General features: G+C 73.4%; 51 protein-coding genes (1 of these 51 running past the window's edge). 22 read left to right on the top strand and 29 right to left on the bottom strand.

Annotation, left to right across the window (positions count from 1 at the left end; genetic code table 11):
• Nucleotides 1–114: 114 nt before the first annotated feature.
• The gene (locus ABGB17_RS25395) at nucleotides 115–387 is read left to right on the top strand and encodes a DUF3040 domain-containing protein (RefSeq protein ID WP_347633765.1); all 273 of its coding nucleotides are present in this window, start codon (nucleotides 115–117) and stop codon (nucleotides 385–387) included.
• 9 nt (nucleotides 388–396) lie between these two features.
• Here the strand turns inward: ABGB17_RS25395 and ABGB17_RS25390 are convergent, their stop codons facing one another.
• The 5 genes from ABGB17_RS25390 to ABGB17_RS25370 form a co-directional block, all read right to left on the bottom strand.
• Nucleotides 397–1,188, bottom strand: coding sequence for an alpha/beta fold hydrolase (locus tag ABGB17_RS25390; RefSeq protein ID WP_347633763.1), 792 nt, complete (start codon nucleotides 1,186–1,188; stop codon nucleotides 397–399).
• Nucleotides 1,189–1,722: 534 nt separating this feature from the next.
• Nucleotides 1,723–3,354, bottom strand: coding sequence for a penicillin-binding transpeptidase domain-containing protein (locus ABGB17_RS25385; RefSeq protein ID WP_347633761.1), 1,632 nt, complete (start codon nucleotides 3,352–3,354; stop codon nucleotides 1,723–1,725).
• Nucleotides 3,355–3,439: 85 nt separating this feature from the next.
• A complete protein-coding gene (locus ABGB17_RS25380; RefSeq protein WP_347633759.1) occupies nucleotides 3,440–4,102 on the bottom strand; it encodes a lysophospholipid acyltransferase family protein in 663 nt (220 codons plus the stop codon).
• A 348-nt stretch (nucleotides 4,103–4,450) separates the two neighbouring features.
• On the bottom strand, nucleotides 4,451–5,440 hold the full coding sequence (locus ABGB17_RS25375) for a tyrosine-type recombinase/integrase (protein ID WP_347633757.1): 990 nt from the start codon (nucleotides 5,438–5,440) through the stop codon (nucleotides 4,451–4,453).
• 93 nt (nucleotides 5,441–5,533) lie between these two features.
• A complete protein-coding gene (locus ABGB17_RS25370) occupies nucleotides 5,534–6,946 on the bottom strand; it encodes a BNR repeat-containing protein (RefSeq protein ID WP_347633755.1) in 1,413 nt (470 codons plus the stop codon).
• Between the two features lie 419 nt (nucleotides 6,947–7,365).
• Here ABGB17_RS25370 and ABGB17_RS25365 point away from each other — a divergent pair, with 419 nt between their 5' ends.
• Complete coding sequence (locus ABGB17_RS25365; protein WP_347633753.1) at nucleotides 7,366–8,673, top strand: glycoside hydrolase family 43 protein; 1,308 nt, start codon at nucleotides 7,366–7,368, stop codon at nucleotides 8,671–8,673.
• 16 nt (nucleotides 8,674–8,689) lie between these two features.
• On the opposite strand, the gene ABGB17_RS25360 is transcribed toward ABGB17_RS25365, so the two are convergent.
• From ABGB17_RS25360 to ABGB17_RS25315, 10 genes are all read right to left on the bottom strand, one after another.
• Nucleotides 8,690–9,166 carry a MarR family transcriptional regulator gene (locus ABGB17_RS25360; RefSeq protein ID WP_347633751.1) on the bottom strand — a complete coding sequence of 159 codons (477 nt, stop codon included), beginning with the start codon at nucleotides 9,164–9,166 and terminating at the stop codon, nucleotides 8,690–8,692.
• 173 nt (nucleotides 9,167–9,339) lie between these two features.
• Entirely contained in the window at nucleotides 9,340–9,720 is a 381-nt protein-coding gene (locus ABGB17_RS25355; protein ID WP_347633749.1) for a SchA/CurD-like domain-containing protein, read from the bottom strand.
• Between the two features lie 109 nt (nucleotides 9,721–9,829).
• Nucleotides 9,830–10,468 carry an antibiotic biosynthesis monooxygenase gene (locus ABGB17_RS25350; RefSeq protein ID WP_347633747.1) on the bottom strand — a complete coding sequence of 213 codons (639 nt, stop codon included), beginning with the start codon at nucleotides 10,466–10,468 and terminating at the stop codon, nucleotides 9,830–9,832.
• A gap of 34 nt (nucleotides 10,469–10,502) precedes the next feature.
• On the bottom strand, nucleotides 10,503–10,973 hold the full coding sequence (locus ABGB17_RS25345; protein WP_347633745.1) for an SRPBCC family protein: 471 nt from the start codon (nucleotides 10,971–10,973) through the stop codon (nucleotides 10,503–10,505).
• Nucleotides 10,974–10,990: 17 nt separating this feature from the next.
• Nucleotides 10,991–11,245: an acyl carrier protein gene (locus ABGB17_RS25340; protein WP_347633743.1), complete on the bottom strand. Its 255-nt coding sequence runs from the start codon at nucleotides 11,243–11,245 to the stop codon at nucleotides 10,991–10,993.
• A gap of 53 nt (nucleotides 11,246–11,298) precedes the next feature.
• On the bottom strand, nucleotides 11,299–12,531 hold the full coding sequence (locus tag ABGB17_RS25335) for a ketosynthase chain-length factor (protein WP_347633741.1): 1,233 nt from the start codon (nucleotides 12,529–12,531) through the stop codon (nucleotides 11,299–11,301).
• The gene (locus tag ABGB17_RS25330) at nucleotides 12,528–13,907 is read right to left on the bottom strand and encodes a beta-ketoacyl-[acyl-carrier-protein] synthase family protein (protein WP_347633739.1); all 1,380 of its coding nucleotides are present in this window, start codon (nucleotides 13,905–13,907) and stop codon (nucleotides 12,528–12,530) included. Before ABGB17_RS25330 ends, ABGB17_RS25335 begins: the two co-directional genes overlap by 4 nt.
• Nucleotides 13,904–14,329 (bottom strand): cupin domain-containing protein, encoded by a 426-nt coding sequence (locus ABGB17_RS25325; protein WP_347633737.1) that lies wholly within the window; start codon nucleotides 14,327–14,329, stop codon nucleotides 13,904–13,906. The genes ABGB17_RS25330 and ABGB17_RS25325 overlap by 4 nt, the downstream gene beginning before the upstream one ends.
• Entirely contained in the window at nucleotides 14,322–14,651 is a 330-nt protein-coding gene (locus ABGB17_RS25320; protein ID WP_347633735.1) for a TcmI family type II polyketide cyclase, read from the bottom strand. The genes ABGB17_RS25325 and ABGB17_RS25320 overlap by 8 nt, the downstream gene beginning before the upstream one ends.
• Nucleotides 14,652–14,777: 126 nt before the next feature.
• Complete coding sequence (locus ABGB17_RS25315; protein ID WP_347633733.1) at nucleotides 14,778–16,775, bottom strand: BTAD domain-containing putative transcriptional regulator; 1,998 nt, start codon at nucleotides 16,773–16,775, stop codon at nucleotides 14,778–14,780.
• 558 nt (nucleotides 16,776–17,333) lie between these two features.
• Between ABGB17_RS25315 and ABGB17_RS25310 the strand changes: the two genes are divergently transcribed.
• The 3 genes from ABGB17_RS25310 to ABGB17_RS25300 all read left to right on the top strand — a co-directional run bounded on the left by ABGB17_RS25310 (nucleotide 17,334) and on the right by ABGB17_RS25300 (nucleotide 21,057).
• A complete protein-coding gene (locus ABGB17_RS25310; protein WP_347633731.1) occupies nucleotides 17,334–19,067 on the top strand; it encodes an acetyl-CoA carboxylase carboxyltransferase subunit alpha/beta in 1,734 nt (577 codons plus the stop codon).
• Complete coding sequence (gene accB / locus ABGB17_RS25305; protein WP_347633729.1) at nucleotides 19,064–19,543, top strand: acetyl-CoA carboxylase biotin carboxyl carrier protein; 480 nt, start codon at nucleotides 19,064–19,066, stop codon at nucleotides 19,541–19,543. The genes ABGB17_RS25310 and accB overlap by 4 nt, the downstream gene beginning before the upstream one ends.
• Before the next feature lie 155 nt (nucleotides 19,544–19,698).
• Nucleotides 19,699–21,057, top strand: a complete 1,359-nt coding sequence (locus tag ABGB17_RS25300; RefSeq protein WP_347633727.1) for a biotin carboxylase N-terminal domain-containing protein — start codon at nucleotides 19,699–19,701, stop codon at nucleotides 21,055–21,057.
• A gap of 21 nt (nucleotides 21,058–21,078) precedes the next feature.
• On the opposite strand, the gene ABGB17_RS25295 is transcribed toward ABGB17_RS25300, so the two are convergent.
• Entirely contained in the window at nucleotides 21,079–21,534 is a 456-nt protein-coding gene (locus ABGB17_RS25295; RefSeq protein ID WP_347633725.1) for an ATP-binding protein, read from the bottom strand.
• Nucleotides 21,535–22,115: 581 nt separating this feature from the next.
• On the opposite strand from ABGB17_RS25295, the gene ABGB17_RS25290 reads away from it, so the two are divergent.
• A complete protein-coding gene (locus ABGB17_RS25290) occupies nucleotides 22,116–22,571 on the top strand; it encodes a BTAD domain-containing putative transcriptional regulator (protein ID WP_347633723.1) in 456 nt (151 codons plus the stop codon).
• A 464-nt stretch (nucleotides 22,572–23,035) separates the two neighbouring features.
• On the opposite strand, the gene ABGB17_RS25285 is transcribed toward ABGB17_RS25290, so the two are convergent.
• From ABGB17_RS25285 to ABGB17_RS25265, 5 genes are all read right to left on the bottom strand, one after another.
• Complete coding sequence (locus tag ABGB17_RS25285) at nucleotides 23,036–23,491, bottom strand: DUF6069 family protein (protein ID WP_347633721.1); 456 nt, start codon at nucleotides 23,489–23,491, stop codon at nucleotides 23,036–23,038.
• A complete protein-coding gene (locus tag ABGB17_RS25280) occupies nucleotides 23,488–23,763 on the bottom strand; it encodes a hypothetical protein (protein ID WP_347633719.1) in 276 nt (91 codons plus the stop codon). The genes ABGB17_RS25285 and ABGB17_RS25280 overlap by 4 nt, the downstream gene beginning before the upstream one ends.
• 5 nt (nucleotides 23,764–23,768) lie before the next feature.
• Nucleotides 23,769–24,767, bottom strand: a complete 999-nt coding sequence (locus ABGB17_RS25275) for an RNA polymerase subunit sigma-70 (protein ID WP_347633717.1) — start codon at nucleotides 24,765–24,767, stop codon at nucleotides 23,769–23,771.
• A gap of 92 nt (nucleotides 24,768–24,859) precedes the next feature.
• Entirely contained in the window at nucleotides 24,860–25,444 is a 585-nt protein-coding gene (locus ABGB17_RS25270; protein WP_347633715.1) for a TetR/AcrR family transcriptional regulator, read from the bottom strand.
• Nucleotides 25,445–25,600: 156 nt separating this feature from the next.
• Nucleotides 25,601–26,371: a TetR/AcrR family transcriptional regulator gene (locus ABGB17_RS25265; protein ID WP_347633713.1), complete on the bottom strand. Its 771-nt coding sequence runs from the start codon at nucleotides 26,369–26,371 to the stop codon at nucleotides 25,601–25,603.
• Between the two features lie 90 nt (nucleotides 26,372–26,461).
• Between ABGB17_RS25265 and ABGB17_RS25260 the strand changes: the two genes are divergently transcribed.
• The 3 genes from ABGB17_RS25260 (at nucleotide 26,462) to ABGB17_RS25250 (ending at nucleotide 28,846) form a co-directional block, all read left to right on the top strand.
• Nucleotides 26,462–26,800, top strand: a complete 339-nt coding sequence (locus ABGB17_RS25260; RefSeq protein ID WP_347633711.1) for a PadR family transcriptional regulator — start codon at nucleotides 26,462–26,464, stop codon at nucleotides 26,798–26,800.
• Nucleotides 26,797–27,876, top strand: coding sequence for a hypothetical protein (locus ABGB17_RS25255; RefSeq protein ID WP_347633710.1), 1,080 nt, complete (start codon nucleotides 26,797–26,799; stop codon nucleotides 27,874–27,876). The genes ABGB17_RS25260 and ABGB17_RS25255 overlap by 4 nt, the downstream gene beginning before the upstream one ends.
• Before the next feature lie 103 nt (nucleotides 27,877–27,979).
• Nucleotides 27,980–28,846 carry an alpha/beta hydrolase gene (locus ABGB17_RS25250; RefSeq protein ID WP_347633709.1) on the top strand — a complete coding sequence of 289 codons (867 nt, stop codon included), beginning with the start codon at nucleotides 27,980–27,982 and terminating at the stop codon, nucleotides 28,844–28,846.
• 3 nt (nucleotides 28,847–28,849) lie between these two features.
• Here ABGB17_RS25250 and ABGB17_RS25245 read toward each other — a convergent pair whose 3' ends face one another.
• Nucleotides 28,850–29,668, bottom strand: a complete 819-nt coding sequence (locus tag ABGB17_RS25245) for a putative protein N(5)-glutamine methyltransferase (RefSeq protein ID WP_347633707.1) — start codon at nucleotides 29,666–29,668, stop codon at nucleotides 28,850–28,852.
• A gap of 441 nt (nucleotides 29,669–30,109) precedes the next feature.
• On the opposite strand from ABGB17_RS25245, the gene ABGB17_RS25240 reads away from it, so the two are divergent.
• The 5 genes from ABGB17_RS25240 to ABGB17_RS25220 all read left to right on the top strand — a co-directional run bounded on the left by ABGB17_RS25240 (nucleotide 30,110) and on the right by ABGB17_RS25220 (nucleotide 36,105).
• The gene (locus ABGB17_RS25240) at nucleotides 30,110–31,345 is read left to right on the top strand and encodes a DUF418 domain-containing protein (protein ID WP_347633775.1); all 1,236 of its coding nucleotides are present in this window, start codon (nucleotides 30,110–30,112) and stop codon (nucleotides 31,343–31,345) included.
• Between the two features lie 180 nt (nucleotides 31,346–31,525).
• Complete coding sequence (locus ABGB17_RS25235) at nucleotides 31,526–32,755, top strand: DUF418 domain-containing protein (RefSeq protein ID WP_347633705.1); 1,230 nt, start codon at nucleotides 31,526–31,528, stop codon at nucleotides 32,753–32,755.
• Nucleotides 32,756–32,880: 125 nt separating this feature from the next.
• On the top strand, nucleotides 32,881–34,116 hold the full coding sequence (locus ABGB17_RS25230; RefSeq protein ID WP_347633703.1) for a heparan-alpha-glucosaminide N-acetyltransferase domain-containing protein: 1,236 nt from the start codon (nucleotides 32,881–32,883) through the stop codon (nucleotides 34,114–34,116).
• A 145-nt stretch (nucleotides 34,117–34,261) separates the two neighbouring features.
• Complete coding sequence (locus ABGB17_RS25225) at nucleotides 34,262–35,239, top strand: ATP-binding cassette domain-containing protein (RefSeq protein WP_347633701.1); 978 nt, start codon at nucleotides 34,262–34,264, stop codon at nucleotides 35,237–35,239.
• Between the two features lie 32 nt (nucleotides 35,240–35,271).
• On the top strand, nucleotides 35,272–36,105 hold the full coding sequence (locus ABGB17_RS25220) for an ABC transporter permease (RefSeq protein WP_347633773.1): 834 nt from the start codon (nucleotides 35,272–35,274) through the stop codon (nucleotides 36,103–36,105).
• Here ABGB17_RS25220 and ABGB17_RS25215 read toward each other — a convergent pair.
• Together ABGB17_RS25215 and ABGB17_RS25210 are read right to left on the bottom strand one after the other, a co-directional pair.
• Complete coding sequence (locus ABGB17_RS25215) at nucleotides 36,095–36,259, bottom strand: hypothetical protein (RefSeq protein WP_347633699.1); 165 nt, start codon at nucleotides 36,257–36,259, stop codon at nucleotides 36,095–36,097. The two genes, ABGB17_RS25220 and ABGB17_RS25215, sit on opposite strands and share 11 nt — an antisense overlap.
• Nucleotides 36,260–36,554: 295 nt before the next feature.
• The gene (locus tag ABGB17_RS25210) at nucleotides 36,555–36,746 is read right to left on the bottom strand and encodes a hypothetical protein (RefSeq protein WP_347633698.1); all 192 of its coding nucleotides are present in this window, start codon (nucleotides 36,744–36,746) and stop codon (nucleotides 36,555–36,557) included.
• A gap of 331 nt (nucleotides 36,747–37,077) precedes the next feature.
• On the opposite strand from ABGB17_RS25210, the gene ABGB17_RS25205 reads away from it, so the two are divergent.
• On the top strand, nucleotides 37,078–37,347 hold the full coding sequence (locus ABGB17_RS25205) for a hypothetical protein (protein WP_347633696.1): 270 nt from the start codon (nucleotides 37,078–37,080) through the stop codon (nucleotides 37,345–37,347).
• Nucleotides 37,348–37,373: 26 nt separating this feature from the next.
• Entirely contained in the window at nucleotides 37,374–38,057 is a 684-nt protein-coding gene (locus ABGB17_RS25200; protein WP_347633694.1) for a hypothetical protein, read from the top strand.
• 45 nt (nucleotides 38,058–38,102) lie between these two features.
• Here the strand turns inward: ABGB17_RS25200 and ABGB17_RS25195 are convergent, their stop codons facing one another.
• Together ABGB17_RS25195 and ABGB17_RS25190 are read right to left on the bottom strand one after the other, a co-directional pair.
• Nucleotides 38,103–38,765, bottom strand: coding sequence for a response regulator transcription factor (locus tag ABGB17_RS25195; protein WP_347633692.1), 663 nt, complete (start codon nucleotides 38,763–38,765; stop codon nucleotides 38,103–38,105).
• The gene (locus tag ABGB17_RS25190; protein WP_347633690.1) at nucleotides 38,762–39,877 is read right to left on the bottom strand and encodes a histidine kinase; all 1,116 of its coding nucleotides are present in this window, start codon (nucleotides 39,875–39,877) and stop codon (nucleotides 38,762–38,764) included. The genes ABGB17_RS25195 and ABGB17_RS25190 overlap by 4 nt, the downstream gene beginning before the upstream one ends.
• A gap of 193 nt (nucleotides 39,878–40,070) precedes the next feature.
• Here ABGB17_RS25190 and ABGB17_RS25185 point away from each other — a divergent pair, with 193 nt between their 5' ends.
• A complete protein-coding gene (locus ABGB17_RS25185) occupies nucleotides 40,071–40,493 on the top strand; it encodes a DUF6223 family protein (RefSeq protein WP_347633688.1) in 423 nt (140 codons plus the stop codon).
• A 49-nt stretch (nucleotides 40,494–40,542) separates the two neighbouring features.
• On the opposite strand, the gene ABGB17_RS25180 is transcribed toward ABGB17_RS25185, so the two are convergent.
• Nucleotides 40,543–41,313 carry an SRPBCC domain-containing protein gene (locus tag ABGB17_RS25180; protein WP_347633686.1) on the bottom strand — a complete coding sequence of 257 codons (771 nt, stop codon included), beginning with the start codon at nucleotides 41,311–41,313 and terminating at the stop codon, nucleotides 40,543–40,545.
• Between the two features lie 97 nt (nucleotides 41,314–41,410).
• Between ABGB17_RS25180 and ABGB17_RS25175 the strand changes: the two genes are divergently transcribed.
• Both ABGB17_RS25175 and ABGB17_RS25170 read left to right on the top strand, forming a co-directional pair.
• The gene (locus ABGB17_RS25175; RefSeq protein ID WP_347633684.1) at nucleotides 41,411–44,164 is read left to right on the top strand and encodes a LuxR C-terminal-related transcriptional regulator; all 2,754 of its coding nucleotides are present in this window, start codon (nucleotides 41,411–41,413) and stop codon (nucleotides 44,162–44,164) included.
• A 247-nt stretch (nucleotides 44,165–44,411) separates the two neighbouring features.
• A complete protein-coding gene (locus tag ABGB17_RS25170; RefSeq protein ID WP_347633771.1) occupies nucleotides 44,412–45,245 on the top strand; it encodes an alpha/beta hydrolase in 834 nt (277 codons plus the stop codon).
• A 49-nt stretch (nucleotides 45,246–45,294) separates the two neighbouring features.
• Here the strand turns inward: ABGB17_RS25170 and ABGB17_RS25165 are convergent, their stop codons facing one another.
• Nucleotides 45,295–45,954, bottom strand: a complete 660-nt coding sequence (locus ABGB17_RS25165; RefSeq protein WP_347633682.1) for a helix-turn-helix domain-containing protein — start codon at nucleotides 45,952–45,954, stop codon at nucleotides 45,295–45,297.
• 157 nt (nucleotides 45,955–46,111) lie between these two features.
• On the opposite strand from ABGB17_RS25165, the gene ABGB17_RS25160 reads away from it, so the two are divergent.
• The gene (locus ABGB17_RS25160) at nucleotides 46,112–47,347 is read left to right on the top strand and encodes an acyl-CoA dehydrogenase family protein (RefSeq protein ID WP_347633680.1); all 1,236 of its coding nucleotides are present in this window, start codon (nucleotides 46,112–46,114) and stop codon (nucleotides 47,345–47,347) included.
• Nucleotides 47,344–48,120, top strand: a complete 777-nt coding sequence (locus tag ABGB17_RS25155) for an SDR family NAD(P)-dependent oxidoreductase (RefSeq protein WP_347633678.1) — start codon at nucleotides 47,344–47,346, stop codon at nucleotides 48,118–48,120. The genes ABGB17_RS25160 and ABGB17_RS25155 overlap by 4 nt, the downstream gene beginning before the upstream one ends.
• Before the next feature lie 122 nt (nucleotides 48,121–48,242).
• Here the strand turns inward: ABGB17_RS25155 and ABGB17_RS25150 are convergent, their stop codons facing one another.
• The gene (locus ABGB17_RS25150) at nucleotides 48,243–49,379 is read right to left on the bottom strand and encodes a helix-turn-helix domain-containing protein (protein WP_347633769.1); all 1,137 of its coding nucleotides are present in this window, start codon (nucleotides 49,377–49,379) and stop codon (nucleotides 48,243–48,245) included.
• A gap of 103 nt (nucleotides 49,380–49,482) precedes the next feature.
• On the opposite strand from ABGB17_RS25150, the gene ABGB17_RS25145 reads away from it, so the two are divergent.
• Nucleotides 49,483–50,449: the 5' portion of a cytochrome P450 gene (locus tag ABGB17_RS25145; protein WP_347633676.1), read on the top strand. The gene runs 242 nt beyond the window's last position; 967 of the gene's 1,209 nt are visible here — the first part of the coding sequence; it begins with the start codon at nucleotides 49,483–49,485; its stop codon lies beyond the right edge, outside the window.

Genomic DNA, 50,449 nt, shown 5'->3' with positions numbered 1-50,449 from the left:
GGAGGGGGCGGGTGGGGGGCGATCGGGGGGTAAAAAGAATCTCCGGGAAAGGCTAAAGATCTTCATGGTGGGCACAAAGCTCGGCACATACCTTGCGTTGCCGGGAGGCGCAGCATGCCTTGGTCGCAGGACGAGGAACGGATGCTCGCACAGATCGAGCGGTACCTCAGCGATGACGATCCGCGACTGGCGGCACGGCTGGAGTCCTTCAACGAGCGAGCATGCCGTGAGAGCAGTGCCGTGCGGCGTAAGCGCAGCCCGCGGGCCCGCCGGCGGATGGGGCGCTCCACGGTGATCATTCTGGTGAGCTGGCTGCTCATCGCCACGTTGATCACCACCTTGCTCATCATGGTCTTCCGGCACGACGCCGCCGCCCTTCCTTTGTGACATCGCCGGTCACCGGTCCGCGAGGAACTCGACGAGGACGGGGGTGAGCACCTCCGGTGGCACCACGTGCTCCTCGCCTGGCAGCACTTGGTGGCGGCCGCGCGGCAGGGCCTCGGCCAGCCGGCGGTTGGTGTCGATCATCCAGGCCGGGCTTTCGCCGCCGGTCAGCACCAGGGTGGGGACGGGCACCGCGCCGGGTAGCTCCGGCGGTAGCGTGCCGCCCTGGGCGTCGCCCATGACCTCTGAGTCGTACCGCAAGGTGTGGGCTCTCGCCTCCATGGCGGGCCACCAGGGCTCGCCGCGCATCTGGCGGACCTCCTCGGGCGGCACCCCGGTAAGTTTCATGAACGACTCCACCGCGTCGCTGCGGCGGCCCGCCGCCAGCAGGGCCGTGATCGTCTCGGCCCATCGGCGGGCCTCGCGCCGCAGCACGTCGTCGTCGGGGTTGTAGGGCGGCTCGTGCAGCACCAGGCGGGTGACGGGCAGGCCGTGCGCCGCCGCCCGCAATGCCAGCCCCGCGCCTGACGAGTGGCCGTACACCGCCGCCGCGCCGCCCGCCTCGGCGATCAGTGCGGCGATGTCCTCGATCTCGCGCTCGACGGCGTACGGCGCGGTGTCCTCGCTGTTCCCTCGCCCTCGGCGGTCGTAGTTGAGGACGGTGAAGTGCCACGCGAGCGCCTCGGCCGTCGGCCGGGTGGACGTCTGGTCGCACAGGGCGCCGCCGACCACGACGACCGGCGGCCCGTCGCCCAGCCGCTCGAACGCGATGGCGGTGCCGTCCGCCGAGATCACCTTGCCCATCCGAGGTCCTTTCCCGCTCGTGTGTTCGAGAAGACCCTCTCACTCGCCACCGACAATTTCCGGCCCGGTTCCGGGACCTGGGAGAAGGGGCGTGTGGTCAGGCGGACGGGCCAAGGGGCCGGCCCGGCGGATCTGATCCCGGAGCACAGCAGGGGAGCGAGGCAAGGAGGGGGGAAGGGAGGCGAGCCCGCGCGACTGGGTTGCGCGGCTGGGGTGCGCGGCAACGTGCGTTCCCGCAGTGGGCCCCGGGCACTGTGGTGAGGGGAGCAGGGAGAGTGGTGTGGGGAGGCGAGCCCGCGCCGCCGCAGTGGGGGTCGCGTGGTGGGACGTCCGGATGGCGCGGGGATGGGGTCGCGTGGTGGGACGTCCGGATGGCGCGGGGGTGGGTCGCGTGGTGGGACGTCCGGATGGCGCGGGGGTGGGGCGCGTGGTCGGACGTCCGGGTCACGCGGGGGTGGGGGCGCGGGATGGGACGTCCGGATGGCGCGGGGTGGGGTCGCGCGGTGGGACGTCTGGATGGCGTGGGGGGTGGGGTTAGGGGAGGGCGCGGAGGAATTTGGCGGCTATGGGGGCGGCTACCTTGCCGCCTCCGCCGCCGCCTTCTACTACTACGGCGAAGGCCACGTCGCCTTGGTAGCCGATGAACCAGGCGTGGGAGTCGAGTTTGGGGCCGGTGCCGTATTCGGCGGTGCCGGTTTTGCCGGCGGTGTTCTTGGGGAGGCCGGCTGACTTGGCGGTGCCCTTGGTCACCACGGCGGTCATCATGGTGCGCAGGTCGCGGGCGACGTCGCCGGGGAGGGGCCAGGGGGACGTCTTCTGCTTCAGGGTGGGGACGAGGGTCGGGGGGCGCCAGGTGCCGTCGGCCACGGCGGCGGCGACGGTGGCCATGACCAGAGGGCTGGCGGTGATGCGGCCCTGGCCGAAGGACTCGGCGGCGAGGTCGGCGTCGTTGACGGGTTTCGGCATGCTGCCGCGCTGGGCGGGGACCCCGATGGACAGGGGGCGGTTGAAGCCCAGGTTGGCGGCGAACTCCTCCAGCTTGCCGTCGCGCAGGTGGCGGGCCGCCAGGGGGGCGAAGGTCGTGTTGCAGGAGTGGGCGTAGGAGTCGAGGAAGGACAGCGAACCGAAGGACTCGTGCTCGGAGTTGCGGATGGACAGGCCGCCGACGTTCACGGTCTTGGGGCAGGTGACCGTCTCGCCGGGGGTCAGGCCTTCGGCGAGCAGCGCCGCGGCGGTGATGGTCTTGAAGGTGGAGCCGGGCGGGTAGCGGCCGTCGAGGGCGCGGTTGAAGCCGCCGCGGTTGTTGACCACAGCGAGGATCTCGCCGCTGGACGGGCGGATCGCCACCAGTGACGTCGGCTTCGGCACGTCGTCGACCGCGGTGACGGCCGCCGCCTGCACCCCGGGGTCCAGGCTGGTGCGCACGTCGGTGCCGGGGGAGCCCTCGATGGTCTTGACGGTCTCGCCCGCCTTGCCGTCCGCCCCGGTCACCTTGATCTCGGTGGTGGGCACGCCGGCCAGCTTCTCCTGGAAGGTCTCCTGCAGCCCGCCGCGCCCGACGGCGTCCCCCCGCTTGTACGCCGAGCCGAGCCGCGCGACGTCCTTGGCGGTGGCCTTGTCCAGGTAGCCCACCAACTGCTGCACCGACCCGCCGGCGCCGCCGTCGTCGATGCGCGCCCCGGTGGCGTCCTGGACGGCGGCCCGCTCGGGCCAACTGGTCTTCAGCGTGAGGCGGACACCCTCGCCGAGCGCGGGGTGGACGGCGCGGGGTGTCCAGGCGACCTTCCAGTGGCGGTCCTTGACGACCAGGTCGAGCGAGCCGGTGTAGGTCCAGTCGCCGAGGTCCTTCAGCGCGAGCGTCGCGCTGTACGCGGCGGTGGCGCGGTCGTCGCCCTTGGGGGTGACCGTGCCGAGGCGCACGGTGGTGCCGCGAACGCCGATGTCCTTGGCCAGCCGGGTGTAGGCGGCGTCGAACCCCGGGGCCGGGGCGGCGAGGTCGGCCCGCATGGCGGCGAGGTCGCCCTTGCTCCACGCGGCGGTGAAGTGGGCTGCGGTCTCCTGCGCGCTGCCCCTGGTGTGCAGGACGTAGTAGGCGCCGCCCGCGGCGGCCCCCGCCACCAGGACGACGGCGATGGAGGTGATGACGATGGTTCTGCCGCGCGGCACGCGTTCCCCCGGGTGTCTCGGCGTCGCCCCGAGCCTAGCGCGGCCGTGCGCGGCCGGTCGCCCCGTCCCCGGGACCCGGGGCCGGTCAGGCGGCCTCGGCGCCGCGTTCCTTGACGCTGGAGGCGTACTGCGGGACGTACTCCTGGCCGGAGAGCTTCTGGATGGCGCGCATCACGTCGTCGGTGACCATGCGGCGGTCCCTGGCGCTGGAGGGGTCGCCGGTGAAGCGCATCGGCTCGCCCACCCGTACGCCGATCTTGGCAAGCCGCGGCACGCTCGCGCCGGGCGGCAGCACGCGGTCGGTGTTGACCATGGCCACCGGGATCACCGGCACGCCGGAGCTGAGCGCCAGCCACGCCACGCCGATCTTGCCGCGGTAGAGGCGGCCGTCGGGGGAGCGGGTGCCCTCGGGGTAGATGCCGAACAGGTCGCCGGCCCGCAGCACGCCGAGCGCGGTGTCCAGCATCGCCTGGGCGGCGCCGGCGCTCTGCCGGTCGATGGCGACCTGGCCGGTGCCGCGCATGTACATGGCCATCAGGCGGTTGCCGGTGAAGTACTCGGACTTGGCGACGAACGTGACCTGCCTCGGCAGCATCAGCGGCAGGAACACCGAGTCGAGGATCGACAGGTGGTTGGAGGCCAGCAGGGCCGCCCCCTTCAGGGGCACGTGTTCCGCGCCCGTGATCTCGGGCCGCCACAGCAACCGCAGGAACGGACTGCTGATGATCTTTGTGATGCGATAGAGCACGAACTCTCCTGATGCGCGCCGACGACCATGCCCACCATACGGCCCGGGAGGGAAACGTCGTGTTACGCCGGACTACAGACTGTTACATCCTCGTACAACGAACCACCCCCGTGGACGACGAAACGCCCCGCGGGAGTTACCCGCGGGGCGCCCGCGTCTAAAGGCCGATGTGGCGGTCGCCTCCTCGGCGAGAGGCACAACACGGCTCCAGCCAAACGGTATTCCGTGAAGGCGGTAAATGCGGCCCGGGGGACACAAACCACATCGGCCACCACGAGACTAACCCACCGGCGGGGGTCCGCGCCCCCCGCACCCCCTACTTCGGCCGCGGAACCGGGGGAGAACCTCTCACCCCGGCGGCCGCAGCGGGGTGGCCGAGGGCATCCGCAGGCGGTCAACGGCCTCGCGGCGGCGGCTCTCGGGGCGGCGGTCGTAGCGGGCGGTGGTGACGGGGGAGGCGTGCCCGACCAGGGCCTGGGTGGTGGCGAGGTCCACGCCGGCGTCCAGCAGCTCGCCGATGAACGTGCGCCGGAAGTCGTGCGGGGTGCGCCGCGCGGCGCCGGCCGCGTCGAGCCGGCGGCTGAGGATGTCGGCGATCGCCTGTCCGGTCATGGACGCCGGCCGCCCCCCGGGCGCGCGCAGCCGCCCCGCCTTGTTGATGGGGCAGAACAGCGCCCCCGCGCCGCGCCCGCGCACCGCGAGCCACGCCTCGATCCGCGCCACGGCCTCCGCGGTTAGGTACACCAGCCGTTCCTTGTCGCGTTTGCCGCGCACCCGCAGCGAACGGGCCGCGGTGTCGTAGTCGGCCAGCGCGAGGGCCGCGATCTCGGCCCGGCGGCAGCCGGTGGAGTACAGCACGGCGAGCAGCGCGCCGTCGCGGACCCCGGCGGGTGTGGTGTCCTGGTCGCAGGCCGCGAGGGCGGCGCCGGTGACCTCGGGCGGCACGTGCTGCCCGGTGGGCAGCCTGGTGTGCTGCAGGGTGGGCAGGTCGGCGGCGCGCTGGTAGTCCTCGGCGTCCATGCGGCCGAGCCGCCACGCCTCGCGCATCACCCGGCGCAGCGCCACCAGGTGCTTGTTGACGTACGACGGCGACCAGCTGCGTTCGGTGAGGATGGCGCGGATCCGCACGGTGTGCTCGTACCGCAGCAGGTGCCAGGGCTGCCCCGCGCCGGTGGCCGCCTCGTCGCCGGAGATGACCTTGGCGATGCGGTCCAGGCAGCCGCGCATCGCCCGCCGGGACTCGGCACTGGTCAGGGCGTCGAGGTAGACGTGGTAGGGGTCGGTGGCGGGGGAGACGACGACTGCGGCGCCGGGCTCACGCACGTCGGGTACGTCCACGGGACGATCTTAGGGCGGAACGGCGCCCTGGGGCTCCCTCTGCCGCCGGCCGGACCAGGGGGGCGGAGGCGGAGCTCGGTGCATCGGGGTCCCTCAGCCGCCCAGCCGGAAGTCGATCACCCGGACGGGGGAGGGCGTGGTGCCGCCGGAGCGGCGCTGGTACATCACCGACAGCACCCGCTCGGCCGTCACACGCGGGTAGTCGACCAGGCATTCGCCGAACGCGCCCAGGCCCGCGCCGTCGAACAGCACACGCCAGTCGGAGTACCCGCTCTGCGCCGAGGCGGCGGCGATCCGGGCGAACGGCAGCACGACGTAGGCGTTGTCGGTGGCGTCGAACACCAGGCGGGAGCGGCCGGTGGAGCCGAGCGCGAACGGGATCTCGGTCTTGCGCCAGGCGCCGGAGGCCTCCTTGCGCACGTGGAACGCCCGGGCGTACTGGGCGCGCTGCGCGGCGTAGGAGGAGACGCACTGGGTGAACCGGCCCGGCACGTAACTGATGATCACGTGCGGGCGGCCGGCCGAGTCGGCGGCCTGGGCCTCCTGGTTCATCAGCCCGTGGTCGACCGTCATGGGGTCCACCACCAGGCCCGGTGAGGTCACCGACACCGCGGCGCCCCCGGTGGTCCCCACCTGCGTCCCGGCGTCGTTGCGCCAGGTGCGGCCCTGGTCGTCGCTGTAGACGTAGCCGGTGTCGTGGTTGGCCAGCCCGCCGCCGTTGCACAGCACCCCGGTGTTGCCCTCACGCCAGGTGAACGCCGCGTGCAGCCGGCCGCGGGTGTCGTAGGTCAGGCCGTGCAGATACATGTTGCGGGTGGTGCTGGTCACCCCGCGCGCGGTGTAGGCCCCGGTCGCGGCGGTCCAGGCGCCGAGCGCCCGCCAGGTGCCGCCGTCGTACTCGGCGAGCCGGTTGACGCCGTTGCCCGAGCCGCCGGTGCGGTAGCTCATCTGCAGGCGGCCGCCCGGGGTGAGGACGAACTGCGGGTAGGTGACGGCGCCGAGGGAGAGGACGCCGAGGGTGCGCTGGAACGGCTCGAACCGCGCCGCCGACCACGCCGTGTCGCTCAGTTGCCCGGCGGCCGAGCGGGTGTACCAGATGGTGCTGTTGTGGGTGTCCATGGCGACGTGCAGGCGCCCGTCGGCGGGGGAGACGCCGAGCGAGATGACGTTGTGGGAGTCGTCGGTGCTCAGCCGGTGCGGCAGGGGGAACGACTGCCACGCACCGCCGGGCAGGGCGCGCCGCGCCAGCACCGCCGAGCGGTCGGCGGTGTACCAGGCGGCGTACTGGTGGGGGCCGTGGGTGAGGATGCCGTTGAGCTGGAACGACTGGGTGTTGACCAGGCCGTCGTAGGACACGAAGTAGAGGCCGGCCGGGTCGAGCGTCCAGTCCCCGATCCGGTTCAGCGACGGGCCGGTCAGCGCGTGCGCGGGGCGCGCGGCGAGGGAGGCGGCGGCGAGCACGCCGCCGGCGGCCAGCAGGCGCCTGCGGCTCAGCGAGTCGGTCATGGGTCCCACCAGGGTCGTCCGCGTACGCCGGTGTGAGGGCTCACAGCTCGGCGTCCCGCGCGCTCGGCCCGGGGCCGGAAGGAGGCGCCCGGATGCCCCGACGGTAGGAATGGCCCGCTCGCGGTGTCAATCATCCCCACGGGAGCCCCGAGCCGGGGGAGCGGCGCGGGTCAGGTCAGCCCCGGCGACGGCCTCACCACGATGGAGCGGGGTGGTGAAAGTTGCATCGCCGCACGTGGGGCCGCGTCCGCCCGTACGTGGCGAGACGCCGGCCGCCGCGGGCCCGGCGGGGAGCGGCCGATTGACACCGCGGGCGGCCGTTCCTAGCGTCTGGCACACCGCACGCTCCAACGGACCCGGATCGGACCACCATGCAGCGTTCACGCTCGGCGCGTACCCGTTTGTTAGCGCTCACAGCGATGCTGGGCCTCGCCCTCGCCGGGGTGGCGGTCACGCCGTCGCCGGCCGCGGCGGCGGGCCCGGCCGCGCACTACCTGATGACGGCGTTCACCAACAGCAGCGAGTCGAACATGTACATCTACGACTCGCCGAACGCGACGAACTTCACCCAGATCCGGGCCAACGCCTACCGCCCGCCGTCCGGCCTGATCCGCGACCCGAGCGTGCTGCGGCACACCGACGGCCAGTACTACATCGTGTACACCACCAACTGGACCGGCGACACCATCGGCTTCGCGCGCAGCCCCGACCTCGCCACCTGGACGTTCCTGCGCAACGTGCGTGTCGGCCTGAACGGCGCGACGGGCAGCACCTGGGCGCCGGAGTGGTTCAAAGACACCGACGGCAGCGTGCACGTGGTCTTCTCGGCGTCCACGACGGGCACCGCCGGGCAGTTCCGCCCGTACCGGATCACCGCCACCGACGGCGCGCTGTCGGCGTGGACGGCTCCGGTGGCGCTCGGCATCCCCGCCAACTACATCGACAGCCACATCGTCAAGATCGGCGGCACCTACCACAACTTCCTGAAGAACGAGACGACCAAGTACATCGAGCACGCCACCGCCACCTCCCTGAGCGGGCCGTGGAGCTTCACCGGCACCGGCAACTGGGCGGGGTGGGGCAGCGGGCTGGAGGGCCCGGCGCTGACGCGGCTGCCCGACGGCCGGTGGCGCCTCTACTTCGACAACTACACCGCGGGCCGCTACTACTACGCCGACAGCTCCGACCTGAACTCCTTCGGCGCCAAGGTCGAGCTGCCCGGCCTGTCGGGCACCGCGCGGCACTTCACCGTGCTGCGCGAGGACTCCGGGGACGGCACGGCGCTGCCGTCGGGCGCCCGTTCGCTGCGCTCGGCCAACTTCCCCGACCGGTACGTGCGGGCCCGGGACAACGCGGTCTTCATCGACCCGCTGAGCGCCTCCAGCCCGCTCGCCGACCGCCGCGCCGCGACGTTCACGGTGGTGCCGGGTCTCGCCAACGCCAACTGCTATTCGCTGGAGTCGGTGACCGCCCCCGGCTCGTACCTGCGCCACTACAGCCTGCGGCTGAGGACGCAGGCCAACGACGGGTCGGCGGTGTTCCGCGGGGACGCGACGTTCTGCGGCCGTGCCGGGCCGGCGGGCGGGGGGACGGTATCGCTGGAGTCGTACAACTACCCGGGGCGCTACCTGCGGCACTACAACTACGAGCTGCGGCTGGACCTGCGTGAGTCCGGCGCGACGTTCGCGGGCGACGCCTCGTTCACGGTGACCGCGCCGCTGGCGTGACGGCCAATGAATAAATCTACAATGTAAAGGCGTCGGGCTGGCTCGCGACCACCACCGCAAGATCCGACAACCTTCGCCCATCAGCGAGCAGTCCGGTGACCAGGCTGAGGTCGTCGTCATGGCTGCGGAGCAAGGGGTACCAGGTCTCACGCAGCTCGCGGAACGCCGGGCCGAGGCGGGCCCGGGGGTCGGCGTGCAGGAGGACGCGGCCGTCGGCGGCGGGGGCGCGGCGGGCGAGGCCGTGGTGCTCCAGCCGGTCGGCGATCGCGGTGACGGTGCCGTCGGTGAGGGTGGCCTGGGTGGCGAGTTCGCCGGCGGTCATGGGGCCGCGGCGGCACAGCAGGACCAGGCAGCGGAACTCCGGCACGGTGAGGCCGGTGCGCAGGGCGAGCGCGGCGACCAGGCGGTGGGCCTGGGTGAGCAGGGCGGCGGTCTCGCGGGGGACGGCCTCCAGGACGTCGATGTCCGCTGGGTGGTCGGCGTTGGCGGGCATGGCGGCTCCTCGGCGGCACGGGCGGCGCGCGGGGGTGAGTGGCGGCGCGGGTGTGGGTGGTCGGGGACAGGGGCTGGGCACGGCCGTAGCCGGATCGCGGGGTGCCGCGATCCGGCGGGCGGCGTGGTGGCCGGGTGCGGGCGTCCTCGGCGGGTGCCGGGGGCGCCGGTGGGTCACAGCGGGCTGGACTGGGGTTCGCTGGAGGACTGGGTGAGGCAGCGCATGCGGGCGTTGCGGAAGAAGGCGGCGAAGCCTTCGGGTGTGCCGGTGTCCCGTGTCTCGGCGAGGAAGGGGACGATGCGGCTTTCGATGACGTGGACGTGCTGCTGGGCGGCGAGGTGGCGGGCGATGCCGGCGAAGTCGCCCTCGTAGTGGACGAGGCGGACGAGGACGTCGTCCTTGACGAAGACGCCGGTGCCGATGAGGCGGGCGGTCTCCTCGCCGCGGTCGTCGGTGACGACGGGGGATTCGAGGGGCGGTGCGGCGGCGAAGACTTCGGCGAGTTCTTCCTCGTGGCCGGGTTTGATGCGGAAGGTGAGCATGGCGTACGGCATGGGTGTCCTCCGTGGTCTGTCAGGGTGTGGCAGGTCGGGGGTGTGGCCGGTGGGTGCCCGGGGTCCTTCCCGGGCGGGCGGGCCGTCCGGGAAGGGTGGGCGGGGGTGGTCAGTAGGCGGCGAGGACTTCGTAGGAGCCGAAGATGCCGAGGTTTTTGTCGTGGTAGCGGGCGAGGGGTGAGGTGGTGGGGAGGTGGTCGGGGCTGCGTTCCCATTCGCGGTAGGTGGGGACGTCGTCCCATTCGCTGAGGACGGCGTATCTGCGGGGGTCGCGCAGGGAGCGGAGCAGTTCGTTGCCGCGCAGGCCGGCGCGGCCGCGGAGGGTGGAGCTGATCTGGTGGTAGGCGTTCTCGATGGAGCCTCTGTCGTTCTCGGGTTCGTTGAGGTAGAGGGCGACGCGGACGCGGCCGGGCTGGGGCCGGGAGGCGTAGCTGGAGGAGACGTACATGGGGGTCATGGAGGTGCCGGCGGGGTCGCGGTAGGGGTCGAGGCGCATGCGGTTGGCGGCGTGTTCGGGGCTGTGCTCGAATTCGTGGAAACGTTCTTTGTTCTGCCAGTCGCTGGTGATGTAGTAGACGCCGTCCTCGTCGGGGCTTTTGGCGATGGATTGGGCGATGTTGGCGGGGTGGCGGGCGATGGTGGTGGCGATGTCGCGCCAGGTTTTCTCGAAGTCGCGTTCCATGCCGGGGTGGATGCGCATCTTGACCATGACGCGGTAGACGGTGTCGTCGTGGTGGCTGTTGTTCATGCCTGCTCTCTTCTTCGCGTTTTGGGGTGGGTGGTCACATGGGGGCGGGGGCGGTGCGGTCGGCGGCTTCTTCGACGAGTTGCCTGATGCGGTTCATCTGGATGACGGTGTTGTCGTTGAGGCGTTTGGTCATCTGTTTGTCGCTGAGGGGGGCGTCGGGTTTCATCTCGAAGTCCTGGACCCAGCGCATGCGGACGGCGTCGGGGACCTGGGTGTACTCCCAGAAGAGGTTCATGTATTTGAACCAGCCGGGTTCGACGCGGTGGGCGCGGACGGTGCGGGTGGCGGGGTCGGGGGTGCGTTCTGAGACCCAGCTCCATTCGTTTCCGTCGGCGTCGGGGTGCATGGTGAGGCGGAAGCGGACGGTGGGGCCGCGGCGTTCGAGGATCTGGGTGGCTTTGTATTCGCTGAACAGGGTGGGCCATGAGGCGACGTCGTTGGTCATGGTCCAGACCAGGTCCATGGGGGCGGCGATGATGATTTCGTTGTCGACGTGTCCTGCCATGTGGGTGTCCTTTGGTGTCAGGCGGCGGCGAGGCGGCGGTTGACGTAGTCGACGGCGGCTTGGGGGGTTTTCATCTCGTCGACGGCGTCGTCGGGGATGCGGATGCCGAGTTCTTGCTGGATGCGGGCGGACATCTCGAGGACGGCGAGGGAGTCGTAGCCGAGGTCGACGAAGGTGATGTCGCCGATGTCGTCGGTGAGGTCGATGGTTTCGGGTACGCCGGCGCAGCCGCTCATGATGCGTCTCATGTCGTCGAGGCGGAATGTGGTCATGGTTTCTCCGTGTGGGTGTGGGTGTGGGTGTGGGTGTGGGTGGGTCGGTGTGGTCAGGTGGCGGTGAGGACGCAGGCGGCGTTGAAGCCGCCGTGGCCGCGGGCGAGGACGAGGGCGTTGCGGACGGGGCCGTCGCGGGGGGTGCCGCGGACGAGGTCGATGTCGCAGCCGGGGGCGAGGGCGCGGACGCCGGTGGTGGGGGGGATGACGTTGTCGCGGATGGCGAGGAGCGCGGTGGCGAGGTCGAGGGCGGCGCCGCCGGCGTAGAGGCGTCCTGTCATGGTTTTGGGGGCGGTGACGGGGACGGCGCAGGGGCCGAAGACGGTGGTGATGGCGTGGGCTTCTTGGCGGTCGCGTTCGGGGACGCCGATGGCGTCGGCGAAGACGACGTCGATGTCGTGGGGGGTGAGGTGGGCTTGGTCGAGGGCGGTGGTGATGGCGCGGCGGAGGTTGGAGAGGGGGGGTTCGCCGGGGCGGGGGCGTGGGTCGAAGGTGGCGGCGTAGCCGGCGAGGGCGCCGTAGGGGTGGGCGCCGCGGGTGTGGGCGGTGGTGGGGTGTTCGGCGATGAGCATGGCGCCGCCTTCGCCGGGGATGTAGCCGCAGGCGTCGGTGTCGAAGGGGAGGTAGGCGTGTTCGGGGTCGTCGCGGGTGGAGAGGTGGCCGGTGGTGAGCTGGGCGACGAGGCCGTAGGGGCAGAGGGAGGCGTCGGTGCCGCCGGTGACGACGGTGCGGGCGCCTTGGTTGAGGAGGCGGCGGGCGTGGGCGGCGACGTCGAGGCCGCCGGCTTGTTCGGTGCAGATGACGCCGCAGGGGCCGCGCATGCCGTGGCGGATGGAGATCTGGCCGGTGGTGGCGGCGTAGAACCAGGCGATGGATTGGTAGACGCCGACGTATTGGGGGCCTTGGGCCCAGAGTTTCTCGATTTCGCGTTGGCCGAATTCGGTGCCGCCGGAGGAGGCGGCGGTGACGACGGCCATTTCGTATTCGGGGAGGGTGGCGGGGTCGATGCCGGCGTCGCGCAGGGCCATGTCGGCGGCGGTGAGGCCGAGGTGGCTCCAGTGGTCGGTCTGGACGGCGATGCGGCTGGGGACGTGTTCGGTGTCGTCGAAGCCGGTGACTTCGCCGGCGAGGCGGACGGGGTAGCGTTCGGCGTCGAAGCGGGTGATGGGGCCGATGCCGCTTTTGCCGTCGAGGGTGGCTTGCCAGTAGGCGTGGGTGCCGAGGCCGTTGGGTGCGGTGATGCCGATGCCGGTGATGACGGGGCGGTCGGTGGTGTGGTCGGTCATTGGTTGCCGCCTTTCCGTGCCGTGCGGGCGGGGCGGCGTCCGGTGGGGCGGGCGAGCAGCATGGCGGTCTGGAAGCCGCCGAAGCCGCTGCCCACGCTGAGGACGACGTCCAGGGGCTGTTGCCTGGCGGTGAGCGGGACGTAGTCGAGGTCGCATTCGGGGTCGGCGGTGTGGAGGTTGGCGGTGGGGGGGACGACGCCGTGGGTGAGGGCGAGGGCGCAGGCGGCGACTTCGATGGAGCCGATGGCGCCGAGTGAGTGGCCGATCATGGATTTGATGGAGCTGACGGGGATGTGGCGGGCGTGGTCGCCGAGGGCTGCTTTGAATGCGGCGGTTTCGTGGCGGTCGTTCTGGCGGGTGCCTGAGCCGTGGGCGTTGATGTAGTCGATGTCGGTGGGGTTGAGGCGGGCGTGGTGCATGGCGGTGCGGATGGCTTCGGCCATTTCGCGGCCGTCGGGTTTGAGGCCGGTCATGTGGTAGGCGTTGCTGCGGCCGGCCGTGCCGACGATTTCGGCGTAGATGGTGGCGCCGCGGCGGGTGGCGTTGGTGTGTTCTTCGAGGATGAGGATGGCGGCGCCTTCGCCGAGGACGAAGCCGTTGCGGTCGAGGTCGAAGGGGCGTGAGGCGTGCCCGGGGTCGTCGTTGCTGGGTGAGGTGGCTTTGATGGCGTCGAAGCAGGCGACGGTGATGGGGGAGACGGGGGCGTCGGTGGCGCCGGCGACGACGGCGTCGGCGGAGCCTTCTTTGACGAGGGTGTAGCCGTGGGCGAGGGAGTCGAGGCCGGCGGTGCAGCCGGTGGAGATGAGGGCGACGGGGCCTTCGGCGCCGGCTTCCCAGGCGACTTCGGTGGCCATGGTGCTGGGGATCATGTAGCCGTAGAGCTGGGGGACGCCGTAGGCGGGGTCGACGAGCCAGTTGCGTCCGGCGTCGCTGAGGACGACGTATTCCTGTTCGAGGCCCATGGTGCAGCCGACGGCGCTGCCGATGGAGACGCCGAGGCGTTCTGGGGGGATGTGGGCGTGGGTGAGGCCGCTGTCGGTGAGGGCTTCGCGGGCGCTGACGACGCCGAGTTGGGCGGCGCGGTCCATGCGGCGGATCTGCTGGGGGGTGAGGCCGCGGGCGGCGGGGTCGAAGTCGCATTCGGCGGCGATGCGGGAGCGGAAGCCGGTGGGGTCGAACAGGGTGATGCCGCGGGTGGCGGTGCGGCCGGAGGTGAGCAGGTCCCAGAAGGCGGGGACGCCGATGCCGCCGGGTGCGGCGACGCCGATGCCGGTGATGACGACGCGGCGTTCGCGGCTGGGGGCGGGCGGGCGGGCGGCGCCGGGCCGTCGGGTGGTCCGGCGCCGTGCGGCGGGACGGGTGTCCACGTGGGTCACCGGGGGGTCCCGGCGGCGGTGTCGTGGGCGGTGTCGTGGTGTTCGGTGTCGACGTGGCCGAGTTCGGGCCGCGGGGCGAGGGGGGAGGCGTGGAAGACCATGCAGGCTTCCTCGTCGCCGTGGTTGTCGACGCGGTGGCGGACGTTCTTGGGGATCATCATGCCTTCGCCGGGGGTGAGGACGATCTCCTGGGCGCCGTCGATGCGGGCGGTGACGGTGCCGCGCACCATGTACATGAATTCTTCGGAGTAGGGGTGGTAGTGCTCGACGAAGTGCTCGCCGGGTTTGAGGTAGGCGACGCCCATGAAGCCGGAGGTGGAGCCGACGGTCTTGGGGCTGAGCAGGACGCGGATGTCGCCGCCGCGGCGGTGGTTGGGGGTGACGTCCCCGGCGGCGATCTTGGTGAGGTGGGTGTCAGTCATGGCCGTCGGCCTCCCAGGTGTAGAAGGGGTCGGCCATGGCGTCCTTGGGTTCGCGCCAGCCCGGGTCGTAGGGGCGGATGTGTTCGTTGAGGCGCTGGTTGATCTCGCCGTAGAGGGGGTGGGTGCGGGCTTTGTAGAGGTTGGGGGTGATGTCGTGGTCGGCTTCGACCAGGTGGAAGTAGAGGTCGTGGAAGCGGAACAGGGTGCGCCGCGAGACCCCGATGAGGTGGGGCAGTTCGCTGGCGTCCGACTCGGCGAAGATCTTGGCGACCGCTTCGGTCTCGGAGGGTTCCATCCGCGCCACGATTAGCGTCCGATGCACCGCGTGTCTCCTTTCGTGGATACGGTGCAATGCTGGGATGGACGCCTGGTTTGTCACTGATGCCGGGCTGGTGTGGTGCTTTGTCCCGATACGGCGGGGGGTGTGGGGGGCGCCACCAGCGGGCCTCTAGGGGCCGAGCACGTGCGCGGCCATGCCGTTGACCCGTTCGGCCTCGATCTGCTCGGCGGGCCCGGCCGTCTCCTCCGGGGCGAACATGTCCGGGGCCGGGGTGTCCGGGGCCGTCCTGTCCGGGACGATCAGGGGGCCGGGGCGCGCGGGTATGCGGAGGGCCGGGTCCGGCGCGTCGGCGGGGTCGCGGTGGGCGTCGAGTTCCTCCTCCAGGCACTGGCGGGCGAACAGGCGGATCAGGTCGTGCGCGGTGTAGCGGACCTCGCCGTCGGGGCGGGACTCGGCCTCCAGCAGGAAGCGGGCGGTGAGACGGCCCAGCAGGTGCTCGGCGTGGTCGGGGGCGCAGCCGAGCAGGGCGGCGGTGCGCCTGACGGTGGTGTGGGGGGTGCGCAGCAGGCCGAGCAGGCGGAACAGGCTGCGCTCGGGGTCGGACAGGTGATCGTAGGCGGCGCGGAAGGCGGTGCGGACGTCCAGGTCGTTGACGCCGAGGGTGCTCAGGCGGGTGCGGGGGTCGGCCAGCCGGGTGGCCAGGGACGCCAGGGTGGCGGCGGGCGCGGCGGACAGGCGGGCGGCGGCGGCGCGCAGCGCCAGGGGCAGGCGCCCGCACAGGTGCACGATTTCCTCGGCGGCCCGCGGCTCGGCGTCCACGCGGGACTGGCCGGCGATGCCGGCGAGCAGGCGCAGGCCCTCGGCGGCGCTGAGCGGCCCGAGGCGCACCGTGTGGGCGCCGGCGAAGCCGTGCAGGGCCGAGCGGCTGGTCACGATGACGGCGCAGCCGGGCGAGCCGGGCAGCAGCGGCTGGATCTGCGAGGCGCTGCCGGCGTCGTCCAGCAGGATGAGGACGCGGCGGTCGCTGCACCAGGTGCGGAAGAGCTTGGCGCGTTCGTCGGTGTCGTCGGGGATGTCCTCGGGGGGGACGCCGGCCGCGCGCAGGAACCCGCCGAGCACCTCGCCGGGGCCGGTGGCGCCGAGGGCGGCGAACAACTGGCCGGAGGGGAACGCGGCGCGGGCCCGGTGCGCGGCGTGCACGGCCAGGGCGGTGGCGCCGGCGCCGGGCATGCCGCCGACGCACACCACGCGCACGGCGGTGCCCGAGCCGGTCGCGCCGGTGAGCACGGCGGCGATGCGGTCCTTGGCGTCCTCGCGGCCGGCGAAGTCGGCGATGTCGGCGGGAAGCTGCGCCGGCGCGGGGGCGGGCCGCGGGGCCGGGGCGGCGGGGCGGGGCGCGGGGTCGGGCTGGTCCAGGCCGGGGTTGGCCGACAGCAGGCGCTGCTGCAGGCGGGCCAGGGCGGGGGAGGGCTCCAGGCCGAGCTGCCCGACCAGGATGTGGCGCAGGTTCTGGTACACCTCCAGCGCCTCGCCGCGGCGCCCGGCCTGGTAGAGGGCGGTCATGAGCTTGGCGTAGAAGTCCTCGTTGAGGGGGTGGGTGGCGATGAGCTCCTTCAGCTCGCTGATCAGCTCGCGGTGCCGGCCCAGGCGCAGGTCGGCGTCCAGGCGCAGCTGCAGGGCCCGCAGCCTGCCCTCCTCCAGGCGGGTGATCTGCGCCGACAGCAGCTCACCGGCGGCCAGGTTGGCCAGCGCCGGGCCGCGCCACAGGGCCAGGGCGCCGGACAGGGCCTCGGTGGCGCGGCCGGGGTCGTCGCGCTCCAGGGCGCTCCAGCCGTCGGCGACCAGGCGTTCGAACCGGTAGACGTCGATGGTCTCCGGGGCGGTGGCCAGCAGGTAGCCGTACGGCTTGGTGACGACCGACGCCGGGCCGCCGGTGCCGAGCATCTTGCGTAGCTTGTAGACGTAGGTGTGCAGGGTGGCCAGGGCCGTGGCGGGCGGCCGCTCGCCCCACAGCTCGTCGATCAGCTCACGGGTGGAGACGATCTGGTTGTGCCGCAGCACCAGCATGGCCAGCACGGCGCGGACCTTGGCGGCGCTCGGGGTGAGGTCGCCGTGCTCGCCGGGGCCGTCGAGGACCTGGAGCGAACCCAGCACCCGGAATTCCATGTGATCTCCCATCGGCGGACGTCCGGCCCGGCCACCGTCGTGGGCGCGAGGCACCCGCTGGTGGACTTCTCGAATTTAGATGAACTCCGTTAGCGAGACGTCCGTATAAGTGGCTCATCGGCCTAAAATATCGGGAAAAGCGCTGGTCTGGCCCTGCATCCGGTGAGCTTATGGGAAACTTAGCCCTGAATCCGGGTTCGCCATTACGGAACGACCGTTGCCCCTGCCTGGACGGCTCTGATATGAAATAGCCGCCTATTTCTGAATATGTCCGGCGGTTATTCTGTTCCGCCCCCCGGACCAGCGCGCCTCCAGCGCCGGTCGAGCGGACGACCAGCGCCCCGGCGCACGGTGGCCCGGTACGCCCTTCGCCGCACCCGGCGTCCCGCGTACCTCCGCCACCTGACGGGAGGACCGCCACATGCACCCGCACACCGCCCCGCACCCGGCCCCCCGCACCCACCGGCCCCCGCACCCGGCCGCCCGCCCCGGCCGTCATGCGTGCCCCGTGCCGTACGGCGGGCTTCGCGGCGGGGCGGCCCCGGAACGGAGAGCCGGGTGAGTGCCGGGGCCGCCGCGGGGGCGGAGTGCCGGTGGACGGCGTGTCCGGAGTGCCGGGTGCCGCAGTTCGAGGAACATTTCCGGGAGGCGTCGCGAATCTGCCCGGTGTGCGGGCACAGCGCCCGGCTGGGGGCGCGGGAGCGGCTCGCGGCGCTGGCGGATCCGGGGTCGGTGCACGCGCTGGAGGCGGCGGAGGTGGCGCACGACCCGCTGGGGTTCGCCGACACCCGGCCGTACCCGGAGCGGCTGCGGGCGGCGCGGCAGGACACCGGGCTGGAGGAGGCGGTGCTGTGCGCGGAGGTGACCGTGCACGGGCGGCCGGCGGTGCTGGCGGTCATGGACTTCGCCTTCCTCGGCGGCAGCCTCGGGTGCGCGGTCGGCGAGCGGATCACCGCGGCGGCCGAGCACGCCCTGGCCACCGCCACACCGCTGATCGTCGTGAGCGCCTCCGGCGGGGCCCGCATGCAGGAGGGCGCGCTGGCGCTCATGCAGATGGCCAAGACCAGCCAGGCCATGGCGCAACTGGACGAGGCCGGGCTGCTCACCGTGTCGGTGGTCACCGACCCCACCTACGGCGGGGTCGCCGCGTCGTACGCCACCCTGGCCGACGTCATCGTGGCCGAGGCGGGCGCGCACATGGGCTTCGCCGGGCCCCGCGTCATCGCCGGCACCCTCGGGCAGACGCTGCCCGACGGCTTCCAGACCGCCGAGACCCTGCTGGCCGGCGGCCTGGTGGACGACGTGGTGCGGCGCGGCCAGTTGCGTCCCGTCCTGGCGCGGCTGCTCGGCGCCGCGTCGTGGGCCCGCGACGGCCGCCCGGTGCCCGCCGCGTGGCGCGAGACCCGGCCCGAACTGGTCCGCGACCCCGACCAGGTGCCCGGCGCCGGCGGCGACCCCTGGCAGGCGGTCGCCCTGGCCCGCGACCCCGGCAGGCCCACCACCCTGGACTACGCCGCCTGCCTGCTGGACGACTTCCGGCGGCTGCGCGGCGACCGGGTGGCCGGCGACTGCCCGGCCGTCGTGGCCGGGCTCGGCAGCGCCGACGGGGTGCCGATCATGCTGATCGGGCACCAGAAGGGCCACGACACCCGCGAACTGGTCGCCAGCAACTTCGGCATGGCCACCCCGGCCGGGTTCCGCACGGCCGCGCGGCTGATGACCCTGGCGGGCAAGCTCGGCGTGCCGGTGGTGACGCTGATCGACACCCCCGGCGCGTACGCCGGGGTGGAGGCCGAGGCCGGCGGGCAGGCGCACGCCATCGCCGCCAACCTGCGGCTGATGGCGCGGCTGCCGGTGCCCGTGGTGGCCGTGGTCACCGGCGAGGGCGGCAGCGGCGGCGCCCTGGCCCTCGGGGTCGCCGACCGGGTGCTGGCGCTGAGCAACGCCGTCTACTCGGTGATCAGCCCGGAGGGCTGCGCCGCCATCTTGTGGCGTGACGCCGCCGCCGCCCCGGCCGCCGCCGCCGCGCTGCGCCTCGGCGCCGCAGACCTGCTGCGGCACGGCGTCGTGGACGCGGTGATCCCCGAGCCCGCCGGCGGGGCGCACCACGACCCCGCGCTCACCGGGCGCCTGGTGCGCGCCGCCGTCACCGCCACCCTGCGCGAACTGATCGCCCTGGACCCGGGCGCCCTGCTCGCCGCCCGGCACCGCCGCTACCGCCGGTTCGGCGCGGGCGTCCCCGCGCCGCCGCCCGGCGAGCCGACCGTGAGCAGTGAGAGGAGCCGTGCATGACAGCCGACACCACCCGCGCCGGCGGGCGGACCGGGCCGGACGACGACGACGCCGAGCGGGTGCTCGACTGGGTCGTGCGGCACGCCGCCCGGCTCGGCGAGGCCGGCGCGGTGCCGCTGCGCAGGATCAGGGTGTCCACCGCCGCGCTGGCCGTCGACGTCGAATGGGCCGAGGCCGCCGGCGCGCCACCCGCCCCCGCGCCCGCCGCGCCGTCCGCGGAGGCGGAGCCGCCGGGCACATGGATCCGCTCACCGATGGTCGGCACGTTCTACCGCTCCCGCGAGCCGGGCGCCCCGCCGTTCGTCGAGGTGGGCGACGTGGTGGAGCCCGGCCAGCAGATCGGCATCGTGGAGGCGATGAAGCTGATGAACGCCGTCCAGGCCGAGCAGCGCGGCCGCGTGAGCGAGATCGCCGCACGCGACGGCAGCCCCGTGCAGTACGACGAGCCGCTGCTCGCCCTGGTCCCGGCCGACTGACGGCCGCGGGAGCCGGCGCTGTGTCCCCACCGGGGGATCCGGCCCCGCGGGCGTCGCCGCACGGGACGGCGGCAGGACACGCGCCGGCCGTCCCGAGTAAGCCGCCGGGAGCCCCGCAGCGGGGTTCCCGCCTGGAGTTTGGAGCATGAAGCGCGATGTTCACCACAGTTCTGATCGCCAACCGGGGCGAGATCGCCTTGCGTGTGCTCCGGACCTGCCGCGAGATGGGCGTGCGGGCGGTGGTCGCCCACTCCACGGCCGACCGCGACACCGCGGCGGTGCGCCTGGCCGACGAGAGCGTGCAGATCGGGCCGCCCGCGCCGAGGCGCAGCTACCTCAGCCCCGCCGCGGTGGTCGCCGCGGCGCTGCAGGCCGGGGCGGACGCCGTCCACCCGGGGTACGGGTTCATGTCGGAGAGCGCGCAGTTCGCCGAGATCTGCCAGGCGCACGGCCTGACGCTGATCGGGCCGCCCGCGTCCGTGATCGCCCGGCTGGGCGACAAGGTGTCGGCACGGGAGTTCGCCCTGGCCGCCGGGCTGCCGGTGCTGCCGGGCAGCCCCGGGCCCGCCAGGTGCCCCGCCGAGGCCGCGAAGACCGCCGAGGAGATCGGGTACCCGGTGGTCATCAAGGCCAGCGCCGGCGGCGGGGGCCGCGCCATGAGAGTGGTGCAGGAGCCCGGGGACTTCGCCGCCGCGTTCGCCACCACCCGCCAGGAGGCCATCGCGCTGTTCGGCGACGCCCGGGTGTACGTCGAGAAGTTCCTCGACGCGGCCCGGCACGTGGAGGTGCAGGTGCTGGCCGACGGGCACGGCAACGTGGTGCACCTGGGGGCGCGGGACTGCTCGGTGCAGCGGCGGCGGCAGAAACTCATCGAGGAGACCCCGCCGCCCGGCCTGCCGCCCGGCACCGTGGAACGGCTCGGCGAGCTCACCGTGCGGGCCGCCCGCGCCGCCGGGTACTCCGGCGCGGGGACGTTCGAGTACGTCGTGGACGAGGGCGGCGCGTGCTACTTCATCGAGGTCAACTGCCGGCTCCAGGTCGAGCACCCCATCACCGAGATGGTCACCGGGATCGACCTGGTGCGCGAGCAGTTGCTTGCCGCGGCCGGGCAGCGGCTGGCGTACCGGCAGCAGGACGTGACGGCCGGCGGTGTCGCCATCGAGTGCCGGGTCAACGCCGAGGACCCCGCCCGGGGGTTCCTGCCGACACCCGGGGTGCTGGAGGAGTTCGTGCCGCCCGGCGGGCCGTTCACCCGGGTGGACACCCACGCCGTCCCCGGGCTGGTGATCACCGCCGACTACGACTCGCTGATCGCCAAGGTCTGCGTGTGGGGGCCCACCCGGGCCCAGGCCATCGCGCGGGCGCAGCGTGCCCTTGAGGAGTTCACCGTCACCGGCCCCGGGGTGCGCACCAACCTGGCGTTCCTGCGGGAGGTACTGGCCCACCCGCTGTTCCGGTACGCCAAGCACACCACCACGATGGTGGACCAGATGATGTCCACCCCGGTGAGCTGAGCTGAGCGCCCGCCCCGCGGGTCACAGGGCCGGGTCGCCCGGGCCGGTCGGCGGCCCGGCGGGGTGCTCGGGGAAGAGTGGGTCGCCGTGCAGGGCCTGGCGCAGCAGGACCGAGGAGCCGCCGGCGTGGCGGATGATGCGCACCTCGTCGCACAACTGCCGCATCAGCCACAGCCCTCGGCCGCGCAGCCGGTTCAGTCCCGGGTCGCCGGCGTCGGCGTGCGCGGGCACCAGACGGCCCGCGAAGTCGCGGATCTCGACCGTGACGGACGTGTCGTCCCGCCAGGCGCGCACGTGGCCGTTGCCCTCGGCGTGATCGAGCACGTTGGCCGCAGCCTCGTTGACCGCCAGCACCAGGTCCTGCAGGCGCACACCGTCCAGACCCGCCTCGGCGGCGTAGTCGCGGATCCAGCCTCGCAGGGCGCTCAGATCATCGGTGATCGGCCACTCCGCGGACGTGGACCCCCTGCCCTCCACCGGCACCCCTCCCACGCTGAATCTTCGTCCGTCCGGCGAGCGTCCGTCACAGCGACGACCATAACGCCTGCCGCCCCCGCGCACCGCGCGGGCCACCACATCCCGCGGCCCCCTCCCTTCGAAGCGGACCCCCGCCCCGGATCGCCGGAAGATCCCGCACCGCCCGTCCCGGTCCGCCATGCCCCGTCAGACACGGCATCACACGTTCTCCCCACCGGCCACGTGACCCCGCGCGGCTAGAGGGCAACGAAAGGCGCCGATCACAAGGGAAAGCCATGCGCGCCGCGATCCTAGGACCGCCACACCTGACGACCACTGCGCGTGACGACCACGCCACCCACGGCGCCCCCACAGGACACATCTCCTCACGGCGGCGCTGCCCCCCACAGCGCGGACACCCACAGCGCGGACACGGCACGGCCCTTCGCGGCGAGGTGGAGATCACCGGGGCTCGGCTCAGGGCGCTGCTGATCCGCCTGGCGCCGGCCCGGCCGTCTTGTCCCCGCCACCCGGCTGATCGACGACCTGACGCCGGTAGTCCCGCCGGTGGTGAGAAGAACACCGGCATTCCTTCTGGTGAGGTGGACGCGCTGGTGGCCGAGCTGGAGGGGCCGGCCGCGGCCCACCCGGTCAGGGAGCCGTTCCACGCGTGGCTCGTGCCGGCGTTGTGCGCGGCCGGGCGGCGTGCCGACGTCTTCGACGCTTATGAACGTGTACGCCACGCTCTGGCCGATCGGCTGGGCCTCGACCCCGGGCCCGGACTCCGCGAGGCCCATCTGATCGCCCTCGGCCCACCCGGGGGTCTGGAGCCTTCAGCGCCGCTGGAGCGCCGCACCGTCACCGGTCCAGTGATGCTTCAGCATGAGCAGAGCCCCGGGCCGACCGCGGCACGAGGGGCGCACCACTCCGCGTCCAGCATGGCTCCAGAGGGCCTCCATCGGGGGCGGGGAAACGTGCCGGTGCCGCTGACCGGGCTGGTGGGACGGCAGGAGCACCTGGCGCGGTTCGCCGGACTGCGGCCGGAGGAAGGCTGGTAACGCGGGCAAGACCCGGCCGGCGGTGGAGATCGCGGGCGGTGGGCGGCGCCGGACGGTGGGCAACGGGCAGGTGGCGGACGCCGTGCTGGGGGTGCTGGCGGCCGGTGACCCCGCACGGGCGGCCCTGCCATCGGCGGTGCCGCGGCCCCGTGCGGCGTCCCCGCCGGCGGTCACGAGGAGGTCGCCACCCTGGCCCGCCGCTGCGCCGGTCGCCACCCTGGCCCGCCGCTGCGCCGCCCGACTCGGCGACGACCGCTACACCATCCGCTACCACCGCGGCTTCCCCCTCCGCCGCCCACCGATTCCCCCCTCCTGCCCGGTCCCTGAGCCGCCGGCTCCTCGTCCGGGCGGCGGAAGCTACCCCATCCCGCAAGGTTCTGTGCTTCTTGGGATGGAGGGGGCAGCACCGGGGGCACGTTGCTCGCGTATGCCTGAGGGCCGCATGTTGTGCTGTTGCGGGGATCTCAATCGGTCCGGGTGCGGAGGTTCCGTGCCAGGGTGGGGATCATCAGCGTCGCGGGGATGAGGTGGAGCCCGAGGAGGGCGGTGGTGGTGGCGGTGTTCGCCCCGGAGAGGAGGGGTGGGGCCAACGAGATGGCGGTCAGTGACACCGCTGTCCACACGAAGCGTTCGGCGGGGCGGGCGCTCCAGCGTAGAAGAGCGGCGGCGATGGCGGTGCCCACGATCGAGAAGAAGCCGGTCACCACGGTGAAACCGGGCAGCGGGATCGTCTCGCCGCCGTCGGGGATCTCGAAGTCGACGCCGGCGGCCTGGGCGAGCGCGGCGGCGAGGGTGGTGGCCGCCATCGCCGCGAGCGTGGCGACGAGGCCGGTGCCGGCGAGCCTGCGGAGCCGGGGGGTGCGGCGGGTCTGGCCCGATGCCGGGGCTGCGACGACCCCGGTGTCGTTCATGCTGGTCATGGCGTTCCTCCATCTTCCGGTACCCGGCGTACGGGGTGTGCTGGTCCTGGGGTGATGATGCGCACCTTGGCTGTGCGGCGGCCGGGGTTGCGCAGGGCGCGGACGCCGGTGCCGCGGAGCCAGAAGGCGGCGTCGCGGCCGAGGATGGGCCCGGGCTCGCCGTCGCGCAGCTCCAGTTGCACCCGCCCGCGGGTGACGACGCCGAACGCTTCGCACCACTGCGCCGCGACCACCGCGACACGCGCGCCGCCGCGCAGCGCGAGCGTCCGCACCGGGACTACTCCGTGCCGTCCGCCGGCAGGCGCTCCGGCAGCCCGAGCCGCGGGAACCGGTCGTCGTGGAAGGTGACGATCTCGGTGATCGCCCCGCCGGTGACGCGCAGGACGTCGATCGTCAGCGGCAGGTACGCGCCCTCCTGCTCCCGCCAGAGGTAGAAGGCGACGGCGGGCTGCCGGTTCACGCAGGTGGGGACGGCGCGCAGGTTCTTCATGCCCTCGAAGCCGCTCTCGACCCAGTCGTTCACCACCGCGTCGCGGCCGACGTACAGGCCGGGTGTGGGGGGCATCGAGCAGCGGACGTCGTCCCGCAGCAGTGCGGCGATGCCGCCGATGTCGGTGGCCACGCTGGCGTCGGTGTAGCGGCGCACCAGTTCGCGTGTCCCGGCGTCCTGCTCGCCGCCGGTCCAGTCCTGCCGCTCGGCGGGCAGGTGTTCCCGCATGCCGGCGCGGGCCCGCTGCAGCGCGCTGTTGACGGAGTTGACCGAGTCCCCGAGAAGTTCCGCGACGTCCTTGGCCGGCCAGCCGAGCACGTCCCGCAGGATCAGCACGGCCCGCGGGCGCGGCGCGAGGTGCTGGACCGCGACCAGGTACGCCAGCTCGATCGTCTCCCGCGCGACGGCGACGGCCTCCGGCTCGTCCGCGTCGCCCGCGGGCAGCTCGTCCAGCAGCCGGTCCGGGTAGGGCTGCAGCCACAGCACCTCGCCGCCGGTCGCGGGCTCCGGGCGGCACTTGGCGAGCAGGTCCAGGCAGGCGTTGGTGGCGATCCGGTACAGCCAGGCCCGGAACGTCGACCGCCCCTCGAAGGTCTCCCGCCGCCGCCAGGCACGCAGGAACGTCTCCTGCACGGTGTCCTCGGCGTCCTCGAACGACCCGAGCATCCGGTAGCAGTGCACGTGCAGCTCCCGCCGGTGCCGTTCCGCCAGCCCTGTGAACGCCGGTTCGTCGACCTCGCCCAGTCCGCTCACGCCCAGCTCCTCCGGCCGCGTGTCCGTCCTCATCACGTCATCCTTCCGCCTCGTCGTTCCCGTCGTATGTGTGACGGGTGCGGGCGCGACAACTCATCACCAGGGCCGGCCGGCGTGCTCGGCTTCTACGGGGTTTCGCCGTCCGATCGGCGCGCTGGCGGTGGCTCGGCGGGGGCTCCGGCGTGCAGGCCGTCGAGGACGATGTCGAGCAGGCGTCCGGCGCGGGCGGGGGCGGTGCGCCACAGGAAGCCCGTGAGAAGCAGCACGTCGCCGGGGGTGATGCCGGGGCGGATGACGCCGGCTCGTTCGCAGGCCTCCAGCAGCGTCGCGAGGGCACCGGTCAGGGGGTCGCCGGTGGGGGCGTCGCCGGTGGCGCCGCGCAGGGCGTCGGCCAGGCCGCGCCGGACGCGGCCGTAGTGCGCCAGGCGGTCCAGCCACACCCGCAGCGCTTCCAGTGGTGGGTACGCGGCGAGCAGGACCGCCGCCAGGCCGGCGAGATGTTCGACGTCGTGGCGGTAGACGGCGAGCACCAGTGACTCCCGGGTGGGGAAGTGCCGGTACAGGGTGCCGGGGCCGACGCCGGCCTTCTTGGCGATCGAGTTGAGTGAGGCGTCGGCTGAGGCGGTGAGGGCGTCGCGCGCCACCTCCAGGATCCGGTCGCGGTTGCGACGCGCGACGGCACGCAGGGGTTCGGGCCGCTGGGAGCTCATGTCGCCCCGCCTTTCCCGGCGAGGGCTCTCCCGGCGGCGGCGTGCCGCGGGACGACGTCTCCGGTCTCGCCGGCCCCCCTGGCGGAGAGTCTGCGGCACAGTAGAGCACAACATGAGCGACGCTCGGTACCCGTGCGTCATGCCGGCGGTACGGCGTCAGGTGGCGCGGGAGCGGACCAGGGACTCGATGCCGTCCAGGATGCGCTGCAGGCCGAACTCGAAGGAGTGGGCGGGGGCGTAGGCGGCGTTGTGGGTCTCGCCGGCGGTGGTGCCGACGCGGGCCGCCAGGGGGTAGCGGGAGGCGTCCATGATGGCGGCCAGGTAGGGGGAGTGGGCGTTCCACCACTGCTCGTCGGTCATGCCGGTGTGCTGGACGGCCTGGGCGGCCTCCACGGCGCCGCGGGCCGCGCCCTGGACGTAGCCGCCGACCAGGGTGACCACCGAGTCCATCTCCAGGTCGGTGAGGCCGATGCCGTCGACCGCCCGCAGTTCGTACTCGTAGGCGTCGGCCACGTTGGGGCCGAGGGGCGGGCGGCTGGTGGCGATGTAGAGCATCCACGGGTGCCGCTGGTACAGGGCCCAGCGTTCGCGGGCGATGAACTCCAGGGCGGCCCGCCAGCCGCCCTCGATGACGGCGGGGCGCTCGCACTCGCCGATGACGGTGTCGAGCATCACGTCCAGCAGCTCGGCCTTGCCGGGCACGTAGGTGTACAGCGACATGGTGCCGACGCCGAGATGCTCGGCGACGCGGCGCATCGACAGGGCGGCCAGGCCGTCGGCGTCGGCGACCTCGATGGCGGCCCGCACGATGGCCTCGACACTGAGGTCGGGGCGGCCCTTGCCCTTCCTGCCGGACTTCTCGCGGGTGCGCCACAGCAGGGCGAGGCTGCGCGCGGGGTCGCCCGCACCGGTGAACTCGGTGGCCATCGCCTGCGATCCTATCGCCGCCCCGCCGTCACGGCCGCACCCCATGGCGGGGGATACCTCATATCTTGTTCGCCGATATATAGTGGCGGCATGAGCACACGGGCGATGACCGAGCCCGCGTTCCTGGTGCTGACCGCGCTGGCGGACCTGCCGCGGCACGGGTACGGGATCGTGGCCGAGGTGGACAGGCTGTCGGGCGGCGGCGTACGGCTGAAGGTGGGCACCCTGTACGGCGTGCTGGACCGGCTGGCCGGGGACGGGCTGGTCGAGCTGGACCGCGAGGAGGCCTGGCAGGGGCGGCTGCGGCGCTACTACCGGCTCACCGACGCCGGGGCCCGCGCCCTGGAGGCCGAGGCCGCCCGGCTGGCCGCCAACGTCGCCGGCGCCAGGGAGCGCCTGCGCCTGCGGCACCAGGGAGGCACGGCGTGAGCCTGCTGGAGGACCGGTACCGGTTCGTGCTGCGCCTGCTGCTGCCCGCCTCCTACCGCGCCGGACGCGAGGAGGAGATGGTCGCCGCCTTCCTGGACGGCGCGGGTGAGCTGTCCGACCGGGACAACCCGCGTCCCCGCGCGTCCGAGGTCGCCAGCGTGGCGGCCCTGGCGGTCCGCGTGCGCCTGGGAAGCACCCCGGCCCTGCCGCGGTACCACGTCCTCGGGCGGGCGATGCGCCTGGCGGCCGTGCTCGGCCTGGCCTTCCACGCCACGCTGGGCGGCGTGTGGTTCGCCGGCTTCCTCAACGCTTACGGCCTTCGCGACCGGCTCGGTGTCGACGTGCCCGGCGCCCTCGGCGCCGCGGCGTACGGCGACCCCGGATCGGCCGCGCGGCTGCTGGACGTCGCGCAGGGCTTCACCGGCCTGCTCGGCGCCGCGGCCTTCGCCGCGCTGATCCTCGGCCGGGCGGGCACGGCCAAGGTGCTGGCCGTGCTGTCCCTGGTGGCGCTGTACGCCGGGACCGCGCGGACACCGGGCCTCACCGCCGGCGAGGCCGCCATGATCGTGTTGTCGCACACTCTGGTGCCGGCCCTGCCGGTGCTCGCCCTGCTGGCCGGGTTCCACCGCGACGCCCCCGCGCCGCGCCGCCCCGCCTGGCTCGCCGTCCTGCCCCTGGCGGCCGCGGTCCCGCTGTACACCCTGCTCAGCCTGCTGAACGGCCGCGCCGCCGTCGCCGGGGCCGTGGAGCGCTGGGCCTGGACCTGGCCCTGGATGGACGAGACCGGCCTGGCCTGCCTGGCCCTGCTCGCCGCCACCGCCTACGCCCTCACCCGCTCCCGGCCGGCCTCCGTCCTGCCGCCGGCGCTGGTCCTGCTGATCGTGCCGGTGGCCCTGGCCAGGGCCGTGGCCCTCACCGGGCCGTCGGCGGGGGTGGACGCCGTCGCGCTGACCTGGGCCGTGCAACTGTGCGGCCTGCTGGCCTGCGGGGCGGCGCTGCTGGTCCGGGCGATCCGGGCGTTGCCGCCCCGCGAGCCCGTGGCCGTCCCGGGTGAGGAGACCGCCGCGGGACGGTGACCGCACCCGGGACCGGCCCTGACCTGGGGTTCCGCCGGAAGCACTTGGCCTAGGGTCGGAAGTGCGGGCGTGGGGCTCGCGGCGAGCGGAACGGAGGGCGGTCATGGTTCCGGTACGTCACCTCACCACCGACGTCGGCGGCTTGAGCGTGTTCCATCGGGAGGCCGGGCCGCGGGAGGCGCCCGTCGTGGTGCTGCTGCACGGCTTCCCCACCAGTTCGCACATGTTCCGGCACCTGCTCCCGGCGCTCGCCGACCGGTACCGGGTCGTCGCGCCCGATCACATCGGCTTCGGGCACAGCGCGATGCCGCCGGTGGAGGAGTTCGGCTACACCTTCGACTCCCTCACCGACGTCACCGCGGGGCTGCTGGACCACCTGGGGGTGGGCCGGTACGCCATGTACGTCCACGACTACGGCGCCCCCATCGGGTGGCGCCTGGCGGTTCGGGCACCGGACCGGGTGGCGGCGATCGTCACGCAGAACGGGAACGGCTACACCGAGGGCTTCGTCGACTCCTTCTGGGACGGGCTGTTCGCCTACGCCGAAGCCCCGGGGCCCGCCACCGAACCGCCGGTGCGGGCGGCCCTGACGCCGGAGGCGGTGCGGTGGCAGTACCTCACCGGCGAGCCGGACCCGGCGCTGGTCAGCCCGGACGCCTGGCTGCACGACACGGCGCTGCTCGGCCGCCCCGGCAACGACCTGATCCAGCTCGCGCTGTTCCGCGACTACCCGTCCAACGTGGAGCTGTACCCGAGGCTGCACGAGTACCTGCGGGCGTCCCAGGTGCCCCTGCTCGCCGTATGGGGCGCGAACGACCCGATCTTCGCGCCCGAGGGGGCCCTGGCGTTCCGGCGGGACCTGCCGGACGCCGAGGTGCGCCTGCTCTCGTCCGGGCACTTCGCGCTGGAGAGCCGTCTGGACGCGGTCACCGGCTACGTCCGGGGGTTCCTCGGGCGTGTGCTCGGGTGAGGCTCACGGCGCGGCCGTCGCGGACACGACGGCGGCGTCCAGCTCGGGGTCGGTGACGGCCCGGGCGGGCAGGCCGCCGCGGGTGAGGTCGCGGGCCAGGGCCTCGGCCTGCAGCGGGCTGGTCTCCAGCAGCAGACGCCCGCCCGGGGCCAGCCACCCGGGTGCCCCGGCGGCCACCCGCCGCACCACGTCCAGGCCGTCGGCGCCGCCGTCCAGCGCCACCCGCGGCTCGTGCTCGCGCGCCTCGGCGGGCAGCAGCCGGATGTCACCGGTGGGCACGTAGGGCGCGCTGGCGACCAGCAGCCCGACCCGCCCGCGCAGCCCGGGGGGCAGCGCCGCGTACAGATCACCCTGGTGCACGTGGCCGCCGGACGCGGCGACGTTACGCCGGGCGCACCGCACCGCGGCGGGATCGACGTCGGCCGCGTGCAACTCCACCCGCACGCCCGCCCGGGTCAGGCGGGCCGCGACGGCGGCGCCGATCGCCCCGGTGCCGCAGCACAGGTCGGCGATCACCAGCGGGGTGGCCAGGGGGGCGAGGGCGGCCGCCTGGCGGACCAGGAACTCGGTGCGGCGGCGGGGGACGAAGACGCCGGGGTCCACCGTGACGCGCAGCCCGTCGAACTCCGCCCAGCCGAGGACGTGCTCCAGGGGCAGGCCGGCGGCGCGGCGCTCGACCATCGCGGCGAGGTCGGACGGGGTGCGGGCGGTGGCGAGGATCAGCCGTGCCTCGTCCTCGGCGAAGACGCATCCGGCGGCGCGGAGCCTCGCGACGATCGCCGGCGGAGGGGACGAGGGGGAGGACGGCGAGGAAGCCGACATTGCGGGTGCCTTTCGGGATGCCGGTGGGCGCTCCCTCGGTCACCTACCGCCCGGCGGGCCGGGCGGGCGCGGGAGGGAGAACCCTGCCTGATCGTGCGGTGATGGGTCTCACCTCCTCGGGACGTGTCCGGGCTGGGACGGCAACATTACCGGACTGCTCTCCAGGGCTGGACCCCGGCCACCGGTGCCGCGATCACCAGGGTGGCGCGGCACAAGTCCAGGGTTCTCACATGTGTCGGAAATCGGCTGTTATCTGATTTACAACGCTCATACTCTGGGCGCACTAGCGTTCTGACTCCCAGTCAAGTGAAAGGACGCAACGGGAATGTTGACCGAGTGGAATTTCCCCGCGGGTCGTCATCGGGATGACGGCCCCGCCCGGCGTCGTGCCGGGACGATGCATGGTCGCCGGTGTGACGGAGCAGGTGAAGAAGTGTGAGCATGGTCTCCGAGCGTGTGCGGCCCCGCGGTGGGCCGGGGGTGACGGTACCGGGGGAGCGGCCCCCGGGGGAGCGGCCGGCGGTTCGCGGTCGTTTATTGGGACTTGACGTGGTGCGGTCGATCGCGATTCTGAGCATGGTATTCGTGCACGCGTGGCCCACCGGTTGGCTGACCCCCATGGTGGCCCCCGATGATCCGGTTCCGGTTCTGCAGTTTCTCAACGAGTTGATCAGCAATCGTTCACTGAGTCTTTTCGTGTTCTGCGCGGGCGTGTCGGTGGCGTTGATGACCGGCGGGGCGCGGCCGCCGTCCGGGCGGGCGATGACCCTGGCCCGCAGGCGGCTCGCGGTGCGCTCGGCGGCGATGTTCCCCTTGGCCCTGCTCGGCCTCGCCATCGGCGAGGCCGTCTTGTTGTCGTTCTGCCTGTGGTTCCTGTTGCTGTTGCCCGTCCTGCGCCTGCGTGCCCGCCCGCTGTTCGCCGCCGCGGCGGCGTTCTGCCTGATCAGCCCGCTCTACCGCTACCTGCAGCTCAACTTCGCCGGTGAGTGGGCGGCGCCCGGGGACGTGTACGCGATCTTGACGAACCCCGGCGACTGGCCGGCCTGGGCGGGGTACTACCTGGCCGGCCCCGACACCCCGTACGCGATCCCGCTGCTGCTGGCGGGCATGGGGCTCGGCCGGCTGGACCTCGGCGCGCGGACCGTGCGGATCCGCCTGATGTTCGCCGGGACGGCGGTCATGGCCGCCTCGGGGCTGCTGTCGTGGCTGGCCGCGGGGCCCCTCGGCGGGACACGCGCCCTGGCGCAGGTCGTGCCGGCGCCCCCCGGCGACGGCCGCCTGCCGTGGATCACGCCGCTGATGATGCGGCCGTACGGCATGTTCGACGTCAGCGTGCCGATGGCCCCCATGATGATCGGCCTGGGGCTCCTGCTGACCGGCGCGCTGCTCCTCGCGGCGGACCGGCCCGCCGGGGCGCGGCTGCTGTGGCCGCTCGCCGCGACCGGCAGTCTGGCGCTCACCTGCTACGCCGGGCACTTCGCGCTGCTGATGCTGCTCGGCGCCGAACCGCCCTCCAGTTTCCTGGTCTTCGCCGTGGTCGGCCTGACCTTGGTGGTGTTCTCCACGGTGTGGCGGTCGCGGGCACGGCGCGGGCCGCTGGAGTGGCTGACGAATCGTGCCGTTCTGTGGGCCGTCCCGGCGAAAAGTCCGAGTTCACCGGCGCTGAAAGGTGAGTGAAAACCCCCTTTACGTGGAACTTACCGCACGTTTGACTAGTTTCCTGACACAACAGTTTTGTTCAGCAACTTTCTTAGAAAGGGTGGGCTATGTCCTGCGAGTTACCGTTCGAGCCGCTACGCCTTGTGATCCTTCGTGGCGCCTCGCCCGGGTGTACACGCCATACCGGGAGCCGGGGCGATGACGTCTAGCCCGGTCGCCGGCACACGACGCGCCGCCCCCGCCGCCGGGCCCGCCGAGGCCTCCCGCGGGCGCCTGCTGGGCCTGGACGTGGTGCGGGCCATCGCGGTCCTGAGCATGACCTTTGTGCACGTGTGGCCCACCGGGTGGTGGACGCCGATCCATCCGCCCGCCGACCCGGTCCCCATGCTGGACTGGCTCAACATCGTGCTCACCAACCGCGCGATGAGCCTGTTCATCTTCTGCGCCGGGGTGTCGGTGGCCCTGGTCACCGGCGGGGCCGCCCCTCCGGCGGGACGGGCCATGTCGATCGCCCGCAGGCGCCTGGCGGTGCGCTCGGCCGTGATGTTCCCCTTGGCGCTGGCACTCCTGCAGTACGGCGAAGTGATCTTGACGTTGTACTGCTTCTGGTTCGTGATGCTGCTCCCGCTCACCCGGCTGCGCGCCCGGGCGCTGTTCGCCGCCGCGGCGGTGTGCGCGGTGTTCGGCCCGGTGCTGCGGTTCGTCCTGCTGAACCACGTCGGGCAGTGGTCGATGCCCCACGAGGGTTTCTCCCTGTTGCTGCACCCCTCCGACCTGCTCTACTTCGTGGCCGGGCCCGACACCCTGTACGCCTCGGCGCTGCTGCTGGCCGGAATGGCCGTCGGCCGCCTCGACCTGCACCTGCGCGCCGTGCGCGTGCGGCTGGCGGCGGCCGGCGGCGCCGTGCTGGCCGGGGCGCTCGCGATGTGGGGGCTGGCCGCCGGGCCGCTCGGCGGGGCGCGGACGCTGGCCGCGATCACCCCGTCCCGGCCCGGCAGCGGCGAGCTGCCGTGGATCGCGCTGTTCATCATGCGGCCCTACCGCATGTTCGACATCAGCCTCCCCATGGGGGCCTCGATGATCGGGCTCGGCATGCTGCTGATCGGCGTGTTCCTCCTGCTCACCGACACACCGCTCGGGCACCGGCTGCTGTGGCCGGTCGCCGCGATGGGCAGCGTGGCGCTCACCTGCTACGTCGGCCACTTCCTGCTGCTGATCCCGTTCAACGACCCGCTGCCGTACAGCTTCGCCGTGTTCGTGGGCGTCTCGATCGTCATGATCGTCGCCGCGGCGCTGTGGCGGCGACGGTGGCGCAGAGGGCCGCTGGAGTGGCTGGTGCACCGCGCCATGGTGTGGGCCGTGCCCGGCGACCGCCCCCAGGCCAGGGCCGGCCGCGCCTTTACGTGGCGCGTACCGCGGCCTCGTTAGATTCCTCACTTGTCGCAGGAGGGGACTTTTACACCGCTCATATTTGACGGACACTAGCTTTCTTGACTAATTGTCAAAGAAGGATGGGAAATGTCTCCACATCTGCTGGCGAAAGGACCCGCCCGATGACGTCCAGCCGGGTCGACGAGTCCATTGACGCCACCGTCCTCGCGCCGGCGACGGCGGCCGAGGCCCCGGCGAAGCCGCGCAGCAGGCTTCTGGGCCTGGACGTGGTGCGGGCCATCGCCATCATCAGCATGATCTACGTGCACGTCTGGCCCACCGGCTGGCTGCGGGCGGTCCTGCCGCCCGAGCAGCCGGTGCCCGGCCTGTTGTGGATGGACGAGGCGGTCACCAACCGCGCGATGAGTTTGTTCGTGTTCTGCGCGGGTGTGTCGGTGGCCTTGATGACGGGCGGCGCGCGGCCGCCGTCCGGGGCGGGGATGACCCTGGCCCGCAAGCGGCTGGTGATCCGCTCGGTCGCGATGCTGCCGCTGGCCCTGATCCTGCTGGAGTACGGCGAGTCGATCCTGCTGTCGTACTGCGTCTGGTTCGTCCTGCTGCTGCCGTTCACCAAGCTGAAGGCCAGGCCGCTGTTCATCGCCGCCGCGGTGGCCGCGGTCGCCGGTCCGCTGTTCCGGTTCGTGATGCTCAACTACATCGGGGAGTGGCCGTTCCCCGTCGACGGGTTCGCGCTGCTGCTCAACCCCGCCGACTGGCCCTACTACCTGGTCGGTCCCGACACCCCCTACGCGGCGGCGCTGCTGTTCGCCGGGATGGGACTCGGGCGGCTGGACCTGCGGCCGCACGCGGTACGGCTGCGGCTGATGGCGGCGGGCGCCGCGGCCATCGCCGGGTCGCTGGCCATGTGGTGGGTGGCCGCCGTGCCGCTCGGCGGGCTCGGGGCGCTGGCGGCGGTCCGGCCCTCACGGCCCGGCGGCGGCGAGATGCCGTGGATCTCGCTGTTCATGATGAAGCCCTACGGCATGTTCGACATCAGCCTCCCGATGGGCCCGATGATGATCGGCATCGGGTTCCTGCTGATCGGGTTCTTCCTGATCGTGATGGACCAGCCCCTGTGGGAGCGGCTGCTGTGGCCGCTGGCCGCCACCGGCAGCCTGGCGCTCACCTGTTACGTCGGCCACTTCCTGCTGCTGTTCCCGTTCGGCAACCAGCCTCCGTTCTCCTTCCAGTTGTTCCTCAGCATCGCGGGCTTCGTGGTCGTGTTCTCCACCCTGGTGCGCCGCTGGTGGCGCCGGGGGCCGCTGGAGTTCCTGATCCACCGCGCCATGGTCCGGGTCGTCCCGGACCGCCCCGCCGACCGGCCGGCCCCGGCCAGGCCGGCGACGAACACCGCATAACCCACCACATCTCCCTGTCCACCTGCGCCGCCGGCCCGGAACCCGTCCGGGCCGGCGGCGCTGTCGTCGTGGGGGGAACACTCACGCACCCGCTTCCCGTATGCTGTACGGTACGCCGTACGGAAACGGGAGCGAGGAGGGTGCCGTGGACGTCACAGGACACGCGATCATCGCCGAGGGGCTGCGCAAACGGTACGGGGACACCGAGGCGCTGGCCGGGTTCGACCTGGCCGTGCCCGCAGGGACGGTGTGCGGGCTGCTCGGGCCGAACGGCGCGGGTAAGACCACCGCGGTGCGGATCCTCACCACGCTGGTGCGGCCCGACGCCGGGCGGGCCGAGGTGGCGGGCTTCGACGTGGTCCGGCGGGCCGACCAGGCCCGGTACCGCATCGGGCTGGTCGGGCAGCACGCCGCGCTGGACGAGGTGCTCAGCGGGCGGCAGAACCTCGTCATGTTCGGGCGGCTGCACCACCTCGGCCCGGCGGCGGCCCGGCGCCGGGCCGAGGAACTGCTGGAACGCTTCGGGCTGGCCGGTACCGGCGGCAAACCGGTCAAGCAGTACTCCGGCGGCATGCGGCGGCGGCTGGACCTGGCCGTCGGGCTGATCCTGTCGCCCCCCGTGCTGTTCCTGGACGAGCCCACCACCGGGCTGGACCCGCGCGGCCGCGAGGAGGTGTGGGAGGCGGTCGGCACGCTCGCCGCCTCGGGCACCACCGTGCTGCTCACCACCCAGTACCTGGAGGAGGCCGACCGCCTGGCCGGGCAGGTGTGCGTGGTGGACGCCGGACGCGTCATCGCCGAGGGCACCCCCGCCGAGCTGAAGGCCGCCATCGGCGGCGACCGCATCGACATCGTGGCCGCCGAGGCCGCCGGCGTGCCCGCGGTGGCCGCGCTCGCCGTCCGGGTCGCCGGCGCCGAGCCGGACACCGACGCCGCGGCCCGGCGGGTCAGCGTGCCGGTGCGCGACCGCGTCGCCGCGCTCACCGACCTGGTCCGCGCCCTGGACGAGGCCGGCGTCCAGGCCGAGGACATCGTGCTGCGCCGCCCCACCCTCGACGACGTGTTCCTCCACCTCACCGGACACCATCAGACCCGCAGCACCACCAGGACGGAGGCGGCGTGAACGGCACGACGACACGGGACGCGGACCGTCCCCTGACGGCGGCACCCGCCGTCCCGCCCCCGCCGCGCGGGCCGCTCGGACGCCTCGGCTGGGCGCTCGCCGACGGGTGGACGATCACCGTGCGGGACCTGACCCACTGGGTGCGCCGGCCCGCCCAGATCATCGTGGGGCTGCTGTTCCCGGTGATGGTGGTGCTGATCTTCGGCTACGTGTTCGGCGGCGGCATGGTCGTGCCGGGCGGCGGGGACTACCGGGAGTTCCTGATGCCCGGCATGTTCGCCATGACCATGGTGTTCGGCATCGAGGCCACCTTCACCGCGGTCGCGAACGACATCGGCAAGGGTGTCACCGACCGGTTCCGCTCCCTGCCGATGGCCCGCTCGGCGGTGGTCACCGGGCGCGGCGCCGCCGACATGCTCAACTCCGCCCTCGGCCTCGCCGCCATGATCGTCTGCGGGCTCGCCGTCGGGTGGCGCTGGCACAACGGGCCCGGCGCGGCGCTGGCCGCGGTCGGGCTGCTGTTGCTGCTGCGCTTCGCCCTGCTGTGGGCGGGCGTCTACCTCGGGCTGATCACCAAGAACCCCGAGGCGGTGATGGCGGTGCAGATCCTGGTGTGGCCGCTCGGCTTCCTGTCCAACACCTTCGCCGCGCCCGCCACCATGCCCGGCTGGCTGGCCGCGATCGCCGAGTGGAACCCCATGTCGGCGACCGTGTCCGCGGCCCGCGAACTGTTCGGCAACCCCGGCTGGGGCGGCGACTCCTTCGCCGCCCAGCACGCCATGGCCCTCGCGGTCATCTGGCCCGTGGTCCTGTTGGCGGTGTTCTTCCCGTTGTCGGTCCGCCGCTACCGGCGGCTCAGCCACTGACCGGGTGCCGTCGGCGGCCCAGCGGGGCCAGGTGAGCGGCCGCCCCGGCGGGCCCGTCGGTGACGGCGCCGACGTACCCGCCGGGGCGGATCACCACCAGGCCCCGCCCTCCCTCAGCCGTGGCGCCGTCACCGGACACGCCGAGGCCCGGCACGGTTGTGTTTCCCGCGTGTTGAATATTCGTTCCGGGGTACCGGGTAATCCTTGTGGCCGTCAATTCCACGCTCCCGGGCAAGCGCGGGGGAATCCTGGCCACCGGGGGAATTCCCGGCCTGTGAGGCGGCGGTCGATCACCGTGAAGAAAACAGATCTGTGCGGCGCGAGTCGATCAGCCGGGTCTGCGCGCACGATCTGAAGAAATGACGTCAATGGGTTACAGGTAAACGCGGCATGCGGCCGGAGAGCTTACGCTCCGGCCGCACACGAGTCGGGGGGCTCGCTGAGGGGCGTCAGCCCCAGGGGGTGTTGCCGTGTAGCTTCGCGGGCTGACCAGGAAGGAAGACCGGCGTACTGGCGGATTGCTCGGGCTTCGTGGCCGATGTCGTGTCGGCGGACGCGGCGGCGTGGAGGGCCATTCCCCCGGCGGCGATGATCAGGACGACGGTGATGCGGGCAGTGAGAGCCTTGGCGGTTTCCATCATTTTCGAGCCCACCCCTCGTGGTGCGGAGTCTTGGTCGGTGCGTTTCCCTGTTCGCAATACCGAAGGTATTCGCGCCCGCTATCCGCTCGTTATCGGCGCGCTTCTCGCCCGCTAAGGCCGGTAGGGGCCACGGCGATGGCGTAATTGGAACCCCTGCCCTCCTGAGGGGCCGGCCGGCGACAGCGGGCCCCCGCCCGGACGGCGGGCGGCCCACCGGCGTCCCGAGCGTCCCCGCCTCCCCGGCGGGGTCCGATAGCATCGCGGACGGCGGCCGGTGCGGCTCCGCGGCCGGCGCCGTCCCCGGTCCCCCGAGCGAAGGAACGGTGCGACGATGCTGGTGGAGGCGATCCTGCACCGCACGTCCCCGGACGCGCCCCCCACCGCGTCCCCGGCCGACGGCATCCGCGTGCTCGCCCTGCTGCCCGCCCACTGGCGCACCGGCCTGTCCACGTCCAACGGCGCCATCACCCTGCGCCTGGACACCCCCGACGACACCACCCCCGCCGAGATCCAGGCCGCCCTGACCACCGCCCTCACCGACCCGGCCCTGCACCACTGGCGCCTGGACAGCTTCCGCCCCGTCCCACCCCCTCGAACCTGACCCCGACCCCGAGGGAGCATCACGCGATGGACGATCACTTCTCGCGTGGCGCGAGGGTGCCGCAGGCCGTCGCGTACGTGCGCGACCTGCTTGCCGGTTTCGGTCCCGCGTGGCTGCTCTGCGGTGGCTGGGCCGCCGACGCCTGGCTCGGCCGGCGGACGCGCCGTCACTTCGACGTCGACATCGCTGTCTTCCACCATGACCAGCGCGCCGTCTTCGAGCACTTCCAGGGCTGGGCAGTCGTGGCCCACGACCCCCATCTCCCGGACGACAGCACAGAGCAATGGAACGGCCGGCACCTCGACCTGCCCGCCCACATCCATGTCCCCACGTCAGGCAGCCCGCTGGCCACCTCGTCCACCTTGACGCACACCGCCTTCGAGTTCGAGTTCCTCCTCAACGAGCGGTCCGGCCACGACTGGGTCCTCAACCGGGAACAGGACATCGCCGTCCCGCTCGACCGTTGCGTCCGGCCGTCCCCATGGGGCGTGCCGACGGCCACCCCGGAAGTCGTCCTCTTCTTCAAAGCCGGGGGAAACCTCACCACCGCCGAGGCGGAAGCCACCGGCGGTGGTGTCCGGCCGCACGACGAGCAGGACCTCTTCGCTCTCCTCCCCGGCCTCACCGGAGCGCGGCGTTCATGGCTTCGGGAGTCGCTCGCCGCGGTACGGCCCGGGCATCCGTGGTTGTCCCACCTCCGAGCCCGGTGAAAAGGGATCCCGCCGCGGCCACCCGCACCCGCCGAGGAGCGGGTGTCAGGAGGTGCGCGGCACCACCAGGCCGGATTCGTAGGCGAGGATGACGAGCTGGGCTCGGTCGCGGGCGTGGAGTTTGGACATGGCCCGGTTGACGTGGGTCTTCGCGGTCAGGGGGCTGATCACCATGTGGTCCGCGATCTGGTCGTTGGACAGGCCCTGCGCGACCAGGGTGACGGCCTCGCGTTCGCGGTTGGTCAGTTCCTTCAAGCCCGTGTGGGGGCCGGTCCGTGGGGGCTGGGTGACGTACCGGTTGATCAGCTTGCGGGTGATCGACGGGGCGAGCAGCGCGTCGCCGCGGGCGGCGACGCGCACGGCGTGGAGGAAGTCCTCGGGCAGGATGTCCTTGACGAGGAATCCGGCCGCGCCGGCGCGCAGCGCGTCGAAGACGTACTCGTCGAGACCGTAGTTGGTGAGGATGACGACGTGCACCCCGGCCAGGGACGGGTCGGCGGCGATGCGCCGGGTCGCCTCGATGCCGTCCAGGACCGGCATCTGGATGTCGATGAGAGCGATGTCGGGGAGATGTTCCCTGGCCAGGGCCACGCCCTTCAGCCCGTCGCCGGCCTCGGCCACCACCTCGATGTCGTCCTCGAGGTCGAGGATGGCGCGGAATCCGCTGCGCAGGAGCGGCTGGTCGTCCACCAGCAGGACACGGATCACGACGTCTGGTCCACAGGAAGCTCGGCCTGGACGGTGAAGCCGCCCTGGCTGCGCGGCTCCGCGCGCAGGCGGCCCCCGAGGGCGGTGACCCGTTCGCGCATGCCGAGCAGCCCGACGCCGGGCACCGGGGCGGTGCCCGGCGTGGCCGTGCCGTCGTCGTCGACGCGTATCGCCAAGGTGCCGGGACGGTAGTCGATCCGGACGGACGCGGTGGCGGCGGCGGCGTGCCGGGCGACGTTGGTGAGGGACTCCTGGACGATGCGGTAGACGGTCCGGCTCACCGCGGCCGGCACGTCGTGCCGTTGCCCTTCGATCGTCAGCGTCGTCTCGAGGCCGGTGGTGCGGGCCCGTTCCACCAGTTCCGGGACGTGGTCGAGCCCGCGCGGCGGGCTGGTGTCGTCGTCGCGCAGCGCCTGCAGTGTCGCACGCAGCTCCCTGGCCGCCTCACGCCCGGCCTCCTGGATCGCCAGCAGCGCCTCCGGCACCTGTTCGCCCCGCCGGCGGGCCACGTGCACGGCGACCTCCGCCTGCACCTTGATGATCGAGATCTGGTGGGTGAGCGAATCGTGCAGTTCCCGCGCGATGTGCAGCCGCTCCTCGTCGGCACGACGCCGCGCGGTCTCCTCCCGGGTGCGCTCGGCTTCCTCCGCCCGCCGCTCGGCCTGCCGCAGCGCCTCACCCGCGGCGCCGGCCGCGATCAGCCACGCCAGTTCGAGCGCGCCCCGGGCCTGCGCGAACGCTTCCCCTGTGTCGTGCAGCCCCGAGGCGAGGGCGGCGAGGGGGAGTGCGGCCAGCATGAGCACGCTCAGCACGATCGTGACGGTGCGGTGCCCCGCCCGTACGGCGGCGTACACCGCGAACAGGTACGCGACGGCGGGCACGTCGATACCGGCCGCCTGGTACCCCACCGCGCACGCCCCGGTGACGGCCAGGACCGCGATCGGCGCCCGGCGGCGCACGGCCAGCGCCAGGCCGCCGGCCACCAGCAGCGCGTCACCGATCAGGTCGAGGCCCGTGGCGGGGCCCTGCCCCGACAGCCCGGTCACCAGCAGCGCCGCCGCCACACAGACGGCTATCGCCCAGTCTGTGACGCCGGCCCGTCCTGTGCTCATGCGCGCACCCTAGCCGGATGTCCGCGCGGGTGACTCCTGCGCACGGACGATCGGCCGCCTACCGCACACGCGGTACCCCCGCGACTCCTGCGGCGTCCGCGGCAGCGCGAAATGCCTGCGTCCGCTGGACGATCGGCAGGGGGTCCAGGAGACATGATCAGGTGACATCCACGTCACAGAAGGAGGAGCACTCATGTCGATCCGTCGCCTGCTTGCCGTCGCCGCTGCCGCCCCGCTCGCGATTCTCTGGCTCGCCACACCGGCAGCCGCGCACGTCCTGGTCCAGCCGGACCCCGTCGGTTCCTACACCTTGACCTCCGGCCGTCTCTGGTCCCTGGTGGCCGCGGGACTGGGCCTGGCCGGCGTGGTCGCCGGCGGCCTCGCCCTGGCCCGCGCCCGCCGCCGTATCGGCAACGGCGGCAGGAGGGGCGCCGTCGTGGCCCTGGTGACGGGCCTGGCCGGCGCGGTCATCGGCGGCATGGTCGTGGCCGCCGCCAAGGGTGGTCCCGGCACCGGCTACGGAATCGTCGGCGGCTACATGGCCCTGGTGATCGGGCTCGTCGCCCTGACCCTCGCCGCCCTGACCCTGGCCCGCTCCCGCCGCGGCACCGCCTGACCGGCCCCCGCGACACCGGGAGACCAGGCGGAGGGGGGCGGGGGTGGGGCTAGGGGAGCAGGTGGGTCAGCCAGGTGTTCCAGGTCTCGTGTGCCTTGTCGGGGTCGGGGGTGTTGAAGAGGTGATGGCCGAGGACCAGGACGTTGCCCCGGTCGGGGCCGGAGTGGAGGAAACGGAGGAGGGCGTCTTGGGTGCGGATGCCGAGGACCGTCGGGAGGCCGTCGTAGTCGACTGTGCCTTCCACCGAGGTGCCGGCGATCGAGAAGCGGGCGGGGGCGCCTTCCGTCACGGGGGTGGTCACGGAGAGCGCGGCCAGGAGGGTGGGCCAGAGGTCGGGCCTCGGGGGGACGCCGGGCCGGATGGCGGTGACGACGGTGGCGGGGCGGGGGTGGAAGTGGGTCAGGTACTGGGCCAGGGTGTGCAGGTACATGTCCCAGCCCTCCTGCATGGCCTCGAACTCGGTCTCCCAGTTGTCGCCGAGGATGCCGCTCTGGACGAGGCGCAGGACGGTGGAGCCGCCCTCGCGGGCCTCGATGATGTACTCGATGGCGGTGAAGAAGTCACCGGAGCCGCCTTCGTGGGCGAAGCGGTGGCCGGGCTCCCAGGCGGTGATCTCGGCTGTCGCGGTGTGGCCGGCGATGGTGTGGCCGAGTGTGCCGCCTACGGCGCCTTCCAGCTCGGTGCGGCCCATGAACCAGGCGTCGATGCCGGGGCCGGTGGCGATGGCGTCCCATATCTGCTCTGGAGTCGCGTCGAGCTCGATCTCCTTGGACAGCCGGAACTCGTGGGCCACGTCGGTCGTCCCTTCCTCTCGCTTCACGCCAAACGTAGCGCCTCCGGCTGAGCGCATCGGTGAAACCACCGGTTTCGCCCCGCGAGTCGTGCAGATCACGAAATAGAGCTTCATAACGCGACATATGGGCGTAACACTGAGAGGCGTGCTCCCCCCCGGCGACCCCAGCGCGCCGGTGCTCCGTGGCCGGGACGCCGAGCTTCAGGCGGTGCGCGCGCTGCTGGACGGCGCCAGGGCGGGCGCGGGCGGCGCGCTGCTGCTGCTCGGCGGGGCGGGGATCGGCAGGACGGCCCTGCTGGAGCGGGCCGCGGCCGAGGCCGAGGACCTCACCGTGCTGAAGGTCGCGGGGGTCGCGGCCGAGAGCGGCATCCCGTACGCGGGCCTGCACGCCCTGCTGCGGCCCCTCGCCGGGGAACGTGCGCGGCTGGCCCCCGCGCGGGGGCGGGTGCTGACGCGGGCGCTGGAGATGGGGGCGGGCGCGCCGGGACTGGCCCTGCCCGCCGCCGTGCTCGACCTGCTGGCCGCCGCCGCGGCGGACAGGCCGGTGCTGGCCTGCGTGGACGACGCCTGCCATCTGGACACCGCCAGCCTTGAGGCGCTGTGCTTCGCGGGCCGCCGCCTGCAAGGGGAGCCGATCGCCCTGCTGTTCGCCTCCCGCGACGACCACCCCGCCCTCGCCGGCCTGCCCTCCCGCACCCTCCGCCCTCTCGGCCCGCAGGCCGCGCGGGAACTGGCCGCCGACCTGACCGGCGGCGCGCTCACCGACGACCTATACACCGCGCTGGACCGGATCGCCGGCGGCAACCCCCTGGCCCTGCGGGAGCTGACCGGCGCCCTCACCCCGGCGCACCTGGACGGCACCGCCGCCCCGCCCGTCACCCTGCCCCGCGACGGACGCCTGTGGCGCGCCCACGCCGAGCGACTGGCCCGCCTGCCCGCCGCCACCCGCCACCTGCTGCTGCTCGCCGCCGCGGCCCCCGGGCTGGACCCCCCCACCCTGCTGCGCGCCGCGGGGCCCCGGGCCGCCGCCGCGCTGGAGGACGCCGAGCGGACGGGCCTGCTGCGCACCACGACGGACGGCCACGCGTTCGCCGAGCCCGGCATGCGGGCCGTCGTCTACTCCGGCGCGGCCCCCACTCGCCGCCGCGCCGCCCACCGCCTGCTGGCGGCCCTGCCCGGCCAGCACCGCCTCGGCCGCGCCTGGCACCGGGCCGCCGCGCTGGACGGCCCGCCCGAGGACCTCGGCGACGAGCTGGCCGCCGCCGCGCAGGACGCGCCCCCGCACGCCGGCCACCCCGACCCGTCCCTCGCGTTCGAACGCGCCGCCGAGCTCACCGAGCGCGGCGACGTCAAGGCCGCCCGCCTGGCCGCCGCCGCCCGGCACGCCGCCACCACCGGCGACCCGCGCCGCGCCCGCGCCCTGCTCGACCGCCTGCGCACCCTGGCCGTCACCGCCGAGACCCGGGGCAGGGCGGAACTGCTGCAGGGCGGCCTGGAACTGCGCGGCGGGGAGACCGGCAACGCCTGCGACAAGTTCCTCGCCGCCGCCGGGTGGCTGCTCGACCGCGACCGCGAGCTCGGCGTGCGCGCCCTGGTCCGCGCCGCCGAGGCCGGGTACTTCGCCGGGGACAACCGCCGTTTCGTGGCCATCGCCCGCCGCGCCGCCGAGCTGCGCCGCCCCGACGACCCCGCGCCCGCCCAGCTCATGTTCGACTATCTCGCGGGCATGGCCGCCACCTTCCAGGGACGCCACGACGAGGCCGCCGGCCCGCTGCGCCGGGTGCTGCACCTGTCGGCGTCGGTGCGCGACCCCGCCATGCTGGTCTGGGCGGGCGTCGCCAGCCTCATGCTCGGAGAGGACGACCACGCCCTGGCCCTGGCCACCCGGTCGGTGGAGACCGCCCGCAGCCACGGCGCCGTCTCCGCGCTGCCGCAGCTCCTCGAGCCGGTCATCCACGCCGAGTTCTGGACGGGACGCTACGCCTCCATGGCCGCGCACGCCGTGGAGGGCCTGCGCCTGGCCCAGGAGACCGGCAGGCTCAACTCCGCGGGGCACCACCTGGCCTGGTTGTCGCTGGTCGCCGCCCTGTACGGCGACGAGGAGACCTGCCGCATCCGCGCCGGGGCCGCGTTCGAGCTGGCCGACGCGCACGGCCTCGGCCTGCCCGCCGCGATCGGCACCCTGGCCCTGGCCCACGTGGACCTCGCCGCCGGGCGGGTGGCCGAGGCGGCGGCCCGGCTCGGCGCCCGGCGCAGGCACGACCACCTGGTGGCCCGGGTGATGGCCATCCCCACCTTCATCGAGGCCACCGCCCGCACCGGGGACCGCCGCCGCGCCCAGACGGCCCTCGGGGTGCTGGACCGGTGGGCCGGCAGTACCCGCAGCCCCGACCGCAGGGCCCTCGCGATGCGCTGCCACGCGCTGCTCGCCGGCCCGGGTGAGGCCGAGGCGCTGTTCCGCGAGGCCCTCGAGCTGCACCGGCTGGGGGCGTGCGAGTTCGAGACGGCCCGCACCCGCCTGCTGTACGGCGGGGCGTTGCGCCGTGAGCGGCGGCCCGGCACCGCCCGCCAGCACCTGCACGGCGCGCTGGAGACGTTCGAACGGCTCGGCGCGCGGCTGTGGGCCGAGCAGGCCCGCGGCGAGCTGCGCGCCGCGGGTCAGTCGGTGCAGCCGGCGCGGCCCGCCCCTTCCGCGGGGACCGAGCCGCTCACCGCGCAGCAGTCCCAGATCGCCCGCATGGTCGCCGAGGGCGCCACCAACCGCGAGGTCGCCGCCCGCCTGTTCCTCAGCCCCCGCACCGTCGAGCACCACCTGCGCAACATCTTCGTCAAGCTCGGCGTCCGCTCCCGCGTCGAGCTGTCCCGCCTGCTGTCCTGACCGGTCTCACCGCGTCGTGGCGAGGCCGGTGATTTCACCGATGCGCGGGTGACAGCGCGATCCAACAATGGCGACCGGCAGCAGTAAACGGAACCCCCGGCGCCGAGCCCCTCGCGGCGTCCCGCATCCCTGCCGTACGGCCCGCGCGGCCGTCCCGCGGAGTGGTTCCCTCCTACCACCAGGGAGCGCACACGTGCAGCGACCTCGAACCCTCTCCCCCCGTTCCCACCTGATCGCCAAAGCCGGGCTGGTCCTCACCCTGGCCTGCGGCGGCCTCGTCTCCGCCCCCGCGGCCCAGGCGGCGGACAATCCCTACGAGCGCGGCCCCGCGCCCTCCAACGCCAGCATCGAGGCCTCACGCGGGCCGTTCGCCACCGCGCAGACCTCGGTGTCGTCGCTGGTCACCGGGTTCGGCGGCGGGACGATCTACTACCCGACCGACACCAGCCAGGGCACGTTCGGCGCCATCGCCATCTCCCCGGGGTACACCGCCCGCTGGTCCAGCCTGAGCTGGCTCGGCCCGCGCCTCGCGTCCCAGGGCTTCGTGGTGATCGGCATCGAGACCAACACCATCTACGACCAGCCCGACAGCCGCGGCAGGCAGCTTCTGGCCGCGCTGGACTACCTGGTGCAGAGCAGCTCGGTGCGCTCCCGCATCGACTCCTCGCGCCTGGCGGTGGCGGGCCACTCCATGGGCGGCGGCGGCTCGCTGGAGGCGGCGAACGCGCGGCCTTCGCTGCAGGCGGCCATCCCGCTCGCGCCGTGGAACCTCACCAAGATCTGGTCGGGCGTCCGGGTGCCCACGATGATCATCGGTGGGGAGACGGACTCGATCGCGCCGGTCGCCACCCACTCCGAGCCGTTCTACAGCACGATCCCGTCGTCGTCGGAGAAGGCGTACCTGGAGCTGAACGGCGCCTCGCACTTCTTCCCGCAGACCTCCAACACCACGATGGCCAAGTACATGATCTCGTGGATGAAGCGGTTCATCGACAACGACACCCGCTACGAGCAGTTCCTGTGCCCGGCCCCCTCCGGCCTCGCCATCGAGGAGTACCGCGACACCTGCCCGCACTCCTAGCGGGATCACGTGACGATGGCGGCCGCGCCGTGCGGCCGCCATCGCCCGTTCACGCCCCGCGGCGGCGTTCTGCGCGTTCCTCCAGAAGGCGGGCCGTCTCGTCCGACACCTCGGTCGCCAGGACGGCCGACACCACGTCGACGAGGTGGCTGGTGAACAGCCGGTCGTCCTTGGCGGGGCCCCCGGCGCGGCGGGCCAGCTCGACGTACGTCAGCCGGATGGCGGTGAACCGCTGGTGCAGCCGGACCGCCACCGGGGACAGCAGCGGCGCCACCAGCTCGCGCCACCGGTGGATGCTGCGCGCGGGGCCGGCGTCCGGCAGCGGCACCCGGCCGGACCGGTGCACCAACTGCTCCATGATCCGCAGGTAGGCCCGCCCGCCGTCGGGATCGGCCAGCTTGGCGGCCATCGGCCGCACCAGGGCCGCCGCCAGGGTGCGGCGCGCCTCACCGGCGGGCAGGGCGCCGCGGGCCTGGTACTCGTCCAGCAACTGGTGGCGGCGCGCCTCGATCTCGGGCTCGTGCTTGGCCAGCACGGCGCGCAGCACGCCGTCGCGGTCGCCGAAGTGGTACTGCAGCGCCGTGGTGTTGCGCTGCCCGGCGGCCACGGTGATCTCACGCAGCGACACCGCGTCGATGCCGCGCTCGGCGAACAGGTGCTCGGCGGCGGCGACCAGCCGGGCGGCGGTGGTGCGCGGATCGGGAGGCATGGACGTCCTCGTCGTGCGGCGGGCGGGGCCTTCTTGCCGGGGCCAGGACCCAAGGTTAGGGTAATCAGGCACTTGCCTTAAACAGTGGAGCGGCCGCGTCAAACATCCCTCCCGGGACGGGGTGGCGGCGGGCGGGCCCGCCGACGAGAGGAGTCCGATGGCCATCGACTTCACCCTCGCCCCCGAGCACGAGGAGATCCGGCGGCGGGTCAGGGAGTTCGTCCAGCAGACCGTCGTCCCCGCGGTCGCGCCGTTCGAGCGGGAACGCCGCGGCGCCGTCCGGGACGAGTACCTGCGTGTCATCGTCGGGCTGCGCGGCAAGGCCAAGGAACTCGGGCTGTGGCTGCCGCACATGCCCAAGGAGTGGGGCGGCATGGGACTCGGCCACGTCGCGCTCGCCATGGTGCAGTCCGAGGCGGCCAAGACCCGGCTCGGGCCGTGGATCCTCAACTGCGCCGCGCCCGACGAGGGCAACATGCACACCCTGCTGCACTGGGGCACCGACGAGCAGAAGGACAGGTACCTGCGGCCGCTGCTCGCGGGCACCGTCATGTCGTGCTTCGCGATGACCGAGCCGGAGGTCGCCGGGTCCGACCCCACCCTGATCCGCACCAGCGCGGTCAAGGACGGCGACGAGTGGGTGATCAACGGCCACAAGTGGTTCATCTCCAACGCCCGCCGCGCCTCCTTCGCCATCCTCGTCGCCCGCACCGAGCCCGATGTGCCCGAGGGGGCGCGCGGCGCCACCACCGCGTTCCTGGTGGACCTGCCGCAGCAGGGGTGGGACGACGTGCGCGAGGTGGAGACCATGCACGGCTCCACCGGGCACAGCGAGATCGTCATCACCGACCTGCGGCTGCCGGACGCGCAGATCCTCGGCGGGCGCGGCAACGGGCACCGCCTCGGGCAGTACCGCCTGGGCCCGGCCCGGCTGGCGCACTGCATGCGCTGGATCTCGCAGGCCGAGACGGCGCTGGACATGATGGTCGGCCGCGCGCTCGCCCGGTACAGCCACGGGTCGCTGCTGGCCGAGAAGCAGGGCGTGCAGTGGATGATCGCGGACTCGGCCATGGAGCTGTACCAGTGCAAGCTCATGGTCCTGCACGCCGCCTCCAAGATCGACAAGGGGGAGGACTTCCGCACCGAGGTGTCCATGGCCAAGCATTTCGTCGCCGGCAGCCTCAACCGCATCGTCGACCGGGCCATCCAGGTGCACGGCGCGCTCGGCTACTCCACCGACACGCCGCTCGCGTCGATGTTCCAGCACGCCCGCTGGGCACGGTTCGCCGACGGCGCCGACGAGATCCATCAGATGCGCATCGCCGAGCGTACGATCGCCGCGTACCGGGACACCGGTTCCACCAGCGCCGCCACCGGAGGACTGCCACTGTGACCACCTCTGAGCGCGCCAGCGTCGTGCGGTCCGGCCACCTGGACGGCCTGGTGGCCCTGGTCACCGGCGGCGGCAACGGCATCGGGGCCGCGGTGGCCCGCCGCCTCGGCGCCGCCGGTGCGCACGTCGTGGTGGCCGACGTCGACGAGGACGCCGCGGGACGGGTCGCCGAGGAGGCCGGAGGGGTGGCCGTGGCGTGCGACGTGTCCCTGCCGGAGGACAACGAGCGTGCGGTGGCCACCGCGACCGGCCGGTACGGGCGGCTGGACCTGGCGTTCCTCAACGCCGGCGTCGTCTCCGGCTGCGGACTCGGCGACGACTTCGACCTGGCGCGTTACCGCCGGGTCATGGGCGTCAACCTCGACGGCGTCGTGTTCGGCGTCCAGGCGGCGCTCCCGGCGCTGCGGGCCGCCGGGGGCGGCACGATCGTGGCGACCGCCAGCATGGCGGGCATCGTCGGCATCCCGGACGACCCCATCTACGCCGCCAACAAGCACGCCGTGGTGGGCCTCGTCCGCTCGCTCGGCCCGCACCTTGCGGCGTCCGGCGTCAAGGTGCACGCGTTGTGCCCGTCGTTCGCCGACACCGCGATCCTCGGCGACGGCAGGCGGAAGCTGGAGGAGATCGGCTTCCCCGTCCTGGACGTCGCCACGGTGGCCGACGCGTTCTTCCGGCTGCTCGACAGCGACGGCACGGGGGAGTGCTGGTTCGTCGTGCCCGGCCGCGAGGCCGAGCCGTTCGTCTTCCGCCGCGCGCCCGGCCCTCGCGTCTGACCTCCACGCCGGCGACAGACATCCCGGCCTCGTGGCGTGTCCCGGGCGAAGAGGCGTCGCCGGGGAGCGGGCCGGGCGGCCCTCGGACCACGAGACGGCGGTGCCGGTGTTCTCCTGGTGTCCTAGCGCGTCTGACGGGACGGGCGGGTGACGGACGCCGCGGTGGCGTGCGCGGCAAGGCGGCCGTCGGCGCGGGCGACCACGCGGCCGCCCTCGACGCGGACGGCCGTCTCGGTGCTGTCGGACACGGCGGGGACACCCGCCGCGGCGGCCAGGGCGCCGGTGTCGTCGTGGACCACCTGCAGGGGAGGCCAGGCGTGCGCCGGGAAGGCCTGCCGCAGGGGGGCGCACACGTCGGCGACGACCAGGCGGGCCAGCGGGGACAACTCGCCCGGATCGCCGGTGACCACGACGGCGGTGACCGGTGTGCCGGGGGGTGCGGCGCGGACGGCCTCCTCGGCGGCCTCCAGGCGGTGCAGGCCGAGCACCGCGACCACGCCGTCGCCGAGGAGACGGGCGGGGGAGCGGCGCACCGCGTCCGTCGCGGGCGGCGGCGACCACGGCTCGTCCACGGCGCGGGGCGGGGGGACGCCGGGCAGCGGGGGCCGGCCGCCGCCGAGGTCGAGCCCGGCCAGCTCGCGGCAGACGGTGACGACGTCGAAGGGCTCCAGGAAGCCGGGCGCCGCGGCGGCCATCTGGCTCGCGCCGTGCAAGGTGGTCAGCACCGCCTCGGCGAGCCGCACCTGCCGGGCCGCCGGCGCCCCGGGCGGGCGCAGCCGTTCCAGGGCCAGGCCGAGCAGGATCGCGTCCAGCTTCAGCAGTTGGGCGAACGCGTGCCGCGTCCGGTCCTCGGCGAGGATCTCCGGCATCAGGTCCCGGCCGAGCCGGGCCGGCCCGTGCTCGTCGGTGGCGAGCGGAAGCCGCGCCACCCACTCCCGTGCGAGCGCCCCGAGCGCCTCACGCGCGGCACCGCCCGCATCCGGGGCCGGCGTCCCGTGGGGAGGCGCGGCGGCGGGAGGGTGGGGGTCGAGGCGGCCCGTGGGGTGGGGCGGGTCGGACAGGGCGGCGAGGACCGCGAAGTACAGGGCCCGTTTGCCGGGGAAGTTGGAGTAGACCGCGCCCCGGGTGAGGCCGGCGCGGTCGGCGATGGCGTCGATCTTGGCGTCGCGGAAGCCGTGTTCGGCGAACTCGTCCTGGGCGGCGGCCAGCACTCTGGCCCGGTTGCGTTCCTGGGCCTCCGCCCGGGTGAGCCGCCCCATGGTCCCCTCGTTCCCCCGGTTTGCCACGCGTCGGATCAGAAGATACCGTCGCCATTCAGATGATGTCATCATATGTTCTGAACATCCGAAAGCTGGAGGACGCATGACCGAAGACCGCACGGGCGCCGCCGCCGTCATCCCCGAGATCGACCTCACCGACATGCGGGTGATCCGCGACCCGTTCACCTCCTACGGCGAGATCAGGGAAAGCTCGCCCATCGCGCGGCTGACCATCCCCGGCATCGGCCCGGTGTGGCTGCTCACCCGGCACGAGGGAGCCCGCGCGCTGCTGGGCGACCCCCGTTTCGGCATCAGATCGGAGAGCTTCCTGCGGCCCGGTGTGCCGGAGGACTGCCTGCCGTACATGCGGACCATGTCGGAGATGGAGGGGCCGGAGCACGTCCGGCTGCGCAAGCTGGTGGCCCCCGCCTTCAGCGTGCGCCGGGCCGCCGAGTTCCGGCCGAGGATCGAGCCGCTCGTGGCGCGGCTGCTCGACGAGCTGCCCGGCCACGCCGAGGGGGGAGTGGTGGACCTCATGCGGCACTACGCCCGGCCGCTGCCCATCGACGTGATCTGCGAGCTGGTCGGCATCCCGCACGCCGACCGCCCGGCGTGGCGCGAGTACGGCGCGGTCATCGCGTCCGGCTCCGGCCAGGGGCTGGCCGAGGCGCTGCCCGGCATCATCGGCGGCGCCAAGGAAGCCCTGGCGCGGCGGCGTGCCGACCCCGGGGACGACCTGCTGTCCGACCTGATCCGCGCCCATGACGACGACGACCGGCTGAGCGACACCGAGATGGTCACCATGGTCTGGCTCCTCGTCCTGGCGGGCCAGACGCCGCACAACCTCATCGGCAACGCCGTCGCCGCCCTGCTGGCCCACCCCGAGCAGCTCGCCGCGCTGCGCGCCGACCCCGGCCTCATGCCGCGCGCCGTCGAGGAGCTCATGCGCTGGTGCGGCCCCGTCCTGCTGGCGATCCCGCGCTACGCCCGCGAGGACGCCGAGCTGTACGGCGCCGAGATCCGCGAGGGCGACGCGATCACCGCCGCCGTGGCCGCCGCCAACCGCGACC

Origin of the sequence: Sphaerisporangium sp. B11E5 (assembly GCF_039871875.1) — a bacterium.
In the GTDB taxonomy this organism is placed as follows: Bacteria; Actinomycetota; Actinomycetes; order Streptosporangiales; family Streptosporangiaceae; genus Sphaerisporangium.
The sequence above is the reverse complement of the archived record's forward strand: the minus strand, read 5'-3'. Positions and strand labels throughout refer to the sequence as shown.

Coding starts and splice junctions, on each gene's coding strand:
- ABGB17_RS25395 (WP_347633765.1), top strand. CDS start 115: ATGCCTTGGTCGCAGGACGAGGAACGGATGCTCGCACAGATCGAGCGG.
- ABGB17_RS25390 (WP_347633763.1), bottom strand. CDS start 1,188: ATGGGCAAGGTGATCTCGGCGGACGGCACCGCCATCGCGTTCGAGCGG.
- ABGB17_RS25370 (WP_347633755.1), bottom strand. CDS start 6,946: ATGACCGACTCGCTGAGCCGCAGGCGCCTGCTGGCCGCCGGCGGCGTG.
- ABGB17_RS25365 (WP_347633753.1), top strand. CDS start 7,366: ATGCTGGGCCTCGCCCTCGCCGGGGTGGCGGTCACGCCGTCGCCGGCC.
- ABGB17_RS25360 (WP_347633751.1), bottom strand. CDS start 9,166: ATGCCCGCCAACGCCGACCACCCAGCGGACATCGACGTCCTGGAGGCC.
- ABGB17_RS25355 (WP_347633749.1), bottom strand. CDS start 9,720: ATGCCGTACGCCATGCTCACCTTCCGCATCAAACCCGGCCACGAGGAA.
- ABGB17_RS25350 (WP_347633747.1), bottom strand. CDS start 10,468: ATGAACAACAGCCACCACGACGACACCGTCTACCGCGTCATGGTCAAG.
- ABGB17_RS25345 (WP_347633745.1), bottom strand. CDS start 10,973: ATGGCAGGACACGTCGACAACGAAATCATCATCGCCGCCCCCATGGAC.
- ABGB17_RS25340 (WP_347633743.1), bottom strand. CDS start 11,245: ATGACCACATTCCGCCTCGACGACATGAGACGCATCATGAGCGGCTGC.
- ABGB17_RS25335 (WP_347633741.1), bottom strand. CDS start 12,531: ATGACCGACCACACCACCGACCGCCCCGTCATCACCGGCATCGGCATC.
- ABGB17_RS25325 (WP_347633737.1), bottom strand. CDS start 14,329: ATGACTGACACCCACCTCACCAAGATCGCCGCCGGGGACGTCACCCCC.
- ABGB17_RS25315 (WP_347633733.1), bottom strand. CDS start 16,775: ATGGAATTCCGGGTGCTGGGTTCGCTCCAGGTCCTCGACGGCCCCGGC.
- accB (WP_347633729.1), top strand. CDS start 19,064: ATGACAGCCGACACCACCCGCGCCGGCGGGCGGACCGGGCCGGACGAC.
- ABGB17_RS25300 (WP_347633727.1), top strand. CDS start 19,699: ATGTTCACCACAGTTCTGATCGCCAACCGGGGCGAGATCGCCTTGCGT.
- ABGB17_RS25285 (WP_347633721.1), bottom strand. CDS start 23,491: ATGACCAGCATGAACGACACCGGGGTCGTCGCAGCCCCGGCATCGGGC.
- ABGB17_RS25275 (WP_347633717.1), bottom strand. CDS start 24,767: ATGAGGACGGACACGCGGCCGGAGGAGCTGGGCGTGAGCGGACTGGGC.
- ABGB17_RS25270 (WP_347633715.1), bottom strand. CDS start 25,444: ATGAGCTCCCAGCGGCCCGAACCCCTGCGTGCCGTCGCGCGTCGCAAC.
- ABGB17_RS25265 (WP_347633713.1), bottom strand. CDS start 26,371: ATGGCCACCGAGTTCACCGGTGCGGGCGACCCCGCGCGCAGCCTCGCC.
- ABGB17_RS25260 (WP_347633711.1), top strand. CDS start 26,462: ATGAGCACACGGGCGATGACCGAGCCCGCGTTCCTGGTGCTGACCGCG.
- ABGB17_RS25250 (WP_347633709.1), top strand. CDS start 27,980: ATGGTTCCGGTACGTCACCTCACCACCGACGTCGGCGGCTTGAGCGTG.
- ABGB17_RS25245 (WP_347633707.1), bottom strand. CDS start 29,668: ATGTCGGCTTCCTCGCCGTCCTCCCCCTCGTCCCCTCCGCCGGCGATC.
- ABGB17_RS25240 (WP_347633775.1), top strand. CDS start 30,110: ATGGTCTCCGAGCGTGTGCGGCCCCGCGGTGGGCCGGGGGTGACGGTA.
- ABGB17_RS25235 (WP_347633705.1), top strand. CDS start 31,526: ATGACGTCTAGCCCGGTCGCCGGCACACGACGCGCCGCCCCCGCCGCC.
- ABGB17_RS25230 (WP_347633703.1), top strand. CDS start 32,881: ATGACGTCCAGCCGGGTCGACGAGTCCATTGACGCCACCGTCCTCGCG.
- ABGB17_RS25210 (WP_347633698.1), bottom strand. CDS start 36,746: ATGATGGAAACCGCCAAGGCTCTCACTGCCCGCATCACCGTCGTCCTG.
- ABGB17_RS25205 (WP_347633696.1), top strand. CDS start 37,078: ATGCTGGTGGAGGCGATCCTGCACCGCACGTCCCCGGACGCGCCCCCC.
- ABGB17_RS25200 (WP_347633694.1), top strand. CDS start 37,374: ATGGACGATCACTTCTCGCGTGGCGCGAGGGTGCCGCAGGCCGTCGCG.
- ABGB17_RS25190 (WP_347633690.1), bottom strand. CDS start 39,877: ATGAGCACAGGACGGGCCGGCGTCACAGACTGGGCGATAGCCGTCTGT.
- ABGB17_RS25185 (WP_347633688.1), top strand. CDS start 40,071: ATGTCGATCCGTCGCCTGCTTGCCGTCGCCGCTGCCGCCCCGCTCGCG.
- ABGB17_RS25175 (WP_347633684.1), top strand. CDS start 41,411: ATGGGCGTAACACTGAGAGGCGTGCTCCCCCCCGGCGACCCCAGCGCG.
- ABGB17_RS25165 (WP_347633682.1), bottom strand. CDS start 45,954: ATGCCTCCCGATCCGCGCACCACCGCCGCCCGGCTGGTCGCCGCCGCC.
- ABGB17_RS25160 (WP_347633680.1), top strand. CDS start 46,112: ATGGCCATCGACTTCACCCTCGCCCCCGAGCACGAGGAGATCCGGCGG.
- ABGB17_RS25150 (WP_347633769.1), bottom strand. CDS start 49,379: ATGGGGCGGCTCACCCGGGCGGAGGCCCAGGAACGCAACCGGGCCAGA.